48 protein-coding genes, 1 pseudogene and 1 riboswitch are annotated in these 57671 nt (G+C 59.7%); of the genes and pseudogenes, 12 read left to right on the forward strand and 37 right to left on the reverse strand.

The window, feature by feature from the left end; translation table 11 throughout:
- Positions 1-391: 391 nt before the first annotated feature.
- The 8 genes from K6T64_RS02815 to K6T64_RS02850 all read right to left on the reverse strand — a co-directional run bounded on the left by K6T64_RS02815 (position 392) and on the right by K6T64_RS02850 (position 10669).
- Positions 392-1099 (reverse strand): ABC transporter ATP-binding protein, encoded by a 708-nt coding sequence (locus K6T64_RS02815; protein WP_415270898.1) that lies wholly within the window; start codon positions 1097-1099, stop codon positions 392-394.
- A 166-nt stretch (positions 1100-1265) separates the two neighbouring features.
- A complete protein-coding gene (locus K6T64_RS02820) occupies positions 1266-2051 on the reverse strand; it encodes an ABC transporter ATP-binding protein (RefSeq protein ID WP_170084981.1) in 786 nt (261 codons plus the stop codon).
- Positions 2048-3412, reverse strand: a complete 1365-nt coding sequence (locus K6T64_RS02825; protein ID WP_483306121.1) for a branched-chain amino acid ABC transporter permease — start codon at positions 3410-3412, stop codon at positions 2048-2050. The genes K6T64_RS02820 and K6T64_RS02825 overlap by 4 nt, the downstream gene beginning before the upstream one ends.
- Before the next feature lie 5 nt (positions 3413-3417).
- Complete coding sequence (locus K6T64_RS02830; RefSeq protein WP_288008481.1) at positions 3418-4377, reverse strand: branched-chain amino acid ABC transporter permease; 960 nt, start codon at positions 4375-4377, stop codon at positions 3418-3420.
- A gap of 38 nt (positions 4378-4415) precedes the next feature.
- On the reverse strand, positions 4416-5642 hold the full coding sequence (locus K6T64_RS02835; RefSeq protein WP_483306122.1) for a branched-chain amino acid ABC transporter substrate-binding protein: 1227 nt from the start codon (positions 5640-5642) through the stop codon (positions 4416-4418).
- Positions 5643-6294: 652 nt separating this feature from the next.
- On the reverse strand, positions 6295-7506 hold the full coding sequence (locus tag K6T64_RS02840; protein WP_288008483.1) for an acyl-CoA dehydrogenase family protein: 1212 nt from the start codon (positions 7504-7506) through the stop codon (positions 6295-6297).
- Between the two features lie 275 nt (positions 7507-7781).
- Positions 7782-9086, reverse strand: a complete 1305-nt coding sequence (locus tag K6T64_RS02845; protein ID WP_483306125.1) for a CaiB/BaiF CoA transferase family protein — start codon at positions 9084-9086, stop codon at positions 7782-7784.
- A gap of 182 nt (positions 9087-9268) precedes the next feature.
- Positions 9269-10669, reverse strand: a complete 1401-nt coding sequence (locus K6T64_RS02850) for an APC family permease (RefSeq protein ID WP_288008485.1) — start codon at positions 10667-10669, stop codon at positions 9269-9271.
- Positions 10670-11017: 348 nt separating this feature from the next.
- Positions 11018-11130: riboswitch (TPP riboswitch) on the forward strand.
- Positions 11131-11400: 270 nt separating this feature from the next.
- On the opposite strand from K6T64_RS02850, the gene thiC reads away from it, so the two are divergent.
- Both thiC and K6T64_RS02860 read left to right on the forward strand, forming a co-directional pair.
- Positions 11401-13185: a phosphomethylpyrimidine synthase ThiC gene (gene thiC, locus K6T64_RS02855; RefSeq protein ID WP_100666918.1), complete on the forward strand. Its 1785-nt coding sequence runs from the start codon at positions 11401-11403 to the stop codon at positions 13183-13185.
- Between the two features lie 196 nt (positions 13186-13381).
- Positions 13382-14221 carry an amidohydrolase family protein gene (locus K6T64_RS02860; protein WP_288008486.1) on the forward strand — a complete coding sequence of 280 codons (840 nt, stop codon included), beginning with the start codon at positions 13382-13384 and terminating at the stop codon, positions 14219-14221.
- Here the strand turns inward: K6T64_RS02860 and K6T64_RS02865 are convergent, their stop codons facing one another.
- From K6T64_RS02865 to K6T64_RS02890, 6 genes are read right to left on the reverse strand one after another with little or no spacing between them, the layout of a single operon-like run.
- Complete coding sequence (locus K6T64_RS02865) at positions 14222-15052, reverse strand: HAD family hydrolase (RefSeq protein ID WP_288008487.1); 831 nt, start codon at positions 15050-15052, stop codon at positions 14222-14224.
- 13 nt (positions 15053-15065) lie between these two features.
- Positions 15066-15827, reverse strand: coding sequence for an ABC transporter permease (locus K6T64_RS02870; protein ID WP_100666915.1), 762 nt, complete (start codon positions 15825-15827; stop codon positions 15066-15068).
- Position 15828: 1 nt separating this feature from the next.
- Positions 15829-16827: an ABC transporter ATP-binding protein gene (locus K6T64_RS02875; protein WP_288008488.1), complete on the reverse strand. Its 999-nt coding sequence runs from the start codon at positions 16825-16827 to the stop codon at positions 15829-15831.
- Between the two features lie 16 nt (positions 16828-16843).
- A complete protein-coding gene (locus tag K6T64_RS02880; RefSeq protein ID WP_170084971.1) occupies positions 16844-17479 on the reverse strand; it encodes a GntR family transcriptional regulator in 636 nt (211 codons plus the stop codon).
- Positions 17480-17513: 34 nt separating this feature from the next.
- Positions 17514-18314, reverse strand: a complete 801-nt coding sequence (locus tag K6T64_RS02885) for an HAD family hydrolase (protein WP_198592112.1) — start codon at positions 18312-18314, stop codon at positions 17514-17516.
- A 16-nt stretch (positions 18315-18330) separates the two neighbouring features.
- Positions 18331-19599, reverse strand: coding sequence for a glycosyltransferase (locus K6T64_RS02890; RefSeq protein WP_288008489.1), 1269 nt, complete (start codon positions 19597-19599; stop codon positions 18331-18333).
- Positions 19600-19839: 240 nt separating this feature from the next.
- On the opposite strand from K6T64_RS02890, the pseudogene K6T64_RS17005 reads away from it, so the two are divergent.
- The 4 genes and pseudogenes from K6T64_RS17005 to K6T64_RS02910 all read left to right on the forward strand — a co-directional run bounded on the left by K6T64_RS17005 (position 19840) and on the right by K6T64_RS02910 (position 22746).
- Positions 19840-20267, forward strand: a pseudogene (locus tag K6T64_RS17005) (IS607 family transposase).
- Positions 20268-20328: 61 nt separating this feature from the next.
- Positions 20329-21657, forward strand: coding sequence for an RNA-guided endonuclease InsQ/TnpB family protein (locus K6T64_RS02900; RefSeq protein ID WP_353737783.1), 1329 nt, complete (start codon positions 20329-20331; stop codon positions 21655-21657).
- Positions 21658-21948, forward strand: coding sequence for a limonene-1,2-epoxide hydrolase (locus tag K6T64_RS02905; RefSeq protein WP_170084840.1), 291 nt, complete (start codon positions 21658-21660; stop codon positions 21946-21948).
- A gap of 162 nt (positions 21949-22110) precedes the next feature.
- Entirely contained in the window at positions 22111-22746 is a 636-nt protein-coding gene (locus tag K6T64_RS02910; RefSeq protein WP_170084968.1) for a Uma2 family endonuclease, read from the forward strand.
- A gap of 65 nt (positions 22747-22811) precedes the next feature.
- On the opposite strand, the gene K6T64_RS02915 is transcribed toward K6T64_RS02910, so the two are convergent.
- The 6 genes from K6T64_RS02915 to K6T64_RS02940 all read right to left on the reverse strand — a co-directional run bounded on the left by K6T64_RS02915 (position 22812) and on the right by K6T64_RS02940 (position 29628).
- Positions 22812-23774, reverse strand: a complete 963-nt coding sequence (locus K6T64_RS02915) for an aldo/keto reductase family protein (RefSeq protein WP_288008493.1) — start codon at positions 23772-23774, stop codon at positions 22812-22814.
- Positions 23775-23892: 118 nt separating this feature from the next.
- Positions 23893-24894, reverse strand: a complete 1002-nt coding sequence (locus tag K6T64_RS02920) for a zinc-dependent alcohol dehydrogenase family protein (RefSeq protein WP_100666909.1) — start codon at positions 24892-24894, stop codon at positions 23893-23895.
- A 54-nt stretch (positions 24895-24948) separates the two neighbouring features.
- The gene (locus K6T64_RS02925) at positions 24949-27495 is read right to left on the reverse strand and encodes a beta-mannosidase (RefSeq protein ID WP_288008494.1); all 2547 of its coding nucleotides are present in this window, start codon (positions 27493-27495) and stop codon (positions 24949-24951) included.
- Positions 27496-27537: 42 nt separating this feature from the next.
- The gene (locus tag K6T64_RS02930) at positions 27538-27945 is read right to left on the reverse strand and encodes a ribonuclease M5 (RefSeq protein WP_288008495.1); all 408 of its coding nucleotides are present in this window, start codon (positions 27943-27945) and stop codon (positions 27538-27540) included.
- Between the two features lie 50 nt (positions 27946-27995).
- Positions 27996-28823 carry an aldo/keto reductase gene (locus K6T64_RS02935; RefSeq protein ID WP_100669138.1) on the reverse strand — a complete coding sequence of 276 codons (828 nt, stop codon included), beginning with the start codon at positions 28821-28823 and terminating at the stop codon, positions 27996-27998.
- Between the two features lie 58 nt (positions 28824-28881).
- Positions 28882-29628 (reverse strand): hypothetical protein, encoded by a 747-nt coding sequence (locus K6T64_RS02940; protein ID WP_288008496.1) that lies wholly within the window; start codon positions 29626-29628, stop codon positions 28882-28884.
- Between the two features lie 252 nt (positions 29629-29880).
- On the opposite strand from K6T64_RS02940, the gene K6T64_RS02945 reads away from it, so the two are divergent.
- On the forward strand, positions 29881-31866 hold the full coding sequence (locus K6T64_RS02945; RefSeq protein WP_288008497.1) for an SH3 domain-containing protein: 1986 nt from the start codon (positions 29881-29883) through the stop codon (positions 31864-31866).
- Positions 31867-31984: 118 nt separating this feature from the next.
- Here the strand turns inward: K6T64_RS02945 and cyoE are convergent, their stop codons facing one another.
- Both cyoE and K6T64_RS02955 read right to left on the reverse strand, forming a co-directional pair.
- Positions 31985-32920 carry a heme o synthase gene (gene cyoE, locus K6T64_RS02950; RefSeq protein ID WP_288008498.1) on the reverse strand — a complete coding sequence of 312 codons (936 nt, stop codon included), beginning with the start codon at positions 32918-32920 and terminating at the stop codon, positions 31985-31987.
- Between the two features lie 54 nt (positions 32921-32974).
- A complete protein-coding gene (locus K6T64_RS02955; RefSeq protein WP_157935355.1) occupies positions 32975-33949 on the reverse strand; it encodes a COX15/CtaA family protein in 975 nt (324 codons plus the stop codon).
- A gap of 294 nt (positions 33950-34243) precedes the next feature.
- Here K6T64_RS02955 and K6T64_RS02960 point away from each other — a divergent pair, with 294 nt between their 5' ends.
- On the forward strand, positions 34244-34531 hold the full coding sequence (locus tag K6T64_RS02960) for a hypothetical protein (RefSeq protein ID WP_100666903.1): 288 nt from the start codon (positions 34244-34246) through the stop codon (positions 34529-34531).
- Between the two features lie 155 nt (positions 34532-34686).
- Here K6T64_RS02960 and K6T64_RS02965 read toward each other — a convergent pair whose 3' ends face one another.
- From K6T64_RS02965 to K6T64_RS02975, 3 genes are all read right to left on the reverse strand, one after another.
- Complete coding sequence (locus tag K6T64_RS02965; RefSeq protein WP_288008552.1) at positions 34687-36159, reverse strand: succinyl-CoA:acetate CoA-transferase ScpC; 1473 nt, start codon at positions 36157-36159, stop codon at positions 34687-34689.
- Between the two features lie 171 nt (positions 36160-36330).
- Entirely contained in the window at positions 36331-39816 is a 3486-nt protein-coding gene (metH, locus tag K6T64_RS02970; protein WP_288008553.1) for a methionine synthase, read from the reverse strand.
- A 57-nt stretch (positions 39817-39873) separates the two neighbouring features.
- Positions 39874-41181 (reverse strand): cation:proton antiporter, encoded by a 1308-nt coding sequence (locus K6T64_RS02975; RefSeq protein ID WP_288008499.1) that lies wholly within the window; start codon positions 41179-41181, stop codon positions 39874-39876.
- Between the two features lie 158 nt (positions 41182-41339).
- On the opposite strand from K6T64_RS02975, the gene K6T64_RS02980 reads away from it, so the two are divergent.
- Positions 41340-42086, forward strand: a complete 747-nt coding sequence (locus K6T64_RS02980) for an alpha/beta fold hydrolase (RefSeq protein ID WP_288008500.1) — start codon at positions 41340-41342, stop codon at positions 42084-42086.
- 13 nt (positions 42087-42099) lie between these two features.
- On the opposite strand, the gene K6T64_RS02985 is transcribed toward K6T64_RS02980, so the two are convergent.
- From K6T64_RS02985 to K6T64_RS03015, 7 genes are all read right to left on the reverse strand, one after another.
- Entirely contained in the window at positions 42100-42807 is a 708-nt protein-coding gene (locus K6T64_RS02985; protein ID WP_170084958.1) for a cytochrome c biogenesis CcdA family protein, read from the reverse strand.
- 109 nt (positions 42808-42916) lie between these two features.
- Positions 42917-43480, reverse strand: coding sequence for a TlpA family protein disulfide reductase (locus K6T64_RS02990; RefSeq protein WP_288008501.1), 564 nt, complete (start codon positions 43478-43480; stop codon positions 42917-42919).
- Positions 43481-43624: 144 nt separating this feature from the next.
- The gene (locus tag K6T64_RS02995; RefSeq protein WP_288008503.1) at positions 43625-44209 is read right to left on the reverse strand and encodes a class I SAM-dependent methyltransferase; all 585 of its coding nucleotides are present in this window, start codon (positions 44207-44209) and stop codon (positions 43625-43627) included.
- 25 nt (positions 44210-44234) lie between these two features.
- Positions 44235-44624, reverse strand: a complete 390-nt coding sequence (locus K6T64_RS03000; RefSeq protein WP_288008504.1) for a DUF302 domain-containing protein — start codon at positions 44622-44624, stop codon at positions 44235-44237.
- A gap of 53 nt (positions 44625-44677) precedes the next feature.
- Positions 44678-44938 carry a metal-sensitive transcriptional regulator gene (locus tag K6T64_RS03005; protein ID WP_013074385.1) on the reverse strand — a complete coding sequence of 87 codons (261 nt, stop codon included), beginning with the start codon at positions 44936-44938 and terminating at the stop codon, positions 44678-44680.
- A gap of 132 nt (positions 44939-45070) precedes the next feature.
- On the reverse strand, positions 45071-45397 hold the full coding sequence (locus tag K6T64_RS03010) for a rhodanese-like domain-containing protein (protein WP_100666896.1): 327 nt from the start codon (positions 45395-45397) through the stop codon (positions 45071-45073).
- Between the two features lie 59 nt (positions 45398-45456).
- Positions 45457-45846: a rhodanese-like domain-containing protein gene (locus tag K6T64_RS03015; RefSeq protein ID WP_288008505.1), complete on the reverse strand. Its 390-nt coding sequence runs from the start codon at positions 45844-45846 to the stop codon at positions 45457-45459.
- Between the two features lie 253 nt (positions 45847-46099).
- Between K6T64_RS03015 and K6T64_RS03020 the strand changes: the two genes are divergently transcribed.
- Positions 46100-47524: a diaminopimelate decarboxylase family protein gene (locus tag K6T64_RS03020; protein WP_288008506.1), complete on the forward strand. Its 1425-nt coding sequence runs from the start codon at positions 46100-46102 to the stop codon at positions 47522-47524.
- Positions 47525-47762: 238 nt separating this feature from the next.
- Here the strand turns inward: K6T64_RS03020 and K6T64_RS03025 are convergent, their stop codons facing one another.
- On the reverse strand, positions 47763-49031 hold the full coding sequence (locus K6T64_RS03025; RefSeq protein ID WP_288008507.1) for an MFS transporter: 1269 nt from the start codon (positions 49029-49031) through the stop codon (positions 47763-47765).
- A gap of 288 nt (positions 49032-49319) precedes the next feature.
- Here K6T64_RS03025 and K6T64_RS03030 point away from each other — a divergent pair, with 288 nt between their 5' ends.
- Together K6T64_RS03030 and K6T64_RS03035 are read left to right on the forward strand one after the other, a co-directional pair.
- Complete coding sequence (locus K6T64_RS03030; RefSeq protein WP_100666892.1) at positions 49320-50738, forward strand: sigma-54 interaction domain-containing protein; 1419 nt, start codon at positions 49320-49322, stop codon at positions 50736-50738.
- A gap of 52 nt (positions 50739-50790) precedes the next feature.
- Positions 50791-52362: a class I adenylate-forming enzyme family protein gene (locus K6T64_RS03035; protein WP_288008508.1), complete on the forward strand. Its 1572-nt coding sequence runs from the start codon at positions 50791-50793 to the stop codon at positions 52360-52362.
- A gap of 148 nt (positions 52363-52510) precedes the next feature.
- On the opposite strand, the gene lpdA is transcribed toward K6T64_RS03035, so the two are convergent.
- From lpdA to pdhA, 4 genes are read right to left on the reverse strand one after another with little or no spacing between them, the layout of a single operon-like run.
- Positions 52511-53920, reverse strand: coding sequence for a dihydrolipoyl dehydrogenase (gene lpdA, locus K6T64_RS03040; RefSeq protein ID WP_288008509.1), 1410 nt, complete (start codon positions 53918-53920; stop codon positions 52511-52513).
- Position 53921: 1 nt separating this feature from the next.
- The gene (locus K6T64_RS03045) at positions 53922-55238 is read right to left on the reverse strand and encodes a dihydrolipoamide acetyltransferase family protein (RefSeq protein WP_288008510.1); all 1317 of its coding nucleotides are present in this window, start codon (positions 55236-55238) and stop codon (positions 53922-53924) included.
- A gap of 21 nt (positions 55239-55259) precedes the next feature.
- Positions 55260-56240, reverse strand: coding sequence for an alpha-ketoacid dehydrogenase subunit beta (locus K6T64_RS03050; RefSeq protein WP_100666888.1), 981 nt, complete (start codon positions 56238-56240; stop codon positions 55260-55262).
- A 1-nt stretch (position 56241) separates the two neighbouring features.
- Complete coding sequence (pdhA, locus tag K6T64_RS03055; protein ID WP_288008554.1) at positions 56242-57324, reverse strand: pyruvate dehydrogenase (acetyl-transferring) E1 component subunit alpha; 1083 nt, start codon at positions 57322-57324, stop codon at positions 56242-56244.
- Positions 57325-57671: the final 347 nt, after the last annotated feature.

A 57671-nucleotide genomic window follows, 5' to 3' on the forward strand; every position in this document is an offset into this window, starting at 1 on the left:
AGACCCTTCTGCAAACCTTCTTTCCAACCTTTTTCAATGGCTTCCCGTTGAACAGAGTAAAGCAGGTCGGCCACGCCCCCACCTCCGCCACGATATCGTTAGAATTCCGCGATATCTTCACGACCTCCCCCCTGCCCTCAGTATAGTCAAGGTACAACGATCGGGCCAGCCTTAGATCTCCAATCGCGAATGAACGATCGGGCCATGAGGTATCTCGCACTGAACCATGCGGCAATTCATAGGTACGGCAAACAAATGGTCGATAAAATGACTGACTAGTGTCCAATGGTCTACACCATTCCAGTAGAACTTCATGAGGAACCACGACGAGGGGCCATGGCACCCGATCCTTTGACGATCCAAGCCGACCCCATCCTCAACCGTCCTCTCCTCACGCCAGGTACGCTGCCTTAACCTCTTCATTTTCGATCAACGCCTGGGCCGCATCAGCGAGGAGAATTTCCCCGTTTTGGATGACGTACCCCCGATCAGCCAGTTGAAGAGCTTGAAAAGCGTTCTGCTCCACCAGCAAGAGGGTCATGCCCCGCCGATTCAATTCGCCCAGAATTTCAAAAATCTGCTCCACGACGATGGGCGCCAGCCCCATGGACGGTTCGTCGAGGAGCAGCAACGACGGTTCACCCATCAACGCCCGGCCGATGGCGAGCATCTGCTGCTCCCCGCCGCTGAGCGTCCCCGCCTTCTGATTCAGGCGCTCCTTGAGCCGCGGAAAGTAGTCAAATACTTCCCCCATCCGGTCCCTGATCCTTTCTTTGTTGCGGACCCCAAAGGCACCGAGCTCGAGATTCTCCCACACGGTCAACCGAGAAAAAATCTTGCGTCCCTCGGGCACATGGCCGATGCCAAGGCTCACCACTTCATGGGTGGGACAGCGCGTAATCTCCTGCCCATCGAATACGATTCGCCCCTCTTTCACCGCAGCCTGAGCAGAGATCGCTCGGAGGGTGGTGGTCTTGCCCGCTCCGTTTGCGCCGATCAACGTGACGATTTCGCCTTTATCTACGGACAAGCTCACCCCTTTGAGAGCGTGGATCCCGCCGTAGAACACGTGTATCTTCTCTAAAGTGAGAAAACCCACCTTCTCCCCTCGCATCCTTTGCCGCGCTGATTGCAAGCGATGCTCACCTCCACACGATCTGACCCCAAACCAGCCTGTTAAAAACCCTCCAGCGTACGGCTGGTTGGCTTCGCACACGGCTCTCCCCACGCACGGCGCCGCCGCCCATTCGCACCTCTCCCACGGCTCAAGAATACGTGCCGTCAGCGACGGCACTGCGCCCGAGATAGGCCTCGATCACCCTGGGATCGGACCGAATCTCCTCGGGCGTACCCTCGGCAATAATCCGACCGTAATCAAGTACCACGATGCGCTCCGAAATATCCATCACCAATTTCATGTCGTGTTCGATCAGCAAAACGGTCAGCTCGAAGTCGTCCCGCAGCCGGCGGATCAACTCACTCAGTTCCCAGGTTTCCCGGGGGCTCATGCCGGCGGCCGGTTCGTCCAGCAGCAACAACTTCGGCCGGGTGGCCAGAGCCCGGGCAATCTCCAGCCGACGCTGAACGCCGTAAGGAAGATTTTTGGCCGGCTCGTTGATCCACGGTTCGAGATCCAGATATGCCAGCAGTCCGCACACCTCTCCCAGGGCCCGGCGCTCTTCGATGCGGGTTTTGCGTCGGTTCAACAAAATATCGAAGATCCCTGACTTCAATCGCCCGTGCATCGCAACCCGTACGTTGTCGACCACCGACAGATCAGCGAAGAGGCGGATATTTTGAAATGTCCGGGCAATCCCCAGAGCGGCCACCCGATCTGGGCGCAACCCCACCAAAGACCGGCCGTCAAAAAGAATGTCTCCGCGATCCGGCTGGTACACACCGGTCACCAGGTTAAACAATGTCGTCTTTCCCGCGCCGTTCGGCCCAATCACCGCAGTGATCGATCCCTTTTCTACATCAAAATCGATTTGATCTACCGCCACCAAGCCCCCGAATTGCTTGCCGACACAGCGCACCTCCAACACATTCACGGCGACATTCCCTCCTTCTGCACGCTCTTATCCGACGGAGGCGAGGATTCTGGTTCCTCCAAAGGACCACCCGAGGAAAGCGATGAATGGGCACCGGCCATTCCAGGCCGAAACTCCCGGGCCAACTCCGCCATGCGCTTCGGGTCGTGCCGCCGCAACCGGGCGGGCAACAGCCCCTTCGGTCGAAACACGGTAAAGAGAATCAACAACATGCCGAAAAGGAAACGCTGCATTTTCGAAGGTGAAAGGGCCGATGGAAATGAAATCACGCCCTGGGCAGCCAGTTGATTGAACCAATTGGTCAGTTGCGGCAACAACTGAAGGTTCAATGCCGTCACCAGGCACGCCCCCACCACCGCTCCGGGCAGGCTACCCATCCCCCCCAAAATCACCATCACCAGAATTGTGATCGATTCCAGCATCGTGAAACTGGTGGGGTCGATAAATGCCTGCTTGGCGGCAAACACCACCCCCATGATCCCCGAAAAACTCGCCCCGGCAGCAAAGGCGGTCAATTTTGTCCGCACCAGCGGCACGCCCATCGCCTGAGCCGCGATCTCGTCTTCCCGCACCGCCTTCCACGCCCGGCCAATCCGAGAATTTTCAAGCCGGTGGACAGCGTACAGCACCGCCGCCAGCAAGACGAGCACAAGGAAGTAATAATGGTGAGGAAACGTAAATCTCACGCCGAACAGTTCCGGCGGCTGGACCGACGAAATCCCGATGGCACCGTTGGTGATGTTCACCGGTTTATCTAAGTTGTTAAAGATGATTCGGATGATCTCCCCGAACCCGAGGGTCACGATGGCGAGATAATCCCCTTTGACCCGAAGCACCGGCAAACCCAACAGCACCCCGAAAAGCCCGGCGATGAACATCCCCAAGGGAAGAAACAGCCAGAACAACCCTCCGGGAAGGGGAAAATTATGCACGCTCAAAAATTGGTTGGCTTGATCGGAGAAAAAGATGGCATACGTGTAAGCGCCAAGGGCAAAGAAAGCCACAAAGCCGAGATCCAACAGACCGGCAAATCCCACGACAATGTTCAGGCCCACCGCCATGGCGATGTAGATCCCCATCTGGGTCGCGACTTCCATATAAGATTCATAAGCCGGGCCCGTCGAGGCAACAAGAGGTAGGATCACTCCCAGGACCACCGCTGCCCAAATCCATTGAACCTTGCGAGGAAGGCTTGAATAGTACAAAAAAAGGAGTGAGGCGAGTAACAACAGAAACCAAAGGACTGACTGCCCGGTCACAGTCCACGCCACCAAGACCCCGGCCGTATAAACCGCAAGAATCAGCGCTTGAATCCAAGGATTGTACCGCGCGAATGGAAACGTCCATTTAATCGCCTTCACGCCGCTCACACCTTCTCTTTGACGACCTGACCGAACAGACCCTCGGGTTTAAACAGCAGGACGGCGATAAGGATGAGGAAGGCAAAAACGTCTTTGTACTCAGCCCCGAGCACCCCGCCCGTCAACACACCAAGCTCCGCCGAGGCGAACATCTCCAGGATCCCGAGGAGAAATCCTCCGAACATGGCGCCGCGTATATTGCCGATCCCCCCTAGGACAGCCGCAGTAAAGGCTTTCAACCCGAGGATGAAGCCGATGTAGGGGTCGATGGTCCCGTACTGCTGGGCGAACAACACCCCGGTGGCCCCGCCGAGAGCCGAGCCGATAAAAAATGTCAACGCAATCACCTTGTTGACATTGATAGACATCAGGGCCGCCGTGTCCTTATCCTCGGCCACCGCGCGCATCGCGGCCCCCCATTTGGTCCTCTGAACAAACAACCCGAGCCCGGCCATCATGACGATCGCTGCGCCCAAGACGATCAGGGCGTTGGTCTTGACGGTCACAGAACCCAATGAGATCTCCGAATCGTACAACGCGATCCCGGTGACGATGTAATTTCCGGTTCTCCATTCCGCAATGAAGCGAACCACATCCTGCAAGACGAAAGAAACGCCGATGGCGGAGATCAAAGGAATCAGGCGGGGGGCGTTGCGAAGCGGGCGATAGGCCACCCGCTCGATGCCGACCCCCAGAAAACCAGTGATCACCATGGCCACAACCAAAGCGATCAGCAGAGCCGCCGCTTTCGGGATGGCCTGGAGCACCCCGGCTGCATTCAACCCCATCAAGACGGCCGTGCCGACAAAGGCCCCGGTCATGAAAATTTCACCGTGTGCGAAGTTGATCAACTCCAGAATTCCGTAAACCATGGTGTATCCCAGGGCGACGGTGGCGTACACGGCGCCCAAGGTGATGCCGTCCACCAAAACCTGCGGAAGATTTTGCAAGATTTGGGCCAGCATACGCATCCCCCCGACAAAAATGCGGTCTTAAGGCGGGTTCATTCCTTTGTCAACTCACCGATCTGTTTCCCGGGATACTGGCCGGGTTCAAATTGATACACGTAGACCTTGGCGTACTTGTTGTCGCCTTTATTGTCGAAGCCGACTTCGGTGACAACTCCCTTATAATCCTGGATAGCCCGCACGGCATCCCGCACCTGTTCCCGGCTGGGTTTCTTGCCGCCGTTGGCCCGGATGGCGTTTTCGACAGCTTTCAAGAGGACCATGGCACTGTCGTACCCATAGGAGGAATAGGATTCGACCTTTTTGCCGAATTTTTGTTCATATCGCTGGGCCCATTGCTTCCCTTGGTCCGTTTTGGTGACATCGGCGGCAATCGAGGTGTAATAAGTGTCGACAATGGCGGGACCGGCGATTTCCACCATGCTGGAGGAGTCGAGGGCATCACCGCCCATAAACTTCATATTAAGTCCTTTGTCCCGGGCCTGTTTGACGATCAATCCGCCTTCCGCATAGGTCCCGCCGTAATAGATGAGATCGGGGTTCTTCGCTTTGACCTGGTTTAGCACGCCGTTAAAATCTTTTTCGCCCACGGTGATGCCTTCATAACCGACAATCTCGGCGCCCAGCTTTTGCGCGGCGTCCCTAAATGCATCCGCCAGCCCCTGACCGTAAGCGGTTTTATCCTGGATCACGAAAATCTTTTTGGCCCCGAGTTGTTGAACGGCGAATTTGGCGCCGGCCGGTCCCTGAAAATCATCCCGGGCACAGATGCGATTGACGGTCTTCAGTCCTCGATCGGTGACCTGGGTGGCCGTGTTGGACGGCGAGACCATGGGAATGGAGTATTTTTCATAGACTTCCGACGATGGAATGGCTACACCGGAATTGAGGTGCCCGACCACACCCAGAATGTCCGGATCTGCGGCGATCATTTGGGCGTTGGCCACGCCCTTTTTCGGATCGGCCTGGTCGTCGTAGGGCACCAGCTGGAGAGTAAAGCCGAGTTTCTTAAAATCTTCTGCGCGATCCTCCACAGCCATCTGCGCCCCGAGTTTGATCGCTTCACCCAAGGTGGCGTTCCCGCCAGAGAGAGGAGACTGGGTGGCGATCTTGATGACCCCTCCTGACGCGCCACCCCCGGAGTCTAACGAGGACGGCAACGCGCCCCCGCCCCCACAGGCGGTGACAAGGAAAGCGACCATGGCAACGGCCAGCGAAGAGCGAATTCTCAGAGATCGATTTCGAATCCGTTCCACAAACATGACCTCCTTCTGGATGTCGTAGGCTCGGCGAACTTCGCCTGGCCATACTCGTGCTTGGTACCTGGGACTTCACTGCAACTATTTTATGTTAGATATACGTAATAAATCTTACGATAACAACGCGATTCTGGGGCAGATTATACCAACGGTTGTGCTAGACGTCAAGTTTTATTTTCTTAAATGTTATATTATATTCCCGATCTCAGGGATCGCTCTCGTGCGGAGGAAATCAAGGAGGGGCTGAGGAACAAGACATACTTTTTTGGTTGGAAGCCAACAGGAAAATTCGACAAATGAAGAAAGCCTCCCAAGGGAAGCCATACCCAAGGAGGCGATGCCATTGTGTATGATCTAGTCCGATATGTTTGTAACATCTCTCCTACCGTTCAGTTCCCCCGGATACGGCAGCGCCTAGACCACCAACTGGACGGGGATGTCAATCTCCACGCCGGGTCTCGACCACGGATGGACCCGTGGGTGAAGCACCAGAAACTTCTCGGCAGCGACATAGAGTAGGAGGGGGCGACCAGCCCCCGTCCTCTCACACCACCGGACGTGCGGGTCCGATCTGGCTGTTCATCAAGCCTGATAGGCCAAAGGTTCACCTTCAACAACCTGATACATGACCCTTTTACGTTTGTCTTTAAACTCTTCAGCCTCGCTCCCCGTCCACCTCAAAGGGCCAGGAGGGCAACATCTTGTTCAGCGGCTTGTCCTCCCGGTATCCCAATGCGTACTCCGCCTGCATAATTGTGTGGATCTCCCGGGTCCCCTCGTAGATCACAGGCGCCTTGGCGTTGCGCAGATACCGTTCCACCGGGTATTCGTTCGAGTATCCGTACGCCCCGTGGATCTGCACCGCTTCGCTGGCCGCCTCCCAAGCCGCGTCGCAGGCCACCCATTTGGCCAGGGACACCTCCCGGGTGCAGCGTTGCCCTTGATTTTTCAGCCAACCCGCCTTCCACACCAGAAGCCGGGAGATCTCCAGGTTCGCCGCCATCTTCGCAATCATCTGCTGCACCAGCTGGTGCCGCCCGATCTCCTTCCCAAAGGTCTCCCGCTCGTGGCTGTATTTCAGCGACGCCTCCAGGCAGGCCTGAATCGTCCCGCAGGCCCCCGCCGCCACGGTGAACCGCCCGTTGTCCAGAGCCGACATGGCGATCTTGAACCCCTCGCCTTCTTCACCTAGCCGATTCTCCTCCGGCACCCACAGATCCTCAAAAATGATCTCCCCGGTATTCCCGGCCCGGATGCCGAGTTTCCCTTTGATCGGCCGGCTGCTGAACCCTTCCCAGGTCCGCTCGACGATAAATGCCGTGATCCCGTGGTGTTTCTTGGATTTATCCGTATAGGCGAACACCAGAAAATGATCCGCCACATCCGCCAAGGAGATCCAAATTTTCGACCCGTTCAACCGGTACCCCTTGCCGTCCCGCACCGCCGTGGTCTGCATCGACGCCACGTCCGACCCGGCCCCGGGCTCGGTCAGGCCAAAGGCCCCCAGTTTCTCCCCTTTCGCCTGGGGAACCAAATATTTTTGCTTTTGCTCCTCGGTGCCCCACTGCAGGAGAGTCATGGAATTCAGCCCGGTGTGCACCGACACCGCGGTGCGAAACGCCGTGTCCCCCCGCTCCAACTCTTCACACACCAAAGCCAGGGTATTGTAATCCATCCCCGCCCCGCCGTAGGCCTGGGGAATGCACACGCCCATCAGGCCGAGCTTCGCCAGCTTGTCCAGGACGCTGCGCTCAAAATGATGGTTCTCATCCCACTCTTTGATGTAGGGCAGAATCTCCTTGTCCACAAAGTCCCGCACCATATCGCGAACGGCAATCTGCTCTTCTGTCAAACTAAAATCCAGCATGGTGTCTCTCCTTTTCTGTTCAGTCTGTTCGGCGGGCCCGGCGGTCCATTCGGCAGTCCGCCGATCTTTTTGGTTGGCCCGGCGTTCCGTTCGGGTGGCCTCCGGTTCGTTTGGCCGGCCTGCCGGTCTCTTTGGCTGGGCTCCGTCGATTTGGCCGGTTCTGGCAGGACCGACTTCTGCACGGCTGGCCCTCCCCGCCGCACGTCCCGGGGCCAAAGCCCTGGCAAGGACCTCATTCCCGCGAGGCCAACCAGAGCGGCCACACCCTTCGTACCCTACCGCGAGTCGGATTCGGGCCTCTGCCCGGAAGCCCCGTCCCCCGGCGCCGGCCCCCTGCTCCTGCCCCGGCGAACGCTTCCACCCGCCTCCAGAGCTTCAATTTGCTCCAGCGTATAGCCGAGTTCCAATAAGATCTCCTCGGTATGCTCCCCCAGATCCGGAGGATGCCGCCGGATCTGCACCGGAGTTTCCGACAATTTTAACGGATTCGCCACCACCGGCACCTCCCCGGCGGACGGATGGACCAGACGGCGCACCATCTCTCGGGCCTGAACCTGGGGATCGGCGAACACCTGGTCCATCGTCTGGATGGGACCACAAGGAATCTCGTGCTCCGCCAGAGCCGTCATCCACTCCCGCCCCGTCCGCGTTCGGAACCGCTCCTGAAGCATGGGGATCAGCACGTCGCGATTCTCCACCCGGCGGTCATTCGTGGCAAACCGGGGATCCTCCGCCCACTCCGGCACCCCCATCGTCTCGCACAACCGCCGGAATTGCCGGTCGTTGCCGACCGCCACGGCGATCTCCCCGTCCGCCGCCTCAAAAGTTTGATACGGCACGATGTTCGGGTGTTGATTGCCATACCGCCGGGGGACATTGCCGCCCACCAGGTAATTGCTGGCCACGTTCACCATGGCGGCGATCTGCACATCCATCAGCGCCAGGTCGATGTACTGCCCCACCCCGGTTCGCTCCTTCACCCGCAGCGCCGACACGATCCCGAGGGCGGCGAACAGCCCGGTGAACACATCGGCCACCGCCACCCCGACTTTCATCGGCCGCCTGTCCGCCTCCCCGGTGATGCTCATGAGTCCCGACATCGCCTGGACGATAAAATCATATCCGGGCAGGTTCCGGTACGGCCCGGTTTGGCCGAATCCGCTGATTGAGCAATAGACGAGATCCGGCCGGAGCTCTTTGAGCTGGGTATATCCCACCCCCAGCTCCTCGGCCTTCCCCGGGCGAAAATTTTCGATCACCACGTCACTGCGGGCGGCCAGGCGCCTGATGACCTCCAGCCCCTCGGCAGACTTGAGGTTAACGGCAATCGACCGCTTGTTCCGGTTCGCACAGAGATAGTACGCGCTGACATCCCCGGCAAAGGGAGGGCCCCAACTCCGGGTCTCGTCCCCACCCCGGGGCGTCTCCACTTTGATCACTTCCGCCCCCAGGTCCCCCAGCAGCATCGTACAAAAAGGCCCGGCCAACACCCGGGAAAGATCCAGCACCCGCACACCGGCCAGGGGAGCGGCAACATCACCGGGTGGAATCGGCGCCCATTTTGGGGCCTCATCATCCATCCTCATTGCGCCATCCCCTGCCCGATCCAGCAACGTTTATCAATCCGTCCCATCCCTTGCCACCTTCCTCGCTCGATAAACAAAAGCCACCTGCCACTTATCGTCATCGTGCACTCGCCATTCCGGTCACGCAACACTAACGGCAGCCGGACCCTCCGTTTCTTTCAATCTCAAGAGTCCCCTCAATGCTCTTGGGAGTCCGCCAGGATACTGCCGGCTTTTTCCGACACCTCGGGAAATTTCTTCAACCGATACCACGTCCAACCGATGCCCGCCAGGACGATAGCCAGGGTGATCCACGGGAACCAATTCATCGGCCACTCCTGTTCGGGCTGAACGAGTTGCCAAAATGGCCAGACGAGAATCACCAGCCCGACGATGGGGACCAACAGGTGGCGAACCCACCCAAACTGCTCCCGATGAACTTTTAAATAATACCACGGCAATGCCAGGTTTGACACCGCATACATCAGGATCAACGGGATCGTCCCCAGGGTGGTCAAATACCCGTAGGTGGTGTTGGCATCAAATTTTAATCCCAATAACAACGCCAAAAGAGTGGCGACGCCCATGTACGTGTAAATCGCCACGTGGGGCGTCTGATTCTTGCCGTGCACCCGGCCAAAAATCGACGGAAGCAGGTGCTCCCGCCCGGCGTGGAACAGGATGCGGGTCTGGGAGTTCCCCGCCGCCACGATGGTGGCCACGATGCTCGTCAATCCGGCCAAATCGACGAGAACGCGAAAAGGCCCCAAATACTGCCGGCCTAACGTATCAAAAGGCGCTTCGTCCTTGGCCATCAGGTCGATGTGGCCCGGACCGAACCCCAAAACCGCCGCATAAGACGAAAGGATGAATAAAACCGCCACGATCAAAATCGTGAAAAAGATCGCCCGGGGAACATTTCGCCGGGGATCGGCGGTCTCCTCGGCGAGGGCACCGCTATTTTCCCATCCTACAAACATAAACATCACCAAAGGAAAAGCGGTGGCCAAAGCTCCCAGGGAAGCCCCCGAAGGAGTGAGAGGCACGGCGGATATCCCCTGGGCGCCCCCTTTGATCAAGATCGCCCCGGCGAGAAGCAGGAGCACCCCCGCTTCAAAGAAGAAGAAAACGATCGCCCAAAAGGAGGACACCTTCACTCCGCGCAAAAGCAGCGCCGTAATTCCGAGGCTCCCGATGATCATCACCGCCAGCCAGGGCACGTGAAGGCCGAGATCCCGGGACAATAGCGCCGACACCCAGCCGCCGAGCACCGCGATGACCCCGGCGATGGCAATAATGTACCCGATGACGATAACGAAAGCACTGGCGGTCCCCACCGCGCCGCCAAAGGTCCGGCTAATAAAAGTGACGAAGGATCCAGCACTGGGGATCGATTTGGAGAATTGGGCCATCGTATTCCCCAACGTCAGCACCGCGATGCCCGCGACCATGACTTCAAAAGGAATCGAAGAACCCACCGTGGCGGCCAAAAAGGCTGCACCGAAAAAAAGACTCATGGCGGGGCCGATGTTCGCGAGGCCCGAGACCATCACATCGCCAAAACTCAGCACGCCGCGTTTCAACGTTGTTTGACTCATCCCACAACCCCTTCTCCTGCAAGAATTGATGATTCCCTCTCGGCGGTACCCCCTTACCCGAATCTTTGACTTTCTGACCCGGGCGCCCCCCCATCAGCCAGTTAGCAAGAATCATACCAAAGAAAATAGAGGTTTCTCCTATCGGCCTTTTTCAAGGTTCACCAGCCCGGGGCGACAATTCAGCACGCAACGGACTTCTCCTACTGTTACATTGAGTGCGGAACAATCCGCCCATGAATCATTCGTGTATCGTTGAATCACAGGCGAATCGGCCATGCCGCCCCACCTCCTCCCCGGCCCGTTCCCTTGCCCCCGGAGCGCCCTTGTGCTATTCTCAAACCAGCACAACTGCACATCTACGGGAGCTCGGGGAGCCGGGCTGAGAGGGCAGCCGATCCGCTGCCGACCGTCAGAACCTGACCTGGGTAATGCCAGCGGAGGAACACTTGTCGTCGCTCAGCGCCGTGCCACAAAACACCGTTTTCGACACGCGTCCGCGCCAAACCGCCCCCGGTCCGGCGCGGTTTTTCTTTTCCTCGCCAAACCCGCCGGCCAGGGCCCAGACAGGTGCGACGGGATCTCCCCAGAGGAGCGGCAACGGAAGTTCCCCAGAGTGGCCGCCACGCCGACCAGCCTTCCGGACCGCGCGCCGGGCGCCACCGGGTGAACGGTCAGGAACCCCGCCGACGCCCTGGACGTGCAGCATGACCACCCCAAAGGAGGTCTCTTCCATGCCGAATCCAAACGGTCCCTTTGTACCGTCTTATGCCGGGCATTTTCCAGAAAGTCGCAAAGTGTATCTTCAAGGTTCTCGCCCGGACCTGCGGGTGCCGATGCGGGAAATCCATCTCTCCCCAACCGATGGCCTCTCGGGGCCGGAAAACAATCCGCCCCTTCGGGTGTACGACACGAGCGGCCCCTACACCGACCCGGATTATGTCCCGGACGTGCGCCGGGGCCTTCCGCCCCTGCGTCGCCCGTGGATTCTCGAGCGCGGTGACGTCGAAGAATACGAAGGCCGCCGGGTGCTGCCCCAGGACGACGGAATGCGGCCCGACGACCCCCGGGCGAACCGCGAAGTGTTCCCCGGTCTCACGCGCAAACCCTTACGGGCGAAGCCCGGCCGGACAGTGACCCAGATGCATTACGCAAGACAAGGTATCATCACCCCGGAAATGGAGTTCGTCGCCCTCCGGGAGAACCTGGATCCCGAATTCGTCCGCCAAGAGGTCGCCCGGGGCCGGGCCATCATTCCGGCGAACATCAACCACCCCGAGAGCGAGCCGATGATTATCGGACGGAATTTTCACGTGAAAATCAACGCAAATATCGGCAATTCAGCGGTATCCTCGTCCATTGAGGAAGAAGTGGAAAAAATGACCTGGGCCACCCTGTGGGGGGCGGATACGGTCATGGATCTATCCACGGGGCGCAATATCCATACGACGCGGGAGTGGATCATCCGCAACTCCCCGGTTCCCATCGGCACGGTCCCGATCTATCAGGCTTTGGAAAAAGTAGACGGCCGCCCGGAAGAGTTGACATGGGAGATCTACCGGGACACCCTCATCGAACAGGCGGAGCAAGGAGTGGATTATTTCACCATCCACGCCGGTGTCCTGTTGCGGTACATTCCTCTCACCGCCAAACGGGTGACGGGCATCGTCTCCCGGGGCGGATCGATCCTCGCGGCCTGGTGCCTGGCCCACCACCGGGAGAACTTTTTATACACCCATTTTGAAGAGATCTGCGAGATCCTGCGGGCCTATGACATCTCCGTGTCCCTGGGCGACGGCTTGCGTCCGGGCTCCATCGCCGACGCAAACGACGAGGCACAGTTCGCCGAATTGGAGACCCTCGGCGAACTCACCAAAATCGCGTGGAAACACGACGTTCAGGTGATGATCGAGGGCCCCGGGCACATTCCCATGCACAAAATCAAGGAAAACGTCGATCGGGAGATGGAAGTTTGCCAGGAAGCGCCCTTCTACACCCTGGGACCCCTGGTGACCGATATCGCCCCGGGGTATGACCACATCACCTCGGCCATCGGGGCCGCGATGATCGGCTGGTTCGGCACGGCCATGCTCTGCTACGTGACACCCAAAGAGCACCTCGGGCTGCCAAACAAACAAGATGTCAAAGACGGGGTCATCGCTTACAAAATCGCCGCCCACGCCGCAGATCTCGCCAAAGGCCACCCCGGCGCCCAGGCTTGGGACGACGCCCTGTCGAAAGCGCGGTTTGAGTTCCGGTGGCGGGATCAGTTCCACCTTTCCCTGGACCCGCGGCGGGCCTATGCCTTCCACGACGAAACCCTCCCCGCCGAACCGGCAAAAACGGCTCATTTTTGCTCGATGTGCGGCCCGAAATTCTGCAGCATGCGCATCACCCAGGACATCCGGGAGTACGCGGCGAGCAAGGGAATGGAGCTGAGCGAGGCCGTCGAAGTCGGGATGGCGGAGAAAGCCGAGGAGTTCCGGCGAAGCGGCGGCGACATCTACCGCCCGGTCTGATTCCCAAAGATATGACTCAAGCCGGCGTCAAGACCTCCTTCCGCCTCCGGGCCATGGCCGGCCCGGGGGTATTTTTGGGCGCCCCTCCGCAAAGAGCCCTTTGTGAAGAGTTTGCGCACTTCGCCACCACTTTCTACGCGTTTCTAACTCTCGAATCATTTTGCTAAAATGGCTACAAAAAGGAGGTCTTCGTCGAATGATCGATGTGCACACCCACGCCTTCCCCGAACGGCTGATGAACGCGATCTACGCCTGGTTTCGCCGGGATGGCTGGAAGATTCCTTATGACGGCAAACAGACCGAAGAGCTCTTTGCAGAACACAGAAAGCAGGGAATGGAGCGATTCTTCGTCCTCTTGTACGCCCACAAACCGGGAATGGCGCGGTCCTTGAACGACTGGTTGGCGGACCTGGCGACGGTTCATCCCGAGGTCGTTCCCATCGGATGCGTCCACCAGGACGACGATGTCAGTGCGGAAACCGAGTATTGCTTGGGGGAACTGGGTTTTGCGGGAATGAAACTCCACTGCGCCGTGCAGCGGGTCTCCATGGACGACCCGAGGCTCGATCCACTGTATGAAACATTGATCGCTTTCAACAAGCCTTTGATCGTTCACGCCGGGACGGCCCCCCGGGACTACACCGGAACGGTGGGCGTTCGATTTTTCGCCCGGACCATGGACCGGTTTCCCGAACTTCGGGTTCAAGTGGCTCATTTCGGCTTGTACGAGACCGAATCTTTTGTGCGCCTCGCCGAGCAGCTGCCGAACGTCGTCTTTGACACGGCGGCCATCACCCCGGAAACACTCAACCACTGGCCTGGCCCCATGGGTTGGCCGCCGGCGGAGCAATGGGTGGAGTGGATCGAACGCCTGCCCGGACGCGTACTTTTTGGCAGCGACATTCCATTTTTAAACGGCCAGGCCGATGTGAAAGCCTGGTTCGAGGGTCTGCCCCTGAGCCAACAGGTCAAACAAGAGATTCTGGATACCAACGCCCGGCGGTTCTGGAATTTGACGGACCCCCCTCGCTCGTGATCAACGGGAGTTCTGAGGAGAATTCCAGTGAACGAACAGGGACTCGATCCGTCTCTCGTGGTACGTGGCGTGCACCGGGTGGGGCACCCGGTGCGGGTCCAGAAAAAAGGTCCGGCATCCCCCGCGCCGGGCCGGCACCACATCATTCCGGTAGTTGTCGCCCACCATGAGCACCTCGTCGAGGGAAACGCCGAATTTGGCCGCCCACTCCCGCAACCGGGGGAGCAATCCGGCAGGTTTGCCCGTGACAAAGGAGCAAACCTGAAACAGACCTTTCAAGCCGAGTTTTCCAATGATCGCCCGGCTATCCGGTTCCGGGCTGTTCGTGGCCAGGATCTGCACCACCCCTTCCCGGTTGCGAGCTTGGATGAACTCCCTCAGACCGGGCACTGTCCTGAGCGGCACCGTATCCTCCATCATATACGCCCGGGTAGCCAGGAAGCTTTCCCTCAGCCGCTCGGGCGGCACCCGGTGCCACGCCGCCAGGGCGATCATCGACCACCAAAGGTCGCCGATGTACAACCAATCCCCCAGGTCCCGTTCTTGTTCCACGTCGTTCACCAGATCATCATAAAAGGCTGACCCCGCCTGTACCACCTCCCCCTCCCAGGTCATTAAACCCTTCGGGCCGCAGATCTGCCCCGTTCTGCCATTGAAAAACATCCCCACCCGCAGAGGGTGGCGTTCCTCTTCAATCTCTTCCCAATCCCGTTCAAACACTCTCAGTCGGGGGGCCCCGGCTGCCAGAAGTTCGCAATAACGACGAAAATGGCTCCGATCCCGATACAAAGTCCCGTCCAGGTCATACACGATCATCCGAATGTCCGGCATCCCTTCACCTCCCCTACCGAATCAATCGCCGACGCAACAAGATCACGGGCAGCCATGAAAGGGCTGCGGCCGCCACGGCCAACCACAGCGCATCCGCCCAGACATGAGTCCACGTGCCGAAGATCAACTCCCGGCTCATGCGCACCCCATGCATCAGGGGTGTAAACCACGCCACCGCCTGCACCGCGGAAGGCAATCCCTCCAAAGGGAAGAAGATCCCGGAAAACACAAACATTGGAGTGATCAACAACGTGATGTAGTAATTAAAATGATCGATTTGAGGGACGAGGGTGGAAGCGGTCATGGCCAGGGCCGAAAAAACCAACCCCACGAGCAGAGCCGCGGGCGGAACCAGGAGGGCGGAGTAATGCCACCCCGGCACAAACCCGAACACCTCCACCACCGCCAGGATGATCACCCCGACGATGGCCGCTTTGACTGCCCCATAAACCAGTTCTCCGACCGCCACTTCCTCCACGTTCACCGGGGTCGCAATCATGGCATCGAAAGTCTTCTGAAACTCCATGCGGACAAAAGTTCCATAGGTCGATTCGAAAGTCGCCGCAAACATGGCCGTGGACGCCACAATCCCCGGAGCGATAAAGGCAGTGTACGAAACGCCATCGATCCCGCCCACATAGCGAGTCATCCCCACACCCATTCCCAAAAGATACAAAAAGGGTTCAAAAAAATTCGACACAAGGTTGTTCAACCAGTAGCGACGAAACACATCCATATTTCGGGCGAACACCGCCCATACCGCCCGCGCGCTCATCTCATCCCTCCCGGAGGGTCCGCCCGGTGAGTCGCAGGAATAAATCGTCCAAAGTCGTGGGCCTGGAGAAAAAGCCCGCCCCGCCAAGTCCCATGGCCTTCAAACGCTCGCAGGCTGCAGTGGCCTCCTCGACGGACTCTGTATAAAGCAACAATCGATCTTCCGCCGACTCCCACCCGCGAATCCCTTGATTCCCGATTTGACCGACCCCGGCAGCCGTGTCGACTTCTAACCGCCTCAGCGCCTCTTGGTGCTGTGCCGGAGGTAGCATCACCTCTGCCGTCCAGGGCCCGGCGTGAGCTTCAATCAGACCCTGGGGCGATCCCTCGGCCAGAATGCGTCCCCCGTCCATGATGACGAGTCGGTCGCACAACCGGGCGGCTTCTTCCATGTAATGGGTGGTCAGGAGCAGCGTGACCCCCCGGGTGCGCAGTTCCCGCATCTTGCTCCACACCAGCTGCCGGGCTTGGGGATCCAGCCCGGTGGTGGGTTCGTCCAGAATCAACAGCTCCGGGTTGTTGATCAAGGCCCGGGCGATAACCAGCCGACGTTTCATCCCCCCGGAGAGACTGTCCACCCGGGAATCCCGCCGCTCCGCCAAACCGACAAAATCCAGCAGCTGCTCGGCCCGTTCCAGGGCAATTCTCCGGGACAGGCCAAAATACCGGGCGAACACGAGCAGGTTCCGGATCACCGTGAAATCAGGATCCAGATTATCCTCCTGGGGAACCACGCCGATCCGGGCTTTGATCCGCCGCATCTCCGTGCGGACATCCATCCCCAGCACAAAGAGTTCCCCGGCGCTGAGGGGCGTGCGACCGTAAATCATCTTCATCGTCGTGGATTTCCCCGCCCCATTGGGGCCGAGCACCCCGAAACACTCGCCGCGCCGAACGAGCAAATCAATCCCCCGGACCGCCTGAAAATGGCCGTACTGCTTGACGAGTCCCCGGGCCCGCACCGCCGGGTCCCCGGGCCCTCGGTTGCTTTCTGCCGACACTGAGGCACCCCTCCTGTCACATCTGGGGGCCGCTCCCCAACAACCGCTCCACCTGGGCCAGAGACCCGGGTTCTGCAATGAGCCAAAGCAGATCCCCGGCGGACAGGGGGGCCTCTCCGGCCGCGAGATTCATGGCCCGGTCCGACCGCTCGATGGATACCACCGTCGCCCCGGTCACGTTGCGAAAAGAGAGTTCCCTCAGGGTTTTTCCGATCACCGGAGAACCTTCGGGAATCGCCACGCAGTGAAGTAAATCGTGCAACACCACGTACCGGTGAGAAGAATGCTGAATATCGTGAAGCACCTGGTCGATCTCGTTGTCAATCACCCGGCGTTTTTCCACCAATTCGGTGAGGCGGCGGTGCAACTCTTCCAGCGTGCGCTTAAAATGCATCTGGGACAGGAACAATTCAGCCGCCCGTTTCGACAATACCACGATTCCAACGCCGGGTTGCACCCGGACCACTTTCGCGGCATCAAGCACGGAAATCGCCCTGCGAATCGTTTCCGGCGACACGTTGTACTGACTGGCCAGGGTGGACCGACCGTGCAACTTCATGCCTTCCGTATACTCCTGGGACGCGATTTTTTGAGCAATATCCACAGCGATCTGCTCATAGCGAGAAAGACCCTCCGAATGGGGACCAGCCACAACCACGCACTCCTTCGCACAGTTTCCGGGGCTGTCAGGGCCCGTCGATGTTCGGACCCCCATACCAATGCTCCCATCCTTGGAGTATACCACAGGCGTAAGGTTTCGAGGCGATGTATACCCGGGGCGGCCAACGTTCTTCCCGCATCCCCTTATCGGCGTTTCCGACCAGCACAGCGGGAAAGCCGGCCAGAAGCAGGTCCCGGTCGTTTCCGTTGTCCCCACAGGCGAGGACCTTCCGCCAACCCAGCCGGGCCACGGCGTACCGGGCCGCCGCCCCTTTCCCCCCCGAGGCCGGAATCACGTCGAGCCGCCCTCGGCTGACCACCACCCGGGTCGGTAAACCGGCCTCTTTCAGTGCTTGCTCGACCCTGGCGACAACGCCTGGATCTCCATCCCACCTGCCGCTGATTCGCCCTTTCGGCCCCCGGGGATCTTCACCGTCCACCGCGTCCACAGAAAAGCCCGGGACTCTTTTCAGGGCCCGGACCACCTCCACCGGACGCCAGGTTGCCAAGGCCCGGCTCCACCACCTCAAATCTTCTTCCCACTCCGTCCCGGAAACCGGCGAACCCTCGCCCCCCGCCGTTTCCCGGCCCGAACCTCCGCCGGGAAAACCTGAAACGGGGAAAAAGATCCGACTCCCCACGTCGGTAATCAACGCCTCCGGCCGTGGCAGCCCCGCTTCCCGCATCACGTGCAGCGCCGAGTCCAGGTAACGGCCGGTGGCATAGGCCAGTCCCCACTGCGGCCGCCCTTCCCGCCAGCGCAAAAAGGCGGACAAACACTCCGAGGAACCGAGTAACGTGTCATCCAAATCAGTAACGATCCCCATCTCCACCCGAGGCTGTTCAGGGGAGGACGACGGGCTGTTGGACGTAGCCCAGATAGACTTCCACCACTTGCGGAGCGATGTTCGGCCAGAAAAACCTTCGCCGGGCATCCCTAGTCCCCTTTCTGCGGAAGGCGTTTCGAAGAGACGGACTCACCCACATTTCGTCCATGGCTTTGACCAATGCCCCGGAGTCCCGGGGCGGGACCAGCCGGCCTGTGACCCCATCCTGAACGATATGGCGGAGACCTCCAACCCCGGAGGCGATCACGACACCCCCCGCCGCCATCGCTTCTGCCGCCACCAAACCGAAGGATTCATACCAGGAGGGCACCACCACCATCTCCGCCCCCCGGTACAGCTGCGGCAATTTTTCGTTCGCCACCGGGCCGAGGTAGTGAACGCGATCCGGTATCGTGGTCAGCAGTTCGCCAAGAGCGGCATGGCTCGCCGTCCATCGCCGCCACTCCCGGCCTTCCCGGTCCCCTCCTGCAATCCACAAATCCGGAACATCGGGATTCCGGGCCACCCACATGCTGTATGCGTCCAACAGTACACCGAGACCTTTCTCCATCGCCAATCGGCCGACGTACAACACATAAGGCCGCCGATGTCCATTTGGATCCACGGGCACCCCGCAGTCCCGATCCGCCGTATCATCCGTTTCCGACTCCGCTTTCGGATCGGCTATAAAATGTTCCCCCACCCCCGCCGGGATCACACTGATGGGCGCCGTCGCCGTCTTCCCGCAAAATTCCTTGGCATGCTCTCTCTCGGTTTCGGTGGTCACCACGACGTGATCGGCCTCAACCAAGATCGACCGTTCCTTCCAGAGCCTCTCCCAGTCCCAACTGCCCGTCCGAAGCCCTTTTACCATACCCAGGGAATGCGGCGTGTAAATGAGCGGATAGTTCAACTCCCGGCGCAGGACGCGCCCTAGGGTGCCCGACATCCAGTAGTGGGCGTGGACCAGATCATACGGCCCACAAGTGGCGATCTTCGCCGATAATTCATGATAAAAAAGATCCAGCCGCTCATAGAGGTCATCTTTCGGGAGATAGCCCCGCTTCCCGGCCGCCACCCGGATCACCCGGGCGCGATCCCCGAAGGCTTCTACCTCCGGCGCATCCTCCCGGGACCAGTGGGTGTAGACATCCACTTGATGCCCCAGGCGATCCAGGTGGAGACTAAGCTGATACACGTACTGATTCTGCCCGCCACTTTGGGTATCCCCAAGTGTCGCCAGAGGATCGCCGTGATCCGAAATCATGCAGACGCGAAGCCCCATCCTTTCACCCCCTCAAACACCTTCCGACAACTTAATTTTATACATGAGTTGTCTGGATGTCAATTCGACCCGATTCGGGCCGTCTGTCGATAGGAGGCGGAAAGGATGTGCTACAATGGACATCGAAAAGATCGCCAGGCAGAGGAGGTTGAATACAGTTTTTGGCATTCTATGAAGAAGAGAAGTGATTTGCCGAAAATCAACGTCACCTGATAGAATCTGATATAGGGTGATGTTCAGGTGAAGCTCTATTCGATTCGAGAGTTTGCGGAGAAACTCGGCGTCAGTGTCTCCACTCTTCGAGCGTGGAACAGGGAAGGCAAGCTGGTGCCTTTGCGAACTCCCACCAACAAGCGCAGATACACCGAGGATATGTTCTATCAGGCGTTAGGAATCGGGAAACGAAAAGAAACAAAGAAAACGGTCATTTACGCCCGGGTGTCTTCCGCAGGGCAAAAGCCTGACCTGGAGAACTAGTTGCGTTTCCTGAAGGAATTTGCGGCCGGAAAGGGCCTCATCATTGACGATATTTTCGTATTGTCCAGCATTTTGCGGCAAAACTCTACGGGTCACGAACCTACAGGGCGCGGAAACTGACCAAAGCCGTTCGGGAGGAGTTGGCCAGTGCGACAGACGATCCGACAAAAGAGCCTACCGCTGAATCGTGAGAAATGGAGGCAGATCGTCGAAGTGGCCGAGGCGTATTCCCGGCAGAAGGACGCCTTCTTGGTGGAGTACACGCAGGTGAGGTCCCTCAAGGATCTGGGGTATAAACGGAGAATTCGAGATGAACGGGTGGCCGCCGGGTTTGTGAGTCCGTTCGGGCTTCAGGCCCGGCAGTGGAAGCTGGCTTTGGAAGACGCCTTATGGACCTTGGAGCGACAGTGGGAAGCGGCGATTGCCGAGGTGCGGGACCGTCTTCACCGCAACGAGGGGTTAACCCCGAAGGAACGGGATTACGCCTTCTGGTTGCTGGACAAGTTCGGGGACAGGCCCCGGGATTGGAGAAAGATTGAGGCGGTTTTTCGGGATGAGGATCTGGCCGGGAAAAAGACCGAATTGGAGCCGGCCGGGCGGAAGAAGATCCGCCACGGGCTGAAGCGGCTGTTTCGCCGGGTCCTGGGAAAGAGGCCGCGGATCAAGAAAGCCCGGAGTTTTGTTGTGGATCAACAGATGTACCGAGTGTTCATGGTGGGCAACCGGCAGTATGTGGCGGTGATGGGGTTGTCCCCGGGAAAAAGGATCGTGATCCCCCTTTCTGGGATTCACAAGCTGAGGGGCAATCTGCGGGTGGTTCTGCTGCCGGACGAACAGGCGGTGGAGATTCACATGAGCCGGGAGCCGAAGACCTACCCGGCCGGGGAGGAAGAGGCGGGAATCGACCTGGGAGTCACCGAAGTTCTGACGGACGACTCGGGGAAGAAGTATCGGCCGGAGTACGGCCAGGCCCTGCAAGAGATGTCGGACCACGTGCTGGACAAAGGACGGAAACGCCAGAAGCTGTGGGCGTTGTATCGCAAAAACCGGGAGCGGGACCCGAGAAAGGCCCGGCGAATTCGGCGGCACAACCTGGGGCTGGTGAAACAGCACAAGCGACACAGGCGGTACAGGGCGTGGTGCGAGAACGAGATCAACCGGGCGTTTCGGGCGTTTTTTCGGGAACGCCGGCCGAGGGTGATCGCCTACGAAGATTTGTCCCACCTGCGGGGGAAGGCGAGGAACAAGGGGCTGTCCCGCAAGGTGAGCCAGTGGCAACGGCAGGCGATCCGGGGGCGACTGGAATACTTGTGCCATGTTTATTCCATAACCGATCCGGGACCGGTGAACGCCGCTTATACGAGCCAGACCTGTCCCTGTCCCGGATGCGGGTGGGTGGACGGCAAGAACCGCAACGGTGATTCGTTCCGGTGCCAAAAGTGCGGATATGAAGGAGATGCGGACCATGTGGCGGCGACCAATGTGAAGGGGCGTCTTCGCGACCAGGAGATCACAAAGTACACCTCACACAAAGAAGTCAAAAGAATTTTGCTGAAGCGCTACTGGGAGAACCACGCATGAATGAATCAGAGTTCCCGGGATGTTCCCGGGAGGACGGGACAGGGACAGGCCGGGCGGGAGAAAGACCGTGAGGGCGTGCGGGGGTTGGCGAAGGCCGCACGGAACACGGCTTTGACGATGAGGCGCAAGCGGAGCGCCGCCGGGTGGCTGATCCTGGGGGGTTCGGCAAAACGGCCTTCCGGGTTGGCAAAACCGATCCCTGTCCTGCCGGTGGGAGACGCGCAAGCGTCGAGGGACCACCCCGCCGTTTGGAAACTGTCGGTGCCGGACGCTGGTCGGCGGACGGCCTGATGGTACTGTTTCGGGCGGGACTCCAGATGCTCGGCCCCAGGGCCTCGCCAATCGGGTCTTCGGGGAGCAGCCAGCCTCTCGGAGAGCGTAAACTGCTTTGCTGTCAAGTCTGTCAATGTTTGATAGAAGTCGATAGCAAAAATGAAACAGGTGTGCGATGTTATGGAACAAAAGGAAAACCAACGGCCGACCCCGCAGCAAAAACCGTCGGTGGTTCGGGAAGGCGGAATGACCTACGACGATTACGCGGCCCTCGATGACGGAAACCGCTACGAATTGGCGGCGGGCCGCCTCGAGCTCATGAGTCCCTCCCCCTCACCCCGCCATCAACTGCTCAGCTATGAACTACTGAGGACATTGGCCGACACCTGTGAACGCGATTATATCATCCTAAACGCACCCATCGACTTGATTCTGTCGCCATCTGAAGTTCGCCAACCCGATCTTTTGCTGGTTCGCCAGGATCGCATCCACATTTTAACCGAACGCGGCGTGGAAGGTCCTCCCGATCTCGTTGTCGAAATTCTCTCACCCTCTACCCTGCAGAGAGACAAAGTGGACAAGGCGAAGGTTTATGCCTTTTACCGAATTCCCGAGTATTGGATCGTGGAACCGCAAACTTTCGTGCTCGAGCAATACATTCTGGAAAAGGAACGGTATGAACTGACCGCCGTCTACCATGGCGAAGAGCCGGTGAGTTCGCCGGGTATGCCTTGCATTTCTTTCACCATGCAAGCGATCGCCGAGCGGATCCCCGACATCGGGCCCCGCGCCGCCGGGACTAAGTCGAATCCTTGACGCCTCCCGTCAGCCCTTGGTCTCCAGGCCGGCGGCCGCCTCCCGCCCGCCGGCGCCAGGACCTGTCATTCCGCCACTCCCAAGATGCGGTCAATCTCCCGCAGCGCCTCCTCGGGCAGCACCACCCCCGCGGCCTTGACATTTTCCTCCACCTGCTCGGGCCGGGAAGCCCCCACCAAGGCGCTGGACACTTCCGGCAGCCGCAACACCCACGCCAACGCCATCCGCGCCAAAGTCAGGTCGTACCGGCGGGCGACGGCCGCCAGCTCCTCCACCTTTTGCAAGATTTCCGGTTGCAGGTATCGGCGCATAAAGGCCTGCACCTCCGGCGTGGCCCCCCGGCTGCCCGCCGGCGGCTGCTGGCCCGGGCGGTATTTGCCCGTGAGGACCCCTTGCCCAAGGGGCGAAAACACCACCTGGCCGATTCCCTCCCGGGCGCACAAGGAGATCACCTCGGCTTCGATGCCGCGATTGAGCATATTGTACAGCGGCTGGCTCGCCACAAACCGGTGCAACCCCAACTCCTGCTGCAGACGCACCCCATCGGCAATTTGCACCGGCGACCATTCACTGAACCCGGCGTACAAAATCTTCCCCTGGGTGATCAGATCATCGATGGCCCGGAGGGTCTCCTCCAAGTCTGTCTCCGGGTCAAACCGGTGGCAATAGAAAATATCCACATAATCCACCCCAAGGGCGGTCAAACTTTTCTCCACCTCGCCGATGATGTGTTTACGGCTGAGTCCTCGATCATTGGGTCCGGCTCCCACCGGCCAAAAGGCCTTCGTCGTCACCACATAGCTCTCCCGGGGGTACTCCCGCAGGGCCCGGCCCAGCACCCGCTCGGCGGCATGGGGTTCCGCCCCGTACACATTGGCACAGTCGAAATGATTGATCCCCAACTCAAAAGCTTTATGTACACAGGCCTCGGCTGTCCGCTCTTCAGTCACGGTCCCATAGGTCAGCCAGCTTCCCAGGGCAATCGCCGAAACTTTGAGTCCACTCTTCCCCAGCCTTCGGTATTCCATCCTTTGAGCCTCCTCATCAAAACAATCGCCCGGCGGCACCCGGGCCTCTTTTAGTTTATCACAGGAAAATCCGTGACAGTGTACGGCTGACAGGGGGTCGGCCAGCGCCGACACCCCGTCAGAAAACCACTTGAACTTTGAGCAACTCCGGCGCTTTCGGGCGTCCCAGAAATTCGGGCAGCTCCTCCAAGGCGATCGTTTTCGACAGCAAAGGCTTCACCTGGATCCTTCCCGCCGCCACCCACTCCAGGGCGGGCAGAAACGTGTGGTTAATGGCCATACTGCCGATCAGTGTCCAGTCCCGCCGATAGAGATCAAAAGGGCTCAGGGAGATTTTCGCCCTTTTGGGCGCTACGCCGAACTGCAAGAACTTTCCCGCCGGCCCGAGAAACCGCAAGGCCGTTTCAATCACCGCCGGCGCTCCAGTGGCATCCACCACCGTGTCGAAAGACTCCAGCTCCCCGCCGAGCTCCTTCTCCAGGGCCGCCGCCGGCACCGTCCGGGTGGCGCCAAACCGCCGGGCCAACGCCAATTTCCCCGGGTCGACATCCACGGCGGTCAACTCCGCCGCCCCGGCGTGGACCAGGGCCTGCACCAACTGCTGGCCCATCGCCCCGGCCCCGAAGAGGAGCACCCGTTCCCCCGGGCGAAGCTTCAGCCGGTTCATCCCGTGTACCACGCAGGCCACCGGTTCCGCGAACGCCCCTTCTTCAAAACTAAGAGCATCCGGCAACCGAAAAGCGGAAGACTCGGGTACCGCCACCTGTTCTGCGAACCCCCCGGGCACCGTGGTGCCGATGCCGCCCCAGTTTTCACAGTGATTCCCCCGGTTCGTGAGGCAATAGCGGCAGTGTCCGCAAAACAGAGACGGGTCCACCGCCACCCGGTCCCCTACCGCAAGGGACGTAACATCCGGGCCCACCTTGGCCACCACACCGGCGAACTCGTGCCCGGGGATGATCGGGTAACTGCCCAGAGAATCTCCCTCAAAGATATGAAAATCTGTCCCGCAAATCCCCGCCGCTTTGACGGAGACCACCACTTCACCCGGGCCCGGCTCGGGTTCCGGGACCTCTCGGATCACCGCCCGCCCCGGCTCGGGGATCACCATCGCCTTCATCGCACTCCCCTCCCTCCGCGCGCTGTCGATTGCAGGCTGCCCGCCCGAACGGGCTTACCGAGCGATCTCCGCCACCACCGGCGCCCCATTCAGACACCGCGCCGTCACCCGGCGAAGCCCCCCGGACACCCCGGCGGTCACTTTCACCACCCGGCTCTCTCCGGCTGCCAGGTCAAAAAAATTCTCCTCGAACACCGCCGGTTTCCCCGGCACCTCCAGGACGATCATCCGGGCGTGGACGTCAACCCGGACCCGAACCTCCTGCCCGCCCTCCAGAATCTCCACCTCAAGGGACGCTTGGGGCAGGTCCATGTCTTTTTGATCGCAAAGGTACACCCAGCGTTCCGGGGTGCGCCCCGTCCGGGACCGCAGGGCCACCGCCACCCGCCGGACATCCGCTCCACCCAGCCACTCCTCCGGGGCAAGCCTGGCAATCTCCACCCGGCCTCCCGCAGGCACCCGAATCGGCCACTGCGCCATTTTCAAGCGAGTTCCGTGAAAGTCGGCAAGTTCCATCGTCACCTCATCGCTCAAAGGGTCCAGACCGTCCCACACCGCGTGTAAAATCCATTCAGTTTCCTTCACCTCAAGGGTTAACAGGTACGGGTGGAAAAACCGCCGGGCATAGTAGTAAGCCGCCTTGGGCAGGCCCTCGTAATCGATGATGCTCCAGCTGATCCCCGGCCAGCAGTCGTTCAGTTGCCAAATTAATGCCCCGGAGGTGGCGAACTTTCGCCGGCGGTAGTGTTCCACCGCCAACCGGAGCCCTTCGGCCTGGATGAGCATGGAGTTCATCCCATATTCGTCAAAGGTCCGCGGCACGCCGGTGTACCCGGCCATCACCAAAACCGCCGTCTGTGGATGAGCGTCTTTGTTCCGGTACGCCATCTCCCGGCCCCCCCACTCCAGGCCGCCGTCGGGAAGCCATTTTCCCAATGTATAGCGATTGGCCGCCGCCTGAATGCCGAACTCGCTGACAAACCGTGCGGTGTCCTGCAGGTACTGTTTAAACGACACGCCCTGGACGCTGCGATCCACCCGCTCGGGCTCCCCGAAATGGCGGGGGTACACATGTCCGTGCCACACCTGCCAATTGTGTCGGTCCCCCTCCTCGGCGCTGTTGTGGTCCGCCCCGCCGTAGGGCGAGCTGGGCCAGTACGGCCGGTCCGGATCCAGGCGCCGCAGCACCTCGGGGATCAAACGGTGGTAAATCCGCTCCCCGTAAAACGGTTCCCGGAGCCGGCCATCGGAGACCATCATTTCCCAGAGCCACTGATTCTCATTGTTGCCACACCACAGGGCCAAACACGGATGACCCCGCAGCCGGCGAACCACCGTTTCCACCTCGGTTTTTACATTTTCCATAAAATCCTTATTGTAGTCCGGATACAGGGCACAGGCGAACATGAAGTCCTGCCAGACCAAGATACCCAGTCGGTCGCAGATTTCGTAAAAAATATCCGGTTCGTAGAGTCCACCTCCCCATACCCGGATCATATTCATTCCCGCCTGTCCGGCTGCCTCCAGGAGCCCAGCGATGCGCTCTTCCGTCACCGCCCCGGGGAACTGATCCGCGGGGATCCAGTTCGCCCCCTTGGCAAAAATCGGCCGGCCGTTAAGCACAAAGGTAAACCGGGGTTCACCATCCTCCTCCCGGAGCAGGGTCAATGTGCGCAGCCCCGCCCCCTGTTCCCGCCGGTCCAACTCCTCTCCCCGGACAATCAGTGCGACCTCCAACCGGTACAGGTGGGGTTCACCAAGGTCCCGGGTCCACCACAGCTTTGGCCGCAACACTTTCAGGTCCACCGATGCCTTTTCTCCGATCACCGGCGTCTCGCCCTCGGCGGCCTTGCGTTCTCCATCCCAGAGGACAATCCGCACCCGGGCATCTTCCTTCTCCTCGGGATCCCCCGGGCGAAGGATCTCCACCTCCACCGGCCATTTCGCCCAGCCCTCGCCAATAAATGGAGTCCTGGGGCTCACGGACTGAATCCGCCAGCCCCGGTGGCTGCGAAGCACCACGGGCCGCCAAATTCCGCAGGGGACGATGTTGGGCCCCCAATCCCAGCCAAAATGGCTCTGGGCCTTCCTGACCCACACCCGGTCGCGGTTGAAAGCCGCCCACAACCCGTGGTCTTTCTCTTTGACCGCCAGGGCCACGGGGTCGAATTTCACCGCCACCACATTGTCCCCGGCCACCAGTTCCCGGGTCACATCGAAGGTCGCCGGGACGAACATGTTGGCGTGGCGCCCGAGCTCCCGGCCGTTGAGATAGATCGTGGCCAAGGTATCCAGCCCTTCGAACACCAACTCCAACGTCTCCCCCGTGCGGAGTGACCCTTCATCCATAAAAAAATGGCCCCGGTACCACCACACCCGTTCTTCCACCCAACGGGTGCGCCGGTCGTTGTGTCCATAAAATGGGTGAGGAATGACCCCGGCTCGATGCAGGGTCGTGTGCACATCTCCGGGCACCTCCGCCGGGAGCCAGAAATGATCGATGTAATCCCGGGCAGCTACTTCGGTATCCCGGGCCCCTCCCGGCTCAAACCCCTCGATGCGCCACTCTGTGATCTCCCGTTCTTCCCTCACGCCAACCACCTCGGCTTTTCTCCATAACAAAAGAAGCGGATAGACCTCTGCCTATCTCCGCTTCCCGTCACGCCCCCATGCCGACGAATCGCCCAGGGGCCTTTCCTCATCCCAGCCCGGACCCAGCACCCCGGCCTTTTCTAACTGTCGTTCGAGATAGTCCAAGGGTGTGCCCTCCACGCCGGCATACCCCGATTTGGTATAAACGTGAAGGGCATCTGGAAACACCTCGGACAACAGCCCCCGGATCCTCCGACCCGACGGGTCATTGTCTGTCAAGATCACCGCTTGCCGGCGCCCCACTTGTTTCTGCAGCGCCATGAGCCGCCGGTGACCGGGAATCCCGTTCGTACACAGTATCATCACGTCTGCGGGCAGGATTCGACGCAACCTCGCCCGATCGTGTTTTCCTTCCACCAGAATGGCGAAACGCTCTTCCTCGCGGTCGATGCCTTTCATAGATCCAGCATACCACGCCGCGGCCGGAAATGCCCTGGCTGTACCCTACCTCAAAAATGAAAATTGTCCGGATCGGGCCCCACCCGCTGGTCGCGATTCAACCCATCCAGGGCCGCCACGTCCTCGGGGGCGAGCTCAAAATCGAACACCTTGGCATTGTCCCGGATCCGTTCGGGATGGACAGATTTTGGAATGGTCACCACTTGGTGTTCCAGGTCCCACCGAAGGATGATCTGGGCCGGGGTCTTTCCGTATTTTTCTGCCAACCCTCGTACCGTCGGCTCGTCGAACAGGTGACCCCGCATGAGAGGGCTCCAGGCCTCCAATTGAATCCCGTGCTCCCGGCAAAAGGACAAAAGGGGTTTTTGGGTCAGACGGGGGTGAAATTCCACCTGGTTGACCGCCGGCCGAATCTCGGCATCCGCCATGAGGTCCTGCAAATGGTGGATCTGAAAGTTGCTTACTCCAATTGCCCGGACCCAACCGTCGCGATACAGTTTTTCCATCGCCCGCCACGTCTCTTTGTAACGACCCTTCACCGGCCAGTGGATGAGGTACAAGTCCACATACTCCACCCCCAGCCGCCGCCGGCTCTCTTCAAAAGCCTTTAGTGTGGAATCGTACCCCTGGTCGCTGTTCCACACCTTCGTCGTGAGAAACACCTGCTCCCGGGGCACTCCGCTCTCCCGAATCGCCCGGCCTACTCCTGTTTCATTCTGATACATCGCCGCGGTGTCGACGCTGCGGTACCCCGCCTCCAAAGCGGCTCGCACCGCACGCTCCACCTCCTCGCCCTCCTTGGTTTTGTACACCCCAAGGCCAAACCAGGGCATCGCGACGCCGTTGTTGAGAACCGCCCTATCCGACAATCCCCGAATCACCTTCATCCCTCCACCATCTCTGCTTCATCCCGCCCGAGATTTTGGACAACAGTCCTTACGCCTGAGGTTGGGGCGGCTGACCCCGCAGAACCCGCAGGACCTCCGTCTCCAAGGCCAATTGCCGGGCGAGGACTGCTCCCCCATCCCCCGCGAAGGCCAAGGGCAACAGATCTTCCAACGCCTTATCCACAGGTTGCCCCAAACGGGTGCGCAACTGAAGGAATTCCTGGAAAATCCACCGAATGCCAAAGGGGAGTTCCAACTGATCCAACCCCGCTTCGATTCCCCGGCTGGGGCTCACGACCAGCCTCTGGGCGCCGAGAATCCGGAGCACCAAGTCCCGGACTTCGTCTTTCCGGCGTTCTTCCAGGCGCACCGCCACATACTCGTACACCAAGGCTTCCACCAATTGCTCCATCTCCCGCCGGGCGTCCTGGGTGTCCTTGACAATGCCGAAGATCGGTCGGTCCACCGCCTGTTTAAAGGCCTGGGCCACCCCTTCTTCGGACAAGTGCGTCAGAACGAGATTCACCCGACTGCCGTGAAGAGATTCAATGTGGTGAAGCAACCCCGCCAGCCCGGCCGCCAGGGCGGGATTCCCTGAACAAATCAAAAACAGTCGGTCGGCCTTGTCGATCGGCCCAAGGTTCAATTGCCGCAGCGAATTCGACAAATCCACCAATTCCACATCTTTGTGGACATCGGCCACTCCAGAAAAGCGCTCCGCCCAAATCTCCGTCACGGTATTCAGAAATTCCGTCAGATCCGCGTGGGTCACCGATGCAAACCCGAAAATCGTCATCCCTGCACCCCGCTCCCTCTCGAAACTCCTTGCCGCTAAACTCTCTATTTGCTAGTGTCTCATGAACGGCCGAATCTGTACAGGGCAAATTCTGCCCAACCCGGGAGGAAAACGGTTCTCTGTGGACGAATTCTTCTCTTGGTGATGTAGTAGATGACCTTCCCCTGCAAGGATGTGAGACACGACTTCCCAGCCGGCCAAACGCCGTCTGAGAACGACGTGACGCCAAGGGACTGAAGGGAGGCAGTGTCGGTGAAGCGCAAGAGATACCTCTGGCCGTTGCTCGTGCTCGGAACGGCCGGTGGCGTGGCGGGAGCACACCCAGCCCACGCGGAGGGTTCTTACGCCGTCTTTCAATATGCCGTTCGGTTAAAAGAGTTTCCTACACTGACGGATGCCGTGGCCTATGCGAAGCTGTGGGACCACAGCCGGATCGTCAACCTGGCCACCGGCGAAGACGAATGGGACAACTATCCGGCCCCTATCGCCAAGTTGGGCTACTGGGTAGTCCGGCACGGCGAGTGGGTGGATGCTGCCTGGACCCAGGAGCAAGCCGTTCAAAAAGCGAAGAATGTGCCGGATTCCGTGGTTTTGAATGCCCTGACCGGAACCGTGGTTTGGCAGCACCCCCCAACGACTTCTCCGAGTCAAGGCGGGGCTTCCGGGGACGGTTTATCCTCTCGGGGAGAAACGGCGAGCAACCCCACGTCCGGCAATTCCCCATCGACCCCGGTGGATCATCCGCCTGTTTACGCCCAAGTCCTACCCCCGGCGGCCTCCGCGACCAAGGCGCCGGCAAACCCGTTATCTGGTGGATCTTCGCCGGGACCTGCCCCGGGGACATCAACGGAAAGTCCCTCGCCCGCTTCCTCGGCGAAAGGGCAAGGGACATCATCCCCTGGGGCCGCAACCTCTTCACCCCAACCGGGGAATGGAAGTGGGACTACCCGGGTCCCGGATCGGCCTGCTCCCTACGGGCCGGATTATTACGAGGTTCAAGGGGGCACTCTTTTGCACCTGTTCGGCACCCCCGGGGCACCGCCCAAGGCGGCGATCGTGGTGGGACCGGCACCAGACTTTATGCGGCCCGGAGACATATACATACGGGACTCTGCACATCGGTTTTACCGGCGGACTCCTTCGGGCGATCAGCCAGTGGGCGTGTGGGAGCCTCCCTTTGAAACCCTGGACCTCCGGCTGCCGGCCAAGATGACTGGCCAGGAGATCGACCAGTTTATTCGGGAGCACCACCCCGAAAGCCCCCTGGTGGGTATGGGGAACGCCTTCGTGCAGGCCGGGCAACAATACGGGGTAAACCCCCAGTACCTAGCCGCCCATGCGATCCTGGAGAGCGGGTGGGGACTGTCTTCCATCGCCCTCGACAAGAAAAATCTGTTCGGATACGGGGCCTATGATGGAGATCCGTACAACGCCGCCGCCACCTTCGCGAGTTACCAGGACTCGATCCGCTTTATCGCTTACTTCGTTCGGCACCAGTATTTGGATTCCAGTGGGCGCTGGTACGGAGGTTCGCCAACTTTAGACGGCATGAATGTCCACTACGCCACCGATCCCGATTGGGCGGAGAAGATCGCCAGCCTGATGGAACAGATGCGCCCGTATCAGCCGGAGGATTACCGCGGGGTGGCGGTGCTTCCCGCCTCCGCTCCGCAGCCTCCCGGACCCATCGCAGATCCACCTCCGGCACCCGCCAACTCCGGTGGCACCTTGCCGACTCCAAACTCGGGCCAGCCAGGCCCCGGTTCCGGCTTTCCGATCCCCGGTTCCCAGCTCGGAGACCGCTCGGGGGTGCCAACCCCCCTGCCCGCAGGTCTCAAGGGCGAGACGACCGACGCCGTCAATCTCCGGGAAGGCCCCAGCACCTCGACCCGGGTCATCACTGTGCTGCCACCCGCGACTTCGGTGACGGTGCTGCAACGCTCCCCGGATGGCTGGTTTCAGGTGGACATCGGCGGTCAAAAAGGGTGGGTATACGGCCAGTACCTGCAACTTGATCACGTGCTCGTGGCCCGGGTGGACGACGCCCTCAACGTCCGCCGCGGACCGGGTCTCTCCTTCAGCGTCATCACCCAGGTGCCCGCCGGCACCCTCCTCACCCCCGTCAACAACGCCGGGGGCAAGCCAACGGTAGTCAACAACTGGTACCACGTCCGCCTGCCGAGCGGCCAAGAGGGATGGGTCTACGGAGATTACGTCGCCCAGGCTGTGCCCGTGTGACAAGGCCTAGCCGGAGTGGGCCGATGATCTCCGCCCCTGCCCACAGGACAGTGCGCTCCACCCGACGAAAAATGGGCTTCCCCCGGAAGGAGGGAGGCCCATTTCCCTTCAACAAGAGTTATTCCACACCGACGATGGCCGCTGCGCAGATGGCCATGAGATAGATCAACGAATAACGAAACATCCCGTTAGCCCATTTCATCGGGTCGGACGTTCGAAAACCCCACAGACTCATACCGACGTAGATCCCGCCGAGAATCGCCGCTGGAATCACATACAGCCAGCCCGCAGCCCCGGTCCAAAAGAGCAACAGCGAGACGGGCCACAGCACGGCCGTGTAACCGAGCATCTGGCGCCGCGTCGGTTCGAACCCCCGTACCACCGGCAGCATGGGGATTCCGGCCGCTCGGTAATCTTCCACCCTTTTCATGGCCAGGGCAAAGAAATGGGGCGGTTGCCAGAGAAAGATGATCAAAAAAAGAATCCACGCCGATGGGTCCAACGTGCCCCGCACCGCTGCCCAGCCAATGAGAGGAGGTACAGCACCGGCGATCCCCCCGACCACGGTGTTCAGGGTGGTGGTTCGCTTCAACCATAATGTATAGACGATGACATAAGTAAACCAGCCGACCAAAGCCGTGAGCGCCGTCAGACCATTGATGCCCACAGCAAGGAGCACCAGCCCTGCTAGAGAAATCGCCGAACCGAGCAATAGCCCCTGAACAGCTGGAATCCGGCCGTTGGCCAGTGGCCGCTTGGCCGTGCGAGGCATGACCCGATCAATATCCCGATCAATCCAATTGTTGAGCGCGGCCCCGCCCCCCACCACGAGGGCCGTACCCGCCAAGGTCACCACTGTGGTGTACCCTTCGAGGCGCCCGTGGCCCGCCAGCCACAACCCCGCGAACGTCGTCCACAAGTTGGCGACATTGATTCCTACCTTCGTGATCGACACATAATCTTTCCAGGAACGGCTGACCTCTTGCGGCTCCGCTGCAGAATCGGATTCTATCTGAGCGGGGGTCGGAGAATCATAGGCCGCGGGCCTTTCCATCCTTCCCCCTCCTTTCTGTACATCGTGCGTCCTCAACCTTCACCACCGTTCCGGTCACATCCGGCCCCCGGCCGTCAGGCTGTCGGAAGACCCCTGGGACACCACTGTTTCGTGCCCAGGATTGATCTGTTGACCGTGCAGATCGTGCCACAAGCCGGTCACCAGATACGACCCGAGCCCGACCACCAGCGCCGCCCCCGACCAATGCACGGTCACCGAGGCCACATTGAGTTCTAACAGGTACGCCACCGCCCCCGCCACCATCTCAGCCACCAACAGGCTGAGGTAGAGCACGACGGTCTTGACACCCCGGGCGCTTCGCACCGCCTCGGTCAACAGCCAAACCGCTAACACCACCACGACGAAGGCAAAAAGGATGTGTAGGGCAAACACCGTTGTGGAGAAAATCTTCGACGGAATAATGAACTGCTGATGACTCGCAAGGTAGGTCCCCTTGCCGAATAAGGCTTCCCCGGCCCCGGAATGGCGAAAATACCCGCCCAGCAGTACCTCCCCAAAGGCCGCAATGGCGGTGATCCAGGCCGCCCGCATCAAGCCCCGGTCTTTCGCGTCCATCTCCCGGGGGGCGACGGCGGTTCCAGATCCAGCGGACCGCCTCAAGTGTACCGTCAAAGCCACCATCGTCGCAAACAGAATCATGCTGTTTCCTACGTCGATGGTGGTGAACGCGCCGGGCAAGACCAAGACCACAATCAACGCCCCGGCGATCACCTGAACCATGATACTGGCGACGGTGATCCCGAGCAGCCACTTCGACAAACGGTCCAACCGCTTCCGATTGCGAAAACCGACTACAGCTACCGCCAACACCAGGAGTGAGACTGCGGCCGCAACCAAGCGATGGGTGTATTCGACCAGAACGAGGCCATCGAGCGGCGGGATCAACTGTCCATTACAGAGGGGCCAGTCCGGGCAGACAAAGCCCGCATTCAGGCCCACCACCAAAGCACCCATGACCATCGAAATGTATATTGTCACTGCTGTAACCAACGGCAGTCGGTACCCCACCGTCCCATCCCCTTCCGTCGAATTCATCGCCCGGAAAAGCCGTGCCACAGTGCAGCGATGACCGGGCCTCACTCCAACGCTACACTTTCCTTAGCATAATGATACACTCCCAGACGTCCGACCGCCAGTCCCAGGAAGGGCCGTCCTCCGCGGGGATTCGACATCTGTCGCACATCGTTTGCAATTTCGACACAGTTTATCCAAGAAATGCCCCGCATGCCCTTTACTTGACAAGGGGTCCGGATTGACGGAACATGGGAAAGAAGACAATCCGCGTGGTTGAGGTGAAAAGGATTGAATCTAAAAGTCGTCTTGCCCGGCATCGTCGTATTGCCGCGACAGACCATCGTCGTATTGGAACGCGTGTATTCCCGGGGGGACGGAACTCACGGGGCTCTGTCCGTTTTTGACAAAACCGAACACATCCGATTTGAGTTTCAAGGTCAGCAGCCTCCGGAAGGGACAGAGGAACCTTCTTTATCCGGGAAAAACTATTTGGTGGACTATTGCCAAGTAAATTTTGATGGCGACAAAACCACGACCTTGATTCACGCCCGGGAGATTCACGTCGGCGTACATTGAACCGGCAATCGTGATCTAGCCTGGGATCTGGGCCGCCGGTCCCCCGACGGCCCGCCCTCCATCTCAATCCCCTTCCTCGCGCTCTCCGATCCGACCAGTCGTTGCCTCGTCGCTACATCCCTGTCCCGGGAGATGGCCGCATAGCATTCCTTCTTTCAGCGTCGACCGACCGATTGGCTCCTCACCTGCATCGATCCGTGCTCTAGAAAGCGTTGGTGGAAGGAAAAGGCCCGTTCCAACACATGGGGGGTATGGCCGCCCCGCTTGAGCGCCTCCTTGTAATACTCCCGCAATTCGTCCCTATAGGCCGGGTCCGCACAATGCTCGATGATCAAAGGGGCCCTCTCCCGGGGGGCTAAGCCTCGCAGATCGGCCAAACCGTGCTCGGTGACCACCACGTCAACCTCGTGTTCGGTGTGGTCTGTGTGAGACACCATCGGAACGATGCTAGAAATAGCCCCACCTTTGACCGCCGAGCGCGCGACGAATACGCTCAATCGCGCGTGACGGGAAAAATCTCCCGAGCCGCCGACACCGTTCATGATGTTCGACCCCAGCACATGGGTGGAATTGACATTCCCGTATATGTCGACTTCCAGGGCCGTATTGATGGCCACCACCCCGAGCCGTCGGATAATCCCAGGATTGTTGGAAATGTCCTGGGGACGCAGGAGGATGCGGTCCCGATAGCGATTTAACTCCCCCATCACCTGCTGAGCTTTTTCCTTCGACAGAATGATAGCGCTGGCCGATGCAAAGGAGAGCTGACCGCTGTCGAAAAGGTCGAACATCGAATCCTGGATGACCTCGGAATACACCGTAAGCCCGCTCCACGGCACATCCAAAAATGATTGGAATACCGCATTGGCCACGGCGCCGATCCCCGCCTGCAGGGGAGGCAGGGGAAGAGGCAGCCGGCCTTTGCGCACCTCGTGGGCAAAAAACTCCATCAAGTGTCCGGCGATCCCTTCCGTCTGGGCGTCCCCGGATTTCATGGGCGCGTGGCGGTCCGGGCTATCCGTTTTCACCACAGCCACTACTTTCGACCAGTCGACGGGGATGACCGGCGTGCCAATTCGTTGCTCCGGCCGGGTCAGAGGAATGGGTTCCCGGTGCCCCCAAGGGCCGGGATCATAGATGTCGTGCATCCCGATGAGAGCGGGGGGCTGTCCCTGGTTCCACTCAATGATCACTTTCTCGGCGAGCTTCGCAAAGAGCGCCGCATTTCCCACCGATGTCGTGGGGACAATTCCTTCCTCCCGCACGTCCACCGCGTCGAGAATCGCTATATCCGGCCGGCGCCACACGCCGTCCTCAAAGCTCTCCCGCATGTGAGAAAGGTGCTCGTCGACAAACAACACTTCGCCGCGGTTAATCGCTGCCCGCAGATCGGAGTTTGCCTGAAACGGCGCCCGCTTGTGAAGAAGGCCCCGCCTCGCCAGCTCCCCATCCACCGGGTCGCTCATCGAGGCTCCGGTGAGCAGATCGATTTGGCCCTTTTCTCCCAATTGCTCCTGGAGAGCTACCCATGCGCCAAGTACGGCCCGGGCCTCCCCGGCTCGGGCAAACCCGGATACCGCCACTGTCATCCCAGGGCGAATCCACGATGCCGCCTCTTCCGCCGTCATCCATCGATCGACCAATCGTTCGCGCAACAATCCAGACACCTTCTTTGCATGAACTCTGTCGTGATTCGAGACTGGTGGTTTGAGGATAAGTTTTTCGTGCAAAGCTCACCGATGACCGCAGCTTAACCGGCCCTGCCTCCAGGGCCAGGCGGTCCGGGCAGCCGGACCGAGCTAGGTTACGTCTGCCCGAAAATACACCGCTTCCGGATGACTGAAGACCAAGGCGGACACCGAAGCCTCGGGGTCCATCATGAAGCCGTCTGTCAGTCGAATCCCAATCTCTTCTGGCCGCAACAAGCGGAAAAGTTTCGCCTGATCCTCTAAATTCGGACAGGCCGGGTACCCGAAAGACACCCGAATCCCGCGATATTTGGCCTGAAATCGCTCCCTCATCGTCATATCCGGCGGATCCGGAAATCCCCACAGGTCGCGAATCATCCCGTGCAGCCGTTCGGCAAAGGCCTCGGCCGTTTCCAGAGCAAGGGCTTGTAGAAAATGGGATTTCACGTATTCCCCCCGAGCCTTCCACTCCTCCGCTTTATCCCGGATCCCGGCACCGGCCGTCACGGCAAAAAAGGCCACATAGTCCATTTCTCCACTCTCCACCGGTCGCACGTAATCGGACAAGCAAAGATAAGGCTCCTTCCCCTGGCGAGGGAAGGTGAACCGCTCGATGACTCGACCCGGCTGTTCAGGGTCATAGATCAAGATGTCGTCTCCTTCGCTTTGACCGGGGAAGAATTGGTACACGGCGTGAAGCCGCAGCAACCCCTCCCCCTTGGCCTCGGCAATCAAGACATTCAGCCGCTCCACCCACTCCACGGCCTTCGGATCCCTCTCGGCGAGGAGCTTGTCCACGTTCCCCCGCAGCCCCATATGGCGGCCCAGCAACATTTGGAGATTGATGTAAGGCCGAACGTGGTCAAAAGGATAATCCCGCCACAGGTGGCGGCGACAATCCGGGGGGACCGCCACGGGGACGGTGCGACTCACCGATGACCTCCTCGGCCTGGAACCGGTTGAAACGGCCGGAGCGGCTGGGCGATCGGTCAGGGAGGCCCGCAATTCTGCCGTCTTCCTCTCCAACTCCGGACGACCCTCGGGATCGGCCAGCCGATTGGCGATCTCCAGCCCCTCCATGGCGTCTTTGGCATAAAGAACCAAACCCTCGTACTCCGGGGCGATACGGGTATAAGCAAATTTCGCCGTCAATGCCGCACCGCCGACGAGAAGGGGCAGCGATACGCCCGCCGCCCGGAGGTCCTGGGCCGTCACCACCATCTGTTGGGCACTTTTCACGAGGAGGCCCGAGAGACCGATGGCATCGGGTTCCTCACGCCGGACCGCCTCGATTAACACCTCCGGCGCCACTTTGATGCCCAGATTCACCACTTCGAACCCGTTGTTGCTGAGGATGATCTCCACGAGATTCTTGCCGATGTCATGGACATCCCCTTTGACCGTGGCCAGGAGGATCTTGCCTTTTTTCGCCGTCTCCGCCTTTTCCATGTGCGGTTCGAGATAGGCCACCGCCGCCTTCATGACCTCGGCGCTCTGGAGCACCTCGGCCACGATCAGTTGGTTGTCATTAAAGAGCCGCCCCACCTCATCCATGCCCGCCATCAACGGCCCGTTGATGATCTCTATGGGAGAGGCGCTGTGAAGGGCCTCGGCGAGATCATCGAAAAGCCCCTCTTTCGACCCTTCCACCACACAGCGGGCCAGCCGCTCGTTCAGGGAGAGGGTCTCCCGGCGCACCGGCGGGCCGGCGGGTCGGTCTTTGAAGCGATCGTGGAACCGGGCCAGGGTCTCCTGTCCCGTTTCAAAGAGAAGCGCCTCGGCCAGGCGGCGCTCCTCTTCGGGAATGGAGGCGTAGCGCTGAAGCTTTTCAGGGTTGACGATGGCGTAATCCAATCCGGCCTTGGTGCAATGGTACAGGAATACCGCATTGAGCACCTCCCGGCCGGCGGGAGGCAGGCCGAAAGACACATTGCTGATCCCGAGGATGGTGGCGCTGCGGGGAAACCGCTCCTTCAGCATCCGGAGGGCAGCCACCGTCTCCGCCGCCGCCCCGACGTAGTTCTCATCCCCGGTCCCCACCGGGAATACCAGGGGATCAAAGATCAGGTCCTCCGGGGGAATCCCGTATTCTTCAGTCAAAAGTTGGTAGGAGCGTTGGGCCACCGCCAATTTGCGCTCCCGGGTCACCGCCATACCCTCCTCGTCGATGGTCCCCACCACCACCGCCGCGCCGTAGCGCCGGGCGAGGGGCGCGACTTGGGCAAAGCGCTTTTCCCCGTCCTCTAAATTGATCGAATTAATGATTGCCTTCCCCTGAGAGCGCTGGAGAGCCAGCTCCACCACCCGAGGGTCTGTGGAGTCGATCATGAGCGGAACTTTGACCATTCTGGTCACATATCTGAGAAACTGGTCCATGTCCGCGTACTCGTCCCGATCGGGGTCGGCAAGGCATACATCAATAATCTGCGCGCCGCCTCTCACCTGGGCCCGGGCAATCTCCGCCGCTTCTTCGAATCGGCCGGATTGGACGAGTTCGCGAAATTTCCTGGACCCGATGACATTGGTCCTCTCTCCGACCAACAGCGGCCGATTGTCGCCCTCGAGGAACACCGCCTCCACTCCGGACACCGCCGGCGGATGATCCGCCGCCGGGGTGCGGGGGGGAAGCCCGCGGACGGCCTGGGCCAGGGCCCGGATGTGCTCCGGGGTCGTTCCGCAGCACCCGCCCACCACATTGACCCACCCCTGCCGCGCAAACCCCGCCATTTTTTCGGCGAGGCTCTGGGGGGATTCGTGGTAGTGGCCTTCCTCGTCCGGCAGCCCCGCGTTCGGATAGCAGCTGACCGCAGTCTTCGCGAGCCCGCTGAGCGTCCGCAGGTGATCGGTCATGAACTCCGGACCAGTGGCACAGTTGAGCCCCACGGCGACGGGGTGAAGGTGCTCCACCGAAACATAAAAGGCGTCGATGCCTTGGCCGGCCAAGGTGGTCCCCATGGGTTCGATGGTCCCGGAAATCATCACCGGCACTTCAAAACCCGCTTCGGCAAAAGCCCGGTGGATCCCCACGCCTGCCGCCTTGACGTTAAGGGTGTCCTGGGCGGTCTCCACCAAAAGAAGGTCCACCCCGCCATCGAGCAGTCCCCTGGCCTGTTCGGCGTAGGCCGCCGCCAAGGTGTCAAAATCGATCCCACCCGTCACCGACAGGGTCTTCGTGGTGGGACCCATAGCCCCGGCCACAAATCGCGGCCAATCTGGCGTGCTGTAGCGATCCACTGCCCGCCGGGCCAACTCCGCCGCCGTTCGGTTGATGGCGTAGGCTTGCTCCTCGAGCCCGTACTCGGCCAGCACCACTCGGGTGGCCCCAAACGTATTGGTTTCAATGATGTCCGCCCCGGCTTCGAGATAGGCCTCGTGGATGGAGATGATGACGTCCGGACGGGTTAAGTTGAGGACCTCATTGCACCCCTCCTGAGCCTCGCCGCCAAAATCCGCGGCTGTTAAGCCCTGTTGCTGGATCATCGTCCCCATGGCCCCGTCCAGCACCAGAATCGCCGCTTTGAGGCGGCCCTCCAGAAGCTCCGGGCGCCTCCCTCCCCGGACAGCCCGAAGTTCGGGCGCCACAGCCCGATCTTCCATTTGATACACGCTTTTCACCGCCTACTTGTCGGTTACGGTTGAGGAATCTCTCGCCACTTACCCTCTCCGGCCCCCGCGGCTGGGACGGGTCTCCTCCGGCCTTACCAACACGCCCAGCCTTTTCGCCGCCCAAGGCGTGGACGTGGCCTGAATCAGCAAGGTCACCAGAATGGCGAGAAAGGTGACGGCGGAAACGAGCGGTGCCTCAGGTAGCCCTTGTCCCGCAATCATTCCCGCTAACGCAGCGGGGATTACGCCAGTCTCTCGGGTCCACATGAGGAATACGACCTCGTTATTCCTCCAGCCGGCCCTTCGATCCGGAAGGGCGCTGACCAAAACGGCCAACGGACGTCCAACGAGGATAAAGACCGCGATCACTGCCCACGCCCGCCATCCGTACTGCAACACTTGTCCGAGATCCACCTGAGAACCGAGCAGGAGAAAAATCAACATTCGCATCTTCAGACCCAGGTGTTCAACGAAAAGCTCCAGCCGCCTCCACCCCGTTTTCTCAAAGCGCATCCCAAAGATCGGTGCATTGCCGACCATCAGTCCCGCCGTGAACACCGCCATAAATCCGCTCCCGCCGACAGCCTCCGAGAGAACATAGGCGCTCACCACCAACGCGATGGCAGTAACCGCTTCGTAATCCCGAACGACGTGGCGGCTGCGCTGCCCCAGGAGGACGGCGGCCAGCAAGCCGAGCACAGCGCCGACGACGAGCCCCAAACCGGCCAAACGGAGGAACCCTCCGACGGCGCCACCGATGGAGAATGCACCCCCCGCTGCGACCCCCACCACCACCGACACCAGCATCGCGCCAACCGCATCGTTGAACGCCGATTCAGAGACCACCGTTTGCGCTAATTGCGGTTTAATCTTGACCTTGCGGAAGATGGGAATGAGGGCTGCCGGGTCCGTCGAGGCAATCACAGAGCCGACCAGAAGAGCCGACACAAAGGACACGCCCATCAGCGCGGACACGGTTCCCGCCACGGCCAATGCCGTCACGAGGACGCCTGCGGTGACCAAGAGTGCCACCGTCAGCCAGACCCGTTGCAGAATCTTGAGCTTAGTCGCCAGTCCGCCATCAAACAGGATGACTGCAGCCCCGAAGGTAAGAATAAATTGGTTGATGGCCGAATTCGCCGGAACAGCTAGCCATCCGAACACCGACGGCCCGAGCAACATACCGCCGACCAGGTAGAGGACAATGTCAGGAATCCGTAACCTGTTCGACGCCCACCCCAGTACAATCCCGGCAGTCAGCGCCACCGATAGAAGTCGAAGGCCCTCATGGACCAGTTGAGCCCCTTCCCCGCCCATCGCCATCTCCTTTCCCGGCCCGTCAACCTGGCCGGACAATTCACATCCTATGGTACCTCACATTGCAGGGCACGTCCACATGCTCGATTCCCGGCCCGCAACCCTGGTGTCCGGCTGAAGCGAGAAGACCGGCATTGAACCCTTTTTCGGCACCAATTATAGTAAAGACAATGGTCACGCACAGGAGGGAGCACGGGATGGAAAACCAAGCCCACTTAGGCGGCATCGATATCGCTTATACCCTGGAAGGATCCGGCCCGCCACTGGTGTTGATCCACGGAATGGCGGGAAGCCGCATCGTCTGGAACCACGTCGCCCCGCCTCTGGCGGCAGATTTTGAGACTCTGGTCTATGACTGCCGGGGACACGGCGAGAGCACCCACCCGGCTTCCTACACTTTGGACGACCACGTGGCCGATCTGGCAGGCCTTTTGGACGCCCTGGAGATCGAGAGGGCGCACATTGTGGGCCACTCCATGGGAAGCTTCATCGCCCAGGCTTTTGCCATCGCCCACCCTGAGCACTGCCGCTCTCTCGTCCTCATTTCCACCCGTTCCGCTGCGGGCCCGGAGCGGCCGGGGCGGCTCGTGAGCCCTCGGGGCGGCATCCCCATCAAGGAGTTCGTGGGAACAAAAACGCCCCTCATGACCGTCGTCGGCCGCATGAAGGGCTATCCGCGCCCGGAACCCGAGATCCTACGCGCCGCATCCCGGGCTCTGGCCGGCTTTGATTTGAGAGATCAGCTACACCGGATCAAGGCGCCCACTCTGATCCTCCAAGGAGACCAGGACCGCATAACCCCTCTGTCCTCCGCCCGGGAGACAGCCGCAGGCATTCCCGGGGCCAAATTGGAGGTCCTACAAGGATATGGCCATTTTCTCCACGTGGAATGTCCCGACGTGCTGGTGGACCGGATCCGCTCGTTCTGTCTCGCGGCGCCATGAAGGCGAAGCGCAGTTAGAAGCCGGTAAATCCGCCAAATAACTTCGTGAGCCAGACCGTAATCGTGCTCAGGGAATCCGTCAGCAACAAGAATCCCATGACCACCATGATGACCCCGCCGGCCTTGCTGACCACGCCGGACTTTTGTTGCAGCCATTTCCAGGAGGTGAGGGAAAAGGCCAAGATCAAAAAGGGCAGGGCGAATCCCAAGGCATAAAGAGCCATGAACAGGAGGGCCCGGCCGGGCTCGTTGGCCGCCATGACCAACACCGAGGCCAGGATCGGGCCGATGCACGGCGTCCAGCCGGCGGCAAAACTGACTCCGATCAACCAGGCTCCAAAATACCCCACCGGTTTCCGGTTGACCGTCCATTTTTTCTCCTGCATCAGCCAGTCCGATCGAATCCAGCCGGCAATCACCATGCCCATGAAGATTACCACAATCCCGCCGATGATCCGTAGCCACATTTTATACTCCACAAACAATTGGCCGATGAGACTGGCCGACCACCCTAGAGCCAGGAAAACGGTGGAAAACCCGAGCACAAAAAAAATCGCATACTTCAAGGCCCGCCTTCGCGCCTCGGCCCGGTCGGCACCTTCCCCCCAGGACACGCCTGAGATATAGGAAATGTACGAAGGATACAACGGTAGTACACAGGGGGAGACAAAGGAGAGCAATCCTGCACCAAACGCCAGCCAGAGGGTTACCGGTTCCGACATGGTAATCACCTTCCTCACCCCGGGGGCTACGGGAAACCCAGCCACCGGCCTTAGCGCCTCACACCGGTCACCGCACGCCTTCCCACCCGTTCTTCCCCCGGACCGTGTGCTACTTCGTGGACGCCAATTCCCCGAATAACCGGTCCATGTCCTGTTTCGTCATCAGGCCCTGGACCAATTCGACGATCTTGCCGTCCGGAGCGATAAGCACGCTGGTGGGGATGGCCTGTACCCGGTACAGATCGGAGACTTTGCCTTCCGCATCCGAGAGGACGGGATAATCGATCTTGTAGTTTTTGATGAAATCCAAGGCTTTCTGCTGGTCATCTTGTTGCGTCAGGTTGATGCCATAAAAGGCGATCTTATCGCCGTATTTCTTATGCATTTCCACGAGGTCGGGCGTTTCCGCCTGGCACGGGGGACACCAGGAAGCCCAGAAATTCAAGAATACCGGCTTGCCTTTCATCTGGGACAATGTCACAGCCTGTCCGTCAAACGTTTTCAAAGTAAAATCCGGAGCCTGGTATCCTTTAATCGGAAGGGCCGCACCACCCCCCGCTCCGGCTTCGGATCCGTTCGATTTCGTGACATTGATGACGACGGCCACGGCAATGAGGAGCACGACCACGACAAAGATCGTGAACCCCATGCCGCTCTTGCGCTTGCCGGTCACCCCGCTCCCTCCTTTGTCTCGGTTAATGCAGCGATCGGGCGACGACGGTCATCACCAGCACCGCTGCCGCCACTGCGAGAAACACGAGTTGCCCGGGGCACCAGCCGCAACGCACCAGCCGGGCCAACCATGAGGCGAACCCGATCAGCGGGCATGCGTTTGAGGTGCGGCTACAAGAGCGTAATGAAACGCACTGACGTCCAGAAGACTCTCCACCTTCAGTCCGCACCGCATCATCCGCTGAGCTAAGCGATCGGGATTTAACCGTTCCTGTTTGGGGGGCCCTTCCTGTTCCGTCGCCTCCGGGTGCCATTCGATCACCACCATTCTCCCAGTGAGCCTGAGCACGCGTCGCGCTTCTTGAAGGGCTTCATCCAGAGCATCTACTTCGTGAAGCACCAATGAGTAGAGGAGCCGGTCCACCGATCCGTCGGGCAGGGGCAAATCGTCAGCCGCGCCGATGAGCGGCCGCACCCTCGCCGGCATCCCTCCTGGCCAACGGCTCTGCAACGCTTCCAACATCCGCGGCTCCACGTCTATGGCATACACCGTCCCCTGGGTCCGCTTGGCAAGGGGAAGGGTAAAATACCCCGGCCCTGCCCCGATATCCGCCACTGTATCTGCGGGACTCGGGGCTAAGAGGTCGATAATTCGATCCGGAGGCAAGACGCCCCTCCGTTCTTCCCCAAGCAATCGGTCCATGTGGTCGGGATGGAATCGATGTCCCACGCCCTCACCCCTTACATTTCAGCTTTCAGCGGGCCGCCGCATCAACGGCCGCTGTGAGTTGCTCCTCCACTCGCTGGGCGATCTCCCGCAGCTCGGCGTCCTCCGAGGCGTGGCCGAGCAGCATGGTCGGCCGGGGCAAACCGATCTTGGTCTTTTCCCCGTCCCGGTAGACGACAATCTTACAAGGCAAGAAGTACCCCACCAGGAGTTCCTTCCCCAGTACCCGAGCCGCTTCCTGGGGATTGCATACCTCCAGGACTCGGTACGGGGTATCAAAAGACACCCCCTTTTCCCGGAGTTTCTCCGGGATGTCCATCTGCCACAACACACCAAAGCGGCGCTCTTTGAGGGATTCCTCCAGGGCGCGAACAGACTCTTCCAGGGGTTTGTCGGTGGTCACCGTATAATGAAACATATTCCTCCTCCTTCCGCCCTTATCCTTCCTCGTTGCCGCCGAAGCGGTGTCGATCAGCGACTTTTCATCAAAAGTTCAATGGCTTCTTGAATCACTTGGTCCGCAGGGCGGCCATTCTCAACTTCGTCCCGGATACACATTTCCATGTTCGATCCGATCACGTATACAATGAGCCGGTCGATCGCCGCCCGGACAGCGGACAGTTGCGTGACAACGTCTCGACAGGACTGCTCCTTTTCCATCATGCCCATAATGCCCCGAACCTGACCCTCGATGCGCTTCAGGCGATTCTTCATCGCATCTGTGTATTCCATGGTTCAACACCTCACTGTTGACTATACCATACCCCGAAGTGGTTTACGATACGCCTGGGACGCTTTCCGGGGGCCAGGCTCTAACATCCTGCCGACCGGCTGACGGCACTGCCCGCTCCGGAACGCACCTGCTCACGCACCTTCGGATTCAGGTCCGTAATTCACAGCTCCAGGCCAGTAGATCATGCCACCGGCCAAGTTGATGACACGCTCGTACCCCAACCGCTGAAGGAATTGGCACACATGGCCACTCCGGCTGCCCGACCGGCAGACAAAAACAATCTCCTCGTGTTTTGAAATTCGGCCGAGAGCTGCAGGAATCTCGCCCATCGGGATTAATTCCGCTCCAGGGATATGCCCGTGTTCATAATACTCTACCGGTTCCCGCACGTCGATAATCCGGGGGGCAGTCCCCTCCTGCATACGGCGCCATAGGTCCTCGCCACTCCACTCGCGCATCCGAAATCCTCCTTCACGAGCCGCGGCGCGGCCCTATCTTTTCATGTTTTTCACTGCACCTACCGGCTCCGCTTTTGATGGGGCCGGCGATTCCAGGCGATCATACCGCCCCGAACGTTCCAGAGCCGGGTATACCCGGCCTTTTTCAGGATTCGTGCCGCCTGAACACTTCGGTGGCCGCTGCGACAAATCAAGGCCACCTCCCGATCCTTTGGGATGCGGTGCAATTCCCGAGACAATCGGCTCAGCGGCACATTCACCGCTCCCGGTACGTGACCCGATCGAAACTCGTGCGCCTCCCGCACGTCCACGATCAACCGGCCTTTCTCTTGTTTCTTCCAAGTCTCCAGGGTCTCAGCGGCGAGCTGCTCTACGCCGCGAGCCGGACGGTTCATCCACCACCAACCCACAACCAGGACCACGACTAGAGCAATTAAACCCGTGGTCAATCCCGCACCTCCGATACCGGGGAGAGTATATTTATGGATGCAGTATATACCCCCTAGGGCATCATGTCAATCCAAGGTAGTAGTTCAAATCAACTATCCGCAACCGTGCAAACGCACCAGATGAGATCGACCACCTGAACCAGTCATTTTTCCTCCATTTGTCTCTTGGGTGGGAATGAGCAGAGGGCTATGGTGAATTATAGGGTATAAATCGCTTCAATTCAAAGGGGAGCCCACCAGAGGTGCCGGGGGGATGGGGATCGCCATGGTCCTGTTCGATAAACTGGCAAGACGGAACATGCTCATTCGAAATGGCCGGCTAACTATGGATGATGTCGATCTAGAGGCACTGGCGGATCGCTTCGGCACGCCACTGTATGTGTATTCCGAATCCCATCTATGGCGGAACGTCCGTCAACTCCACGACGCCTTTCACTACGAACACGTACCCGCCGACCTGTTCTTTCCGCTGCGGGCCTCTTCGAATCTGGCCCTTCTTCAAGCCATCGGCCGGACCGGAATAGGGGTCGAGGTCGGCTCTATGGGAGAGCTCAAAAAGGCTCTTACCGCAGGTTTCAGTGGAGAACGCATCTTGCTCGCCGGGGCAGATAGACCTCCGGAACTCCTCTCCTATGCCTTGGAACGGGGGGTGCGGGCGATCAGTACGGACTCCCTGTCGGAAATCGAGACGTTGTCCACGCTGGGTACCCGCATGACGCGCCCGGCCGACATTCTATTGGAAGTCGACCCCGTGCTGTCTTTCCCCAATCACCGGCCACCCACTCCCTATTATCTAAAGTCCGGGATCGATCGCCATGACTTGCTCTCTTTCGCCGAGCAAACCCTTACTTATCCGAGCATACGAATTCGGGGCCTTCATGTGCAGGTCGGCACCTACCGGTGGAAACCCGAAACGTTACGTCAAGCCGGCGAGATTGCCTTAGAACTCTTAGAACAGCTTCGAACTCGCCTCGGGGTGGACGGGGATGTTCTCTTCCTGGGGGGAGAACTGCCACTTCCGGTGCAGGAGTTAGATCTTCCATCCTCGGATGAAGCCGCCGCCGTGGAACTGGATCAAGACCTGCTGGCTGCACGGACCCTAGCGGGACTCCTCACCCAGTACGACCGGCCGCTGCGTTTCGTTCTGTCTCCCGGCGAGCGGCTCATTGCGAACGCGGGCCTATTGCTGACCACCGTTCGCCAGGTAAAAAGCAAATCGATCCGGGACGAAGAAGGAAATGTCACCGATATCGTGCGCTGGTTAATCGTCGATGCGGGACTCAACATCCTCCCTCAGTGGCCTGGGGAACCGAGCGACAGGGTTGCTTTGTCCGTCACCCGGGCAGAACGCACCCACGATGTCCCCTTCAAAATCGGCGGCCCCTTGTACGACCACCGGGATTATTTTCGCGACGGCGCCCAGGGCAGTGAGTACTATCTCCTTCCGGGGAACACGCGTCCCGGAGACCGTTTGGCCTTTTTGGACACCGGCGCCTACGTGTTGGAATATATGTCCGAAGCGAACAGCTTTCCCCGGGCCGGCGCCGCGATGATTCGCACTTCCGGCCAGGTCCAGCTGATTCGCCATCACGACACCTTTCGGCAACTCGTGGATTGCGACGTATTTCCGGGGAAATACAGAAAAGAGCCGCGCCCCCACCACCAGGTGGATTTGTAGAAACATCACCCGGCACCCACCCAGGGCCAGATCCGGCTGTCCGATTTCCAAGGCAAGTGGGTGGTTTTATTTTCCACTCCGCCGATTTCACTCCCGTCTTCACCACAGAATTCATCGCCTTTGCAAGGTGGCCCACCTTGGCGGGATGATTCACCCCGCCGCCAGCGAAACTTCCACGGTGCGGGAGGCGGGTGGCTCATATGCTAAACAGCAACCGGCTTAATTCTCGGCGCTGAGCTCAGTTCGAGAATAGGCGATCTCCTTGGTCTCCGGCGAGAACAAACTGAGAACCAGGGAGATGATCAGCCCTCCGATAAAAAACGCCCCGAATACCCATGGTGACGGGCCAAAATTTTTTGCCATGGCCGTCCATGCCAGAGGCCCAAAACCGACAATGGCCGCAGCCACCTGGTATCCAACCGACAATCCCGTGTACCGGACCTTTGCGGGAAACAGCTCCGAGAAAAATGTCCCCTGGGTGGCGAAGATGGCCCCCCCACACGATCCCCAACACGATGACCTCCATGAGATATAGCCAGACGACATGTTGGGCCATTAAGGCAAAATAAGGGATGGACAACACCAGTAGCAGAACTAATCCGGAGATGTAAATGCGCTTTCTTCCAATATAATCCGAAAAGTATCCGATGATGGGCATGACTATCAGCATCGTGGCACAACCGAGGGTCAATGCGTTCAACGCGTCACCCCGGGAATACCCCAGATACATCGTGGCAAAAGTGAGTACGTAGGACATGGTGAACACGTTGAGAAACCCGTCTCCCAGCTTCAATCCGATCGCCCGGAGAACGTTTTTCCAATCGTGCACCAGAGCGTCAATGAGAGGAACCCGGGCAACATCTCCGCTTTGTTTCTGGGCCTTAAAAACTGGAGTCTCGTCCACGCCGCCGCGAATCCAAAGGCCGACCACCACGAGAAGAATGCTGAATAAAAATGGAATTCGCCATCCCCAGGCCATGAACTGTGCGTTGGTTGTAAAGTGGTTGATCAGCGCCAGGCCAAACGTCCCCAACACCAGACCCACGGGCACCCCCATTTGCGGAATCGACCCGTATAGCCCGCGCACTCCTTTGGGGGCATTTTCGGTAGCGAGAAGGATCGCACCTCCCCATTCGCCCCCCAGAGCGACCCCCTGGATCAGGCGAAGGAGAACCAAAAGGGCGGGGGCCCACAGGCCGATATGCTGATAGGTGGGCAGCAGGCCAATGAGTGTGGAACTTCCTCCCATCCCCATCAAAGTGAACATCAAGGCGGCTTTACGGCCAAGGCGATCACCGAAGTGACCAAAAAGTACACTTCCCAGAGGTCGGGCGGCATAACCCGCCCCAAAAGTGGCAAAGGCCAGGATGATGGAAACCGCGGGATCATGAGTGGGAAAATATAATGTCGAAAAAACCAGAGCTGTGGCTGAACCATACAGATAAAAGTCATACCATTCGATGACCGATCCGATGAGGCTCGCGAAAAGAATCCGGGCTGTGCTCATGAGGCGTTCATCCCCCCCGATAATGTGATTTGGAAGTCAACTGAGTGCAGCGGAAATTTTCCCCCGATCCGCAATTGTCGTCCTTCCAATGAAACTTATGAACGCAAGGATCATGCCAAACCTTTGGGCATCCAACACAGCACAATCCGCTCGCTGGAACAGGCAATTTTGCATATGCATTCTTGTCAATCATGCGCAGGAATGCTACAATCATGGGCAGAATTCGTGATAATTCAGATCATTACACCCACGCCCCCGCGGCGATTTCATTGATGAGGAGGCACCCTTTTGGCCCCGTCCGTTCATCGTACTTTAGATGCCCATTCCGGGCTTCTGTTGCACCAATTGATCGACAACGCCTACGACGGAATCTATATTACAGACAACATCGGCAACCCGCTTTATTTTAACGAAGCGTTCCTTCGCATTTCTGGGATTCCTGTCGACGCCGCCCAGCGTCTATCCGTGTGGGAACTGTTAGATCAACATTTTCTTCCGAATTCCTGTGTGGCCGAGGTCATCCGTCGAAATCAACCCCACAACACGATCATCCACTATTACAGTGGAATCGAGGCGATTGTCACCGGTATTCCGGTTTATGACGCAGAAGGGGCCCTGCTGTACGTGGTGGCCAGTGTCCGGGACATCACTGAACTCAACCGCCTGCGCCGGGAGGTGGAGGCGATGCGCACCCAAGCCGAACTGCGGGCACCCCTCCGGGTGCAACTGATCGGTGATAAAGCCGAGGAAGCCCTGGTGTATCGCAGCGCGGTGATGGAGAAAATCCTCACTTTCGCCGCCCGGGCGGCCACCGTCGATTCGCCGGTGATGATTCTGGGCGAATCCGGGGTCGGCAAAGACGTGCTGGCGAAATACATCCACGCCCAAGGGGAAAACGGACAGGAGCGCCCTTTCGTCAAGATCAACTGTGGGGCGATCCCGGCGGAATTACTCGAATCCGAACTTTTTGGGTATGAAGGAGGGGCTTTTACCGGGGCGAATCGCCGGGGGAAAGCGGGCATGTTTGAGCTTGCCAATCGGGGGACGATTTTTCTCGATGAAATCGGCGAGATGCCCTTGGCCCTGCAGGTTAAGCTCCTGGCGGTTTTGCAGGATCGCCAGGTGCAACGGATCGGTTCAACCCGGCCCGTGCCCTTGGATGTGCGGGTGATCACCGCGACGAACGCCGACATCAAAGACCTGTTGGCAAAAAAAGCATTTCGGCAGGATTTGTTCTACCGTTTAAACGTACTCACCGTCACTGTCCCTCCCCTGCGGGATCGGCGGGAAGATATCCCGGCGCTCATCGCCCATTTTCTCGGCGAGTACAATCGCAAGTTCGGTCTGAACCGGTATCTCGCCCCCGAGGCTTTGCAGGCTCTTCTCGACTACTCCTGGCCGGGAAACATCCGTCAGCTCCGCAACGTCATGGAACGATTGGTGGTACTTTCCGAAGACGACCGGATTGGGGTCGAGGCACTGCCCGGCGAGATCACCCGTGGCGACCCATCGGTTCCCGGCCAGGTGCAAGAGCGGCTCCACCCACCCATAGACGACCGATTGACGCTGCGAGAGGCGGTTGCGCAGTTCGAAAGGCGGTATCTTCAAGAACAACTTAAAAAGCACAGGACCTTGCGGGAATGTGCGACGGCTGTGGGGATTGACGTAGCCACCCTTGTGCGAAAGAAAAAACGGTACGGGCTGTGATCCGTCCGGATTGGCACGAAGATTGCTTAATGATTTCCCGGAGGGATCAACCATGGACATCGCTGGCTACCGTACGTTGAACACCGTGTGGGCACATTGGGTGGATCGCCAACCCGATAAGCCATTTCTGTTGTATGAAGACCCGAGTCAAGAATTGGAGACCTTCACTTACGGAGAAATGGAATCCCGGATCGCGCGAATGGCCGGTCTCTTTCATGAACTGGGCGTGAGCCGGGGGAACATCGTCAACCTCCACATGAACAATTCCCCAATTTTTTATATGGCTTTGCTTGGAGCGGCTCGACTCGGCGCTGCCTTGCTGTGCACAAACCCATTGTCCAGCGTCGACGAATTGAAGTACCTGCTCAGCCACAGCGGTGCAGTGCTTTCTATCACCGACCGGCACTCCGCCGAGGCCATCGGGGAAGCTGCCGAAGCATGCCCGGATTTGCACCATATTCTCGTCGCTGCCGAGCCCGACGAGCCATTGCCGTCAGAACGTATGCTGCCCCTGTCCGCCTCGCTCGCCGGTGCCCCGGATGCCCGGATCCACGAGATTGGAGATTCGGAGATGATGGCGGGCATTTTATACACCTCGGGCACCACATCGAAACCAAAAGGCGTGATCATCACCCACGCCAACTACATCTACGCCGGGGAGACGATGGCCCGAGGGGTGCGATTGGGCCCCGACGATCGACAACTGGCCGTGTTGCCGCTGTTTCACGGCAATGCCCAGTATTATTCCACCATGTCCGCCCTGGTGGTCGGGGCGAGCATTGGGCTGACGGCCAGATTTAGCGCCTCTCGGTATTTTAAACAAGCCATTCGACTGAGGGCGACGGTTGGCAGTTTGTTCGCAGCCCCGATCCGCATGATCCTCCGGCAACCCTATGATCCTGAAGACCGGAACCATTCCCTGAGAGCCGTGTGGTTCGCCCAGTCCGTCACCCAGGAGGAACTCCGCCTCTTCTCGGAACGATATGGCGACATCCTGCTGCAACTGTACGGAATGACCGAAACGATGGGCACCCCCCTCATGAATCCTCTGGATGGAAATCGGCGCAACGAAACGATCGGATTGCCCACTCTCGGATACGAAGTGCGGGTGGTGGACGATGCCGGGCGGGATTGCCCCATCGGCGTCCCTGGGCAGATCATCGTCAGAGGTACTCCGGGTCGGAGCATCATGAAAGGGTACTACAAGAATGAGGAGGCTACCCGGGAGACGATCCGGGAAGGATGGCTGTACACCGGGGACGTGGCAAAAATCGATGCGGAGGGGTATTTTCACTTCGTCGACCGGATCAAAGACATGGTGAAACGGGCCGGGGAGAATGTGGCCGCCGGAGAGGTGGAGGCGGTGCTGCTGCAGCATCCGGATGTCGCCGATGCAGCGGTGATCGGAGTGCCGGACCCCATTCGCGATGAAAAAATCGTCGCCTACCTGATCCCGCGATCGCCGGAGCATGCGCCGGCAGAAGATCTCATCGAGTACTGTCGGCAGCGGCTGGCCCGGTTCAAGGTGCCCGAAGAGATCCTGTTCGTGGAGGAGCTTCCCCGCACCTCCGTGGGCAAGATTCAGAAGCACATCCTTCGGCAATGGTACAAGGAGGGCCCCTGAGCAAACAGGCGCCGCAGGCCGCCCGAAACGCCGGGTTCGGCCGTGCCAGCGCCTTGTTCGCTAGCGCGCAGCAATAAAGAAGACATGCCGAGGTCTGGCAGTCATGGCCATTATCCCTTCACCGCTGCTGCCTCGCGGGCCCACAATCTTAGCGCGGGGCGATGTGCACCGGCCGGCCCAGGCCGACCTCCGCCGCTTCCATCATCACCTCGCCCAAAGTCGGGTGGGCGTGGATTGTAAGCGCGACGTCTTCCAGGGTGGCACCCATCTCGATCGCCAAGGCCGCTTCGGCGATAAGGTCTGAAGCTTCCGGCCCGACGATCTGTGCGCCAAGCAACTCTCCACTGGATTTGTCCGCCACCAGTTTGACGAAGCCCTCGGCATCCGCCAAGGACAGGGCGCGCCCATTAGCCGCGAAGGGGAATCTCCCCGTCACCACGTCGAGCCCCTTCTCCTTTGCCTCGGACTCACTCAACCCCACCACCGCGATCTCCGGATCGGAGAAGACCACGGCGGGAATGACTCTGTAATCCACTTCACTGGCCTCTCCGGCTGCCGCCTCGGCGGCCACTTTGCCTTCATAAGACGCTTTATGAGCCAGGGCCGGCCCCGGCACCACGTCACCGATGGCAAAGATGTGCCCCACGCTGGTGCGCCCTTGTTTGTCGACTTGAATCAGCCCTTTTTCTGTGCGCACTCCAGCCATGTCCAGCCCGAGATCTTCCGTATTGGGCCGGCGGCCTACAGTGACCAGTACATAGTCCGCCTCGTACCGTTGCTCTTCACCCTTCACGGAAGCCGTGACCGTCACACCGTCAGCGGTTTCCTCCACACCCTTGGCCATGGCGGAGGTCACCACGGTGACATTCAGTTTCTTGAGCCGGCGTTCCACCAGCCGCAGAACCTCTTTCTCAAAGGTCGGAAGGATCGATTCGGTCCCCTCCAGCACCGTCACCTGCGTCCCAAATTTAGCAAAGACAGTGCCGAGTTCGATCCCTATGTACCCTCCACCGATGACCACAAGCCGCTTGGGAATCTCCTGCAAGGCCAGCGCCTCCGTGGAAGAAATCACGCGGCCTCCGAAGGGCAGGTCTTTGAGCTCGATGGGCCGGGATCCGGTGGCGATGATGCATTGGTTAAAGCGATAACGATTGGCTTCATAGCCGTTGATCACCCGTGCCTCCCGGTCGTTGGCAAAAAGAGCTTCTCCTTTGATGACTTCCACCTTGTTGGCCTTCATCAAACTCGCCACGCCGCCGGTGAGCTTGTCGACCACGCCCTGCTTCCAGGTCTGCACTTTCGAAAAATCCACCCGGACGTCCCCGGCCTCAATGCCGATCTCGCCCAGCTTCTTTGCATCCTCATACCGGTGGGCGGCGGCGATCAGCGCCTTGGACGGAATACAACCGACGTTCAGGCACACCCCGCCCAGCTTGTCCCGTTCAACGAGCGTCACCTTTTTCCCGAGCTGGGCGGCCCGAATGGCGGCGACGTATCCCCCCGGGCCGCCGCCAATGATCAACAGGTCCACCTCGGTGGTAAATTCCCCGACGACCATGTTACACCTCCAAGGTTAAGAGATCGGGATCTTCCAGCAGCCGTTTGACATCGTTGACATAACGTTGGGCTTCGGCGCCGTCCACCAAGCGATGGTCAAAACTGAGGGACAGCGCCATGACCGGAGCGACAGCCACCTGGCCGTTTCGCACCACCGGCCTGTCGGTGATCCGCCCCACCCCCAGGATGGCGACTTCCGGATAGTTAATGATCGGCGTAAAGAACAGGCCGCCCTCGACCCCGATGTTGGTGATGGAGAAGGTGCCCCCCTTCATCTCCGGAGATGTCAACTTCCCGGCCCTGGCCTTCTCGGCCAACTCCCGGATCTCCGCCGCCAACATCCACACGTTCTTGCGATCGGCCTCTTTCACCACTGGCACCAGCAGTCCCCGCTCAGTATCGGTGGCGATGCCGATATTATAATATTTCTTGTAGACAATTTCACCTTTCTCCTCGTCGATGGACGCATTGAGGGTCGGATGCAGTCGCAACCCTGCGATGGCCGCCTTGACGATAAAGGGCAAGTAGGTGAGTTTCACTCCGCGCTCGGCGGCCAAAGATTTGGCTTTGTCGCGAAGCGCCACCAGCCGCGTCACATCCACCTCGTCCATCACCGTGACGTGAGGGGCAGTATAGGCCGATTTCACCATGGCTTGGGCAATGACCTTGCGGATGCCGGCCAAAGGAACCCGCTCTTCCAAACCCGTAGCCTCGGCCCTGGGAACGGCACGTTCCTGGGCGGTTGGCTCGGCGATTCCTTCTGCTTTCTCCGCCTCGGGCCCCTCCGACGCCCGCAGCACATCCTCCCGGGTGATGCGGCCATTTTTCCCCGTACCCCGCACCTGGGCCAGATCCACGCCCTTCTCCCGGGCAAACTTCCGCACGGCGGGCGTGGCGAGGATCATCGCCGCTCCCGATGGCCCCGCACCATCCGGGGTCGCGCCGGCTAACTCCGCGGGCCGGACCTTACCGCGCTCCTCTGAACCCTTCCCGGGCGCCGATGCCGCCGCACCCGCCGCCGAAGGCCCTTCATTCTCCTGAGACCCGCCGGCTTCTGTTGCCCCCTCAGGCACGGCCCCTTCAGTTTCCAGGACCACCAGGGGATCTCCCACCACCGCCGTGGTTCCCGCCTGGACCTTCACCTCTTTGACCTTGCCTTTGACCGGACTGGGGATTTCCACCACGGCTTTGTCGTTTTGGACCTCACACAGCGGCTGGTCTTCATCGACCTCATCGCCGGGATTGACCAGCCAGCGGACGACCTCCCCCTCGTGGATGCCTTCCCCGATGTCCGGCAGACGAAATACAAAATCCGCCACGGTTTTCCCCTCCTCCTCGCCTTAGAAATCGAGCACGTCTTCGATGGCTTTCACGACCCGCCCCACAGTGGGCAACCACTGATCTTCGATCGCGGCAAAGGGGTACACCGTATCCGGGGAGGTCACCCGAATCACCGGCGCCTCGAGATGCAAGATCGCCCGTTCATTAATTTGTGCCGCCACTTCTGCGGCCACCCCGGCCTTGCGCTGGGCCTCCTGCACCACCACGGCGCGATTTGTCTTCTTCACCGACTCCACCACAGTCTCGATGTCGATGGGGCTCACGGTCCGCAGATCGATCACTTCCACCTGGGCACCCCGGGATTCTGCCACTTTGTCCGCCGCTTTTAGAGAGGTCTGAACCATGGCACCATAAGTGATCACGGTGACGTCCTTCCCCGGACGCACCACCGCCGCTTTCCCCAAGGGCACCGTATAATCCCCTTCCGGGACCTCCTGGCGAAAAGACCGATACAACTTCATGTGCTCGAGAAAAATCACCGGGTCATCGTCTCGAATGGCCGAGATCAGGAGTCCCTTCGCGTCGTAAGGATTCGATGGAATGACGACCTTGAGGCCGGGAGTCTGAGCGAAGAGCCCTTCGAGACTGTCGGCGTGAAGCTCGGGCGTCTTAACGCCCCCGCCAAAGGGGGAGCGAAACACAATAGGCGCATGATACCGTCCGCCAGACCGATACCGAAGCCTGGCCGCCTGGGAAGCCACCGCATCAAAAGCTTCAAACACGAAGCCGAAAAACTGGATCTCCGCGACAGGCCGAAACCCTTGAACGGCCAAGCCCACCGCGAGCCCTCCGATCCCCGATTCCGCCAAGGGGGTATCAAAGACCCGCTGCTCCCCGAACTGCTCCTGCAGGCCTGCCGTCGCCCGGAATACACCGCCGTTAACCCCGACATCCTCGCCAAATACCAGAACCTTTGGATCCCGGGCCAACTCCAACCGCATCGCATCGGTGATCGCCTGGATCATTGTCATCTGTGCCATATTACCGTCCCTCCCCCGCCGCAAACAACGCCTTTTGCTCCTTCAGCTCCGGCGGAAGCTCCGCGTACATCGCGTCGATCAGATCCCCCACCGTCTGCTTGGACATGTATTCATCCGCCTTCTTTAATGCGTCGGCGATGGCCTGCTTGGCTTCCTCGATGGCCGCCTCTTCCTCTTTCTCGCTCCACAACCCCTTGCCCTGAAGGAAAGCCCGGAAACGAATGAGCGGATCCTGGCGCTCCCATTCCCCGAGTTCTTCGTTCGTCCGATAGCGGGTGGGATCGTCTCCGGCCATCGTGTGCGGACCGTACCGATAGGTCAGGGACTCGATCATCACCGGCCCGTCCCCGGCCCTGGCCCGGTCGGCCGCCTCTTTCGTCACCCGGTACACCGCCAAAGGATCCATTCCGTCCACCTGGACTCCGGAGATCCCGGCAGCCACAGATTTTTGCACCAACGTCTTGGCCGCCGTCTGCTTCGACACCGGCACCGAGATCGCATAACGATTGTTTTGGGAAAAGAAGATCGCCGGAACTTTAAACACCCCGGCAAAATTCATCCCCTCATAAAAATCCCCCTGGGACGTGGCCCCATCCCCAAAATAAGCGATGGCGACCCGGTGCTCTCCCCGCAGCTTGATCCCCAGAGCCACCCCGGCGAGCTGGGTGCAATGGGCGGCGATAATGATCTGCGGCATCAACGCAGAAACGTCTTCCGGGATCTGGCCGCCGTGGATGTGGCCCCGGGAGTACAAAAACGCCTGATAAAGCGGCAGTCCGTGAAAGACCAACTGAGGAATATCCCGGTAGCTCGGAAGGAGAAAATCATCTTTACGCAGCGCATAGTGACTGGCGAGCATCGAGGCTTCCTGGCCGGCCACCGGAGCATAAAAACCGAGGCGCCCCTGGCGGTTCAACGCGATGGCCCGCTGATCCCAGACCCGGGTGAAAACCATCCGCCGCATCAACTCCCGCATCTGCTCATCGGACAAATCCGGCATCAATTCCGGGTTCACCACCGTACCGTCCTCGGCCAAGATCCGCACCGGTTCATAAGGCGTGCGCTCGTCCAAAAGTACGCCCATTTTCCCCACCCTTTCTTCCCTTCACGGCTGTGTTATATATAACCGCAAATCTGTTATAGCATAGGCTCCCTTGTCGGACAGATGCCAACCAAACGGACGATCGGGCAATAAATCCCCTTACTCACAGCATTTTTTGTAGTATCTACTGTAGTATACCTCCAGGGAAAAGTCAATGATGCCACAACCTGTTTCGCGATACCTTCTACTCTGTATTACTAACTGTGACAGTTTTGTGGACCTGTTATGATGCAGCAACCCATACAAAAAGCCGCGGAGAAAGCAGATCTTCACCTTTCCCCGCGGCCCTCTATCCTTTCACTGCCTGACCTTTCCAGCAACTCGGCCCC

The organism is Kyrpidia sp. (assembly GCF_023512215.1).
GTDB classification, from domain to species: Bacteria; Bacillota; Bacilli; order Kyrpidiales; family Kyrpidiaceae; genus Kyrpidia; species Kyrpidia spormannii.

Excerpts from the sequence above, each read along its gene's own strand:
- K6T64_RS02830 (WP_288008481.1), bottom strand. The coding sequence starts at position 4,377 with ATGCTGGCCCAAATCTTGCAAAATCTTCCGCAGGTTTTGGTGGACGGC.
- K6T64_RS02835 (WP_483306122.1), bottom strand. The coding sequence starts at position 5,642 with ATGTTTGTGGAACGGATTCGAAATCGATCTCTGAGAATTCGCTCTTCG.
- K6T64_RS02840 (WP_288008483.1), bottom strand. The coding sequence starts at position 7,506 with ATGCTGGATTTTAGTTTGACAGAAGAGCAGATTGCCGTTCGCGATATG.
- K6T64_RS02845 (WP_483306125.1), bottom strand. The coding sequence starts at position 9,086 with ATGGATGATGAGGCCCCAAAATGGGCGCCGATTCCACCCGGTGATGTT.
- K6T64_RS02850 (WP_288008485.1), bottom strand. The coding sequence starts at position 10,669 with ATGAGTCAAACAACGTTGAAACGCGGCGTGCTGAGTTTTGGCGATGTG.
- thiC (WP_100666918.1), top strand. The coding sequence starts at position 11,401 with ATGCCGAATCCAAACGGTCCCTTTGTACCGTCTTATGCCGGGCATTTT.
- K6T64_RS02860 (WP_288008486.1), top strand. The coding sequence starts at position 13,382 with ATGATCGATGTGCACACCCACGCCTTCCCCGAACGGCTGATGAACGCG.
- K6T64_RS02865 (WP_288008487.1), bottom strand. The coding sequence starts at position 15,052 with ATGCCGGACATTCGGATGATCGTGTATGACCTGGACGGGACTTTGTAT.
- K6T64_RS02870 (WP_100666915.1), bottom strand. The coding sequence starts at position 15,827 with ATGAGCGCGCGGGCGGTATGGGCGGTGTTCGCCCGAAATATGGATGTG.
- K6T64_RS02885 (WP_198592112.1), bottom strand. The coding sequence starts at position 18,314 with ATGGGGATCGTTACTGATTTGGATGACACGTTACTCGGTTCCTCGGAG.
- K6T64_RS02890 (WP_288008489.1), bottom strand. The coding sequence starts at position 19,599 with ATGGGGCTTCGCGTCTGCATGATTTCGGATCACGGCGATCCTCTGGCG.
- K6T64_RS02905 (WP_170084840.1), top strand. The coding sequence starts at position 21,658 with ATGAATCAGAGTTCCCGGGATGTTCCCGGGAGGACGGGACAGGGACAG.
- K6T64_RS02910 (WP_170084968.1), top strand. The coding sequence starts at position 22,111 with ATGGAACAAAAGGAAAACCAACGGCCGACCCCGCAGCAAAAACCGTCG.
- K6T64_RS02915 (WP_288008493.1), bottom strand. The coding sequence starts at position 23,774 with ATGGAATACCGAAGGCTGGGGAAGAGTGGACTCAAAGTTTCGGCGATT.
- K6T64_RS02920 (WP_100666909.1), bottom strand. The coding sequence starts at position 24,894 with ATGAAGGCGATGGTGATCCCCGAGCCGGGGCGGGCGGTGATCCGAGAG.
- K6T64_RS02930 (WP_288008495.1), bottom strand. The coding sequence starts at position 27,945 with ATGAAAGGCATCGACCGCGAGGAAGAGCGTTTCGCCATTCTGGTGGAA.
- K6T64_RS02940 (WP_288008496.1), bottom strand. The coding sequence starts at position 29,628 with ATGACGATTTTCGGGTTTGCATCGGTGACCCACGCGGATCTGACGGAA.
- cyoE (WP_288008498.1), bottom strand. The coding sequence starts at position 32,920 with ATGGAAAGGCCCGCGGCCTATGATTCTCCGACCCCCGCTCAGATAGAA.
- K6T64_RS02965 (WP_288008552.1), bottom strand. The coding sequence starts at position 36,159 with ATGACGGCGGAAGAGGCGGCATCGTGGATTCGCCCTGGGATGACAGTG.
- metH (WP_288008553.1), bottom strand. The coding sequence starts at position 39,816 with ATGGAAGATCGGGCTGTGGCGCCCGAACTTCGGGCTGTCCGGGGAGGG.
- K6T64_RS02980 (WP_288008500.1), top strand. The coding sequence starts at position 41,340 with ATGGAAAACCAAGCCCACTTAGGCGGCATCGATATCGCTTATACCCTG.
- K6T64_RS02985 (WP_170084958.1), bottom strand. The coding sequence starts at position 42,807 with ATGTCGGAACCGGTAACCCTCTGGCTGGCGTTTGGTGCAGGATTGCTC.
- K6T64_RS03000 (WP_288008504.1), bottom strand. The coding sequence starts at position 44,624 with ATGTTTCATTATACGGTGACCACCGACAAACCCCTGGAAGAGTCTGTT.
- K6T64_RS03005 (WP_013074385.1), bottom strand. The coding sequence starts at position 44,938 with ATGGAATACACAGATGCGATGAAGAATCGCCTGAAGCGCATCGAGGGT.
- K6T64_RS03010 (WP_100666896.1), bottom strand. The coding sequence starts at position 45,397 with ATGCGCGAGTGGAGTGGCGAGGACCTATGGCGCCGTATGCAGGAGGGG.
- K6T64_RS03020 (WP_288008506.1), top strand. The coding sequence starts at position 46,100 with ATGGGGATCGCCATGGTCCTGTTCGATAAACTGGCAAGACGGAACATG.
- K6T64_RS03025 (WP_288008507.1), bottom strand. The coding sequence starts at position 49,031 with ATGAGCACAGCCCGGATTCTTTTCGCGAGCCTCATCGGATCGGTCATC.
- K6T64_RS03035 (WP_288008508.1), top strand. The coding sequence starts at position 50,791 with ATGGACATCGCTGGCTACCGTACGTTGAACACCGTGTGGGCACATTGG.
- lpdA (WP_288008509.1), bottom strand. The coding sequence starts at position 53,920 with ATGGTCGTCGGGGAATTTACCACCGAGGTGGACCTGTTGATCATTGGC.
- K6T64_RS03050 (WP_100666888.1), bottom strand. The coding sequence starts at position 56,240 with ATGGCACAGATGACAATGATCCAGGCGATCACCGATGCGATGCGGTTG.
- pdhA (WP_288008554.1), bottom strand. The coding sequence starts at position 57,324 with ATGGGCGTACTTTTGGACGAGCGCACGCCTTATGAACCGGTGCGGATC.